Genomic DNA, 57671 nt, shown 5'->3' on the forward strand with positions numbered 1-57671 from the left:
GCTTCTGTTATCAGTTGCTGAGCCTGTTGTTTATCGGAAGGAGAGTTCATCTGGTGATGGATATAGCATAAGACCTCAACGATATCTTTGGCATCCTGAGGTGTTGTACACACTGGCTCTATTATCTTCTCATCAATCGCTGCCAATACCAGGGCAATGTGTACGGGTCTGGCGGAATGCTTTGCAAAAGGGTTTCCATAGCTGATGTGATGGAAAAGCTGGGTCCATGATGCCCCCTTATAATACCCTTGCGTTTCTTCGCCGGGTTTGACATGCACGGCAGAAGAAACGGATGTCGCAGCGGCTGGTGCATGACTGTAAAAGGCAAAAGGTCGGTTGTGATGCGTTTGCTGTGGTGATGGCGGGCGAAGATGTTGTATCAACAATGAATGGGCATTCGCCCTTATTTGCTGATGGTGGAATGTTCGCATTGTCATGAACGATGCCGTGAGGGCGCCTATATTTGACAATAGTTTTTTCTGATCAGGATGCTCGACTAATCGCCTTTGCGACAATACGGGCTGGTGGCTAATTCTGTCCATATCATTGTTTCCTTAATATCTGCTTTATTCACTGATAAAAATCAGATCTCGATAATGATAGTCGTCACCGCACGATTTATCGTGCGGTGACAAACATATGCCGATTGGCGCATTTAACAGTCAGGCAGAATTTATCTGAACGGGGTAACTTTCTGAGGGGACGTGACGGGATGTTTTCCCGAGCACAATGCAATTCCGGCGGTAATGAGCACCGCGCTGACCAGATGGAAAATATGCAACGGGACGTGCAAAAACAGGATGCTCAATATCCCCCCGCTGAGCGGGATAAGATGCGAAAACACTTCGCCGCGCGTAGCGCCGATGGCCAGAATACCTTTGTTCCACAGAAGATAGGAGAGCCAGGAAGGGAAGATAACCAGATAGGCGAGACCGAGTAGAAAATCGCCACGCAGAAACACATTCAGTTCAGCTGTGCCCGGTTCCAGCGTGCGGAAAAGCAACACCGGCACTAACATCACTGCGCCAATCAGCGCGCTGATGGCGACAAAGGCATTACCGCCGATATCGCGCGGTTTGATGCGCAAAAAGGCACAATACAAGGCCCAACTGATGGCAGAGCCCATGGTCCAGAGATCACCACGATTGAGGTTTTTCAGGGTTTCGACATGCAGCAGATCGCCTTCCAGCACCAGGTAAACGACTCCCAGCGAACTTAATATCACGCCAGCGATATTGCGCGTCGTGATTTTCTCTTTGAACACCAGTTTATTTATTAACAACACCAGCGCGGGTGTAGTAGAAAGATAAATGGCGGCATTAAGCGACGAGGTATATTGCAAGCCGATATACAGAGTGACTGGAAACAGTACCTGGCCACAGGTAGCAAGAAACAGCAATGTCCATTTTGCGCGCTTCATGGCAGCCCATTGCTGCCTGACCAACCGGTGATAGAGCGCCATCAGCAGCAGCGCGGTCAGTAGCCAACGAGCCTCGGATAACAGAATAGGGTCGGCATGAGCGACCAGAAGGTGGCCCACCACATAATTGCCGCCCCAGAAACAGGCGGCGAGGCTCAGGAAAAGATAAGGCATGGCAATGTCCCTGTAATGATACTGTTCTACTGGCTAATATCCTGCCACGGATATCACCGGGTTTTTATGAGAAAGGTCATATGTTTTACGGCCAAAGCGCGTATTTCCGACGGATATCTTTGTGAGTAAGGCGAACATTTTCGAACAATATCTGACCTGGCTATACCAGCTAATAGAATTAATTGATATCAATCAATAAAAGTCGTAAAAATCAGTATAACTAATTTATGGAGCTATAATCACTTTACCAAAGCAAAGGAGAAAATCATGGTTGCGGTAGCTTTTCAGTCATTGTCACTGAATTCACTTCCAAAAGATGAAGATACAGAAAAATCAACATCGCCATTATTGGTTAATAATATTTATAATCAGACTACAGAGCCTGTCTCTTCGGAAAATCATACCTCTTATTTTTCATATAAAATGATTTCATATATTGCCGGAGGAGCCGCGACTTTAGGTCTGGTGGTTGCGGGAGTCACGAGTTTTATGTGTCGGGAAGGTGAGTGCAATCTACAAACAACGGCTACGGCATTAGCAAAAAATAACATGCCTGGGTTAAATAAAGGATTGAACGTAAAACCAACTCAAGGCGTGATAATGGATGTCGGAACTACGTTATCAGGTATTGTTGAGCATTCACTGATGTTCGGGGATGTGAAGGGCGCGGCTGAGTTAGTCGCGACCAACGTCGCAGCCGACCCCTATCTTGATATTTTTTTTAATGAACTTTACAGCTTTATTTTAGGATGTTCCAGAAGACCGAAACATACCTTAAAAAATGAGCAGCAGAGAACCAGCGATCATGAAAAACTGGACAGGATCGCGCAGAGACTCAAACATCCCGACAACCAGAAAATGGTAAAGGCGTTATTTGATCATGATTTTATAGACAGAATCGATCTGGGAATCCTACGAGGACACTCTGGTAAAATGGAAGCCAAAGGGCGTATCGGGAAATATCATCTTGCCAGCAGGTTAAATGCAACGCCAAAAGCGAAATTACCCACAACAACGCAATCGCCAGGTAATCCAGCTGCCACGGCACTCTTTCTGTCTTACCTTTCACAACACAAAGCGACTGGTGGTTAAGAGGGATCGCTCAGGCAACGTTGTGAAGTCTTGTCAGCCCGCAACATCCTGTTGCGGCGCTATGTATCGCGTAGCTACGCAGGGGTTAGCGCTTTAAGTCAAACAGCTGTGGTGTGGTAGCCTTGCCCTCTCGTGAAAGAGGAATAACCATCACCTGACTCTGATGTTTCAGATGCTTAGCGTAATTACCGTTAACGCTCAGGGTTTCACCCGGTAGCACATACGTTTTCATCAACGAGATTGAAACCTTTCCGGGCATCAGCAGCGCCTGTTGTTCCAGACGAACCACCTGCAAGCCAGTGTTAGTCACCGTTAGTGCCCCGTTTTTTGCCGACCAAATCAGGTCATTAATTGGCTGCGGCCGCGCTTTCATATCTTTCGGAACAATCAGCATCGGCAGAACCTGGCGACTCACCAGCACCAGATCATGGGTGTTACGACTGGTGGGGATGCCTTCAAACGACACCCGCTTAAGGTGTTCACGATCCAGTTTGTCATGGCTGGTAAGGATAAAACGCACTTGCTGTGTCTGACCAGGTTCAAGACGTGCCACGGGCTGTGCAGCGACCACATGGGTGCCGGGGTCGTCGGTTAAATCTGTTACCGTACTATAAAGAAGCAGCGGAGCTTCATCGGTGTTTTTGATGTTAATGCTCCCACCATGCTTGCCTTCGTTGATAATCACAACCTGGTTGTCCGGTATGACGCCGGAGGCATAGAGAAGTGGAGAAGCGAGCAGGGTAATCAGGCCAGCCAGCCGTAACATTATTTTCATGTTTTGATGATTCTCATTAGTGAGTGTTTTACCCGCCTGTCGCTGGAAAAATCCATGACAGCATTTCCCAAAGCAAAGATTTCTATGGGACAGGGTTTTATTAATATGCAGACAGGGTGGTGTAATAACGATTCTGCTAATGTTTAATATGATAATTCCATGATAATGGAAATCAACACCTGTCCATTGCTTACATTTTATCTTTTACAATTAATTAAAGTGGGTATATTTTCTAAGTCTTTATTTTGTTCTGATTTTTTTCTTTCATTGTGATTTATTTGTTGCTTTTCAATTACGGAAACGAGGCGTGGCCTGGTATATCAAAGAATAATCTTCATTTAAGGTAAGGCGTTTCCTGGGAAAACTTCGCAAATAAAAAAAAGCCTTTCAGAATAATCATTCTGAAAGGCGGGGAAACCCATTCCCAAAGGGCACTCACTAACTCAATTTGAAGTGAGGGATTGCGCAAAATATCCGCTACTGTCCGATTTGCAGCTCGGGCAATCGCAGTTATTCACCACGCATATCCATTTTTAAAAATGATAATTTCCGGAAAACCACCAGGTACGTTCATGCTCCGCAGCCTGTTCCCGGTCGCTCTCGTTCCAACGAGGTGTAACATCCGCAGATGCCCCAATGTTGAAGCTGGCGTTCCTTTGGTGCCACAGGCTGATCTGACGGCCATCATTACTCTCTGTCGCGGTCTGGAGGGTATGGTTGACAGAGGTGACCACATCAGATTTCGCCGTTGAAGACGGAATGTTTTGCTCATTTACGGCATAAGCTGAGGTCACTGCGGTACAGCACCATGCCAGCAAAAGTGCGCGGCAGAGCATTGTCCCGTCGCGGCGACTATCAATGAGAAAATTCATAACCGTACTTCCGATTTTATTTTTTAATGGCTGATGTCATTTTGATGTGGCTATTCTGACCTTATTCGATGGCGGAAAAAAGTCATGCGAGATGAGAAGTTGAGTCGTAGTAAATAAGAAAATTCTTTACGCGATCGCGTAATTAACTTCTGCTGTTGAGGCAAAAAAAAAGGTTGATCAATTATCGATCAACCCTAAGACCCTGGTAGAGGCACAGCGCGTATCTTCTATAGTCTGGTTCAGAGGAAGGTATCGAGATACTGCGCTGCCCAGTCAATTTGCCATTTCAGTGCTAAAATGCAATCACAGCAGGTTAAATATCACAGGTTATTCCTGTTTTCATATTTGTTATTCATAACTTCAGACGTTGAATTGGGAAAATTACCGGGTAAAGTTGATGGTCAGTTCCGCACCCAGCCGTAAGATATAATCCGGTGGAGCCGAGGGACCAAATAACGTTTTGGGCGGTTGGGTGAGTTTGATCGTCATACGTCGCCCTTTGAGCTCGATCGGCACCTCAATATTGATGTTCAAATAATTATTAAACAGCTCGGCTCGCTGGTTGGCAGGGTTGACGTTGATGAAGGTGGTACTGCGTGCTGCGCTGTGCTGGTGGGTTACGCGATCATAGACGTCGATCACCGTTTCACCAATGCGGATAGCAATATTACCCTTCTTATCCGTTTTGCTGCTACAGGCGGAGGCGCTGACCACCCTCAGTGTCGCTTTGTTAATCGGATAACCATGTGGTTCACGATCGACGACAAAATTATGAAAACGAACCTGACAGGGTTGGGCCGCAAAGGTACATGCGGGGGTGGCAAGCATGATTAATAATATCACTTTGGATTTAAACATATGGCAGTCTCAGTGATCTTGACCAGATGATTATAGCTTGATTGCCGGGAATCATCTCAGCGGAACGTGGAAAATCCCAAATAAAAATCGTTATTTCTTATTGTCAGCTGAAAAGAAAAATTATCTGGCGTCACAGGGTTATATCCTTTCTGTTAATTAAGTTGATTAAATAACCTGAATTTATGAGAGCGACCGATAAATTTATGATTTCGGATCGCACTCAAGTATCTATTATTCAGCTTGTTGTCATACTTTAGCAGGCTAATTACCCCATGTATTTTAAAAATGGATTGGAAATAATCAATGAAAAGGTATTTTTCTCTTTCGGCGACCGCACTCGCGGTGATGGTGGCCGCGCCTGCGGTACTGGCGATTTCGGCAACCGTTGTGCCGCTGGCTTCCACCGCCCAACTGAAGACGGCGCAAACGGAAGCGCGCTGGACGGTGGAATTACCTTATCCGGTTGTGAAGGTGCTGGCAGCAGCGGATGGCACAGCAATTGCGTTGGCATATACGCTGACCTATGGTCATGGCTTGCAGGCCAAACCGGGCAAGTATGTACTGTCATTAACCGCACGTACCCAGGCCGGTGATGAAACCAAAAGGGAATATCCGCTGGAGATCGATGATTACCGATATTAAGTAGCGCGAAAAATCACACCGCAGCGGTAGCTACCTGAATTCTCCGTTTGGGTATCGAATAGATTCAGAGCGTGGTGTCGACATGCAGACTGACTCCCAGCCGCTTAGCCTGCATTGTCAGAATATGTGCGGCGACCTGAAGGTTGCCGCCATGTAACTTATCGAACAAATTATCCAGCACACTGGCGGTTAGATAATCAGCATTGGCGGGTGAATACGCGCTGAACACCATGCCCTGCGCGGTAAATGCTGTGTTAGCTTCAGCCTCCGTAGCGCTGATCGCGTTTTGAATGGTTGAGGTAAGTTGCGCAATATAACGTGGCAGTTGTGTCATTAGAAACTGCTGCTGTTCAGGTGAAAATTGTTGTTCCATGTTGACCCTTTTATCTTATGACCGGCGCGGATACGCAGGGAATTTTCTGGCTGGTTTATTTATTGTACTGCTGCCTGAATGTTTTAATAATATAGAATTGTTGTCGCAAAGCATTCGGATATTTTACACCTCTCTAACAAGAATCCAGAGGTGATAATATCTGTGGTTCTTGTGAAGACTATAATGAAATCATTAATCAGGGAAGGGGAGTGGGCGTTCGGATAGTGCTGATTTTTTCGTGATATCAGCGAGGTATCAAGCATAATGAACCAGGATTCAGTTAATATAAAAAAAGAGAATTCTGAAGTAGATGTCCTGTGTTCCTAAAGAAGAATAATGAAAAATAAGTAGAATGGTTAATGTATCTCTCCCAATAATGCAAAAATTTAAAAAGGATACGTGTTGATGTCTTTACAACAGCGTATAGCTAAATTCTGTAGCAATCCCTGGCGGCTGGTGTTCTTCGGTTGTCTGATCTTTTGGGCGGTTATTGCATCGTGGGGATTCTATTTGATTTAACCATCATTATGGCTTGCCTTGCATAGTTACAACATACTAAAGGCCGCTGTAAACCACCCATCATCCAGCTTTCAAACGGGAGTATGCCGCACAGGCAGGGGAGGTATTTTTCTACAGGTAGATAGAGTGAAAAAAATACAGGTTTTTTGGGTCGGGTTGCTGGCCTTATGTCCGGCACTGTTTGTACTTAATCAGAAGTCAGGGACAGTGATAAAAGTTTATTTGACGACCGTACTTCTTTTCCTGATTTCTGCCTGGTTTTTCAAGCGGAAATCAACAGTTTTACTTTCGCTGGCGTTATGTTTTGTTTTATCACTCTCGGTAGTGACATCATTATATTTCCATTTCGAGTTCGACACCGCTTTTTCGACGGTGATGGCCACAACGTTCATTAATACCAGCCAGAAAGAAAGTATTGATATGCTGTACTATAACTATCGCTACGTTTTCTGGTTTGCCATAATTTTCTTGCTTTATGTGTCGCTCTCTTATTATTTGTCCCGGCGTGTTACTGAGAGAAAACTTGTACTGTCTGGCATCATATTATTGCTCTACACAGGCATCTCGATTTTTTTGTATACAGTATCCGGTAAGACCCGATCCGAGGATTTCCTGATCTCAGAACGATTATTGGTCAATTCGCCGTTATATAATTTTTCCCCCATCGTACGTGCCTACAACGATGCGAAGCTGACCGACATCGTCATGCAGGCGAAAAACACTTATGACTACAGTTGGCAAGATAAAGGTATCGATAATTATGTGATTGTGATTGGCGAGTCTGCGCGCAGGAAAGATCATGCGATCTATGGTTCCGACTACCCCACCACGCCATTTATTGATGCGCAGCATGGCAGTATGCTGCTGTTTAATCAGGCCATTGCCCCTGCGCCGCTAACCATTCTTTCCGTACCGGCCTCTCTGGCAAAAGTGCATCATGCCGATGACGTACCTTTGACTGCCTGGGCTGACAATGTGATCTCATTAGCCAACGATTTAAAACTCGATACCTATTGGTTCAGCAATCAGGGTAGTGTAGGGCAGAGTAATAGCTTAATCACAGCGATGGCAAAACGCGCCAGGCATCATAAATGGAACGAAACGATAGGGTTTGATAGTAGCCTGGTGGATGAACTGGCGCAGGTGATTCCTGAGCCGGGGAAAAAACTGATCGTGCTGCATTTTTACGGCAGCCATGAACCTGCCTGTGAGCGCTTTCCGCGTAGTGAAACCATTCCCTTCACAGGCGATGTTAACGACAATTGTTATCTGAACTCGATTGCTTATACGGATAAGCAACTGGGGCGTCTGTTTTCATTACTTGCCGGTACGCGGTCTTCATTAATCTATTTTTCTGATCACGGGCTGGTACGCGATCCGCAAAAATACGCGAATTATTACCATCATGATATCAGCAATCCGACAAAACAAGCTTTTGATATCCCGATGTTTATCTGGTACAGCCACACAGTGGCGGCCTCTAATACCCGTGGGACGGTGTTTCCAGACAAATATTCAACCAGTAATAACTATTGGCTGCTCAGTGACTGGTTGGGCGTCACACATCACGATAACCGACGTTGCAGTTCGCCACTCAGTGATTGTTATCAGACGCCACAGGTTATCCAGGTCATGGACGGCAATAAAAAGCGACTTGATTACGATGGATTACCGGTTGAAGGGCGGTGATCTCTACCATTGTTATCGCGCGAACCGGGAGAGGTTCGCGCCACCAGCTCAGACTTACTTCTCTTCAGACATCTGCAAAAGTGTTGCCTGGAATGACGCCGTGAACATCGCGCCATGTGTCAGTCCTGGGAACAGCGAATAGGTTGCGGCAACGCCATTGCTGCGCAGCGTCTCTACTGCCTGACGCAAGGCCCGCAGCCTGTCTGGCGCGGCACTGGCCTGCGGTCTTTTCTCATCGCCGTCGCCTTCCATTATATCCAGCCTCTTATGACTGAACGCCTCCCCGGATGTAGCGGTGATTTGCGCGAGCATCTCGTTGTTATCACGATCCAGCGAGGGGCTGGCCGTGTAATATGAACGGAAGAAATTCGAAGATAACCAGGAATCCAGCACAAATAACCCGCCATACGAGTGCCCCCACAGCCCGCGCTGCACAGGATTAATCTTCAGATTTTTTTCACTGGCAGGGGCAATCGTCTCTTCGACGAGATGACGAAAAGCGGTGCTGCCCCCGACTGATCGCCCATGCCTGTCCCACCTGCTGATAAAATGCGTTGGTGTATAATCATACGTTCGGGCTTGTAGATCAAAAGGCAGCGTCGTCTGATAGCCAATAACGACCAAAATCGGTGGCGACCCTTCTGATAATTTTTTCAGGAAAGAATCAGATAGCCTGTCCATCACGGCATTGCCATCGAGCATATAGAGAACGGGAAAACCTGCTTTGGGAGGGTGCTTATCCGGCACGCCTGTCCATACTTTGTAATGGCGTTTACCGTCAGCGGAATCAAATGTGCGGGTGGAGAAGTGGTAAAAGGTGGATCCTTTGTCAGCAATGTTAGGGCCTAACGGTGTCATATCCGGTCTGGCATAGCAATTTCCGGCACAGACAAACACAAAAGTTAACGCTGAGATTCCCTGAATTCCTTTCCTGTATAAGCTCTGATTCATTTGATGTTCATCCCCCATCCCTTTGATGACATTCGTTGATGATCGGTGACCCGATCGTTAAAAGCGGCGAATATGTGGGGGAATAACCTAATGATAATAACAATCATTTGCAAGTCGTTAAGACTCAAGGCATCGATTGTTAGTCTTGGTAGCGGCGCGATTTATCGCGCCGATAGAGAATGTCAGATGAAAATATTACCACCAACGGTCCAGCGTCACCTTTTCAGCGTCCTTAACTTCTACCGCGACGGCCAGCCCACCTTGTGACGTTTCACGGTAGTTCGCATGCATATCTTTGCCTGTCTGATACATTGCCGCGATCACCTTATCCAGACTGACACTCGGTGCAGAACTGCGGCGCAATGCCATCCTGGCGGCATTGACTGCTTTAACGGCGGCAATAGCATTGCGTTCAATGCAGGGAACCTGAACCTGGCCCGCCAGAGGATCACAGGTCAATCCGAGGTTATGTTCCATCGCAATCTCTGCTGCAATGCAAACTTGCTGCGCACTGCCACCCCATACCGCTGCCAGTGCGGCGGCGGCCATCGAACACGCTACTCCCACTTCTCCCTGACAACCCACTTCAGCGCCAGAAATTGAGGCATTCATTTTATACAGTGAACCGATAGCGCTGGCGGTGAGATACCAGTTGCTTAAAATATTGTCATCGACCGGGCTGACGAATTTATCATACCAGGCCAGTACCGCCGGGATGATGCCACAGGCGCCATTGGTGGGGGCTGTCACCACCCGACCGCCAGAAGCATTTTCTTCACTGATCGCGAGTGCAAACAAGTTAAGCCAGTCTAGCGTCAGTAAAGGATCGTTCTTTTGACTCTCGCTACCCTGCAACAAACGATGTAGCGCCGGCGCGCGCCGTGGTACGCGGAAGCGTCCCGGCAAAACGCCATCCTGAGCCAGACCGCGCTCGATACCTTGTTGTGCCACGGACCAGACGTTACGTAAATGCGACGTCAGGGTACTGGCATGATGCAGGGCCAGTTCGTTCTGCATCATGACTTCAGCAATGGTGAGATGGTGGCTGTGGCAGATGTCCAGTAAATCGGCTGCGCTGGTATAAGGGAACGGGACATAGGGCGCATCAGTCTGCGTTTGCCGCATCTCCGACTCTTCCAGCACAAATCCACCGCCGATGGAGAAATACGTTTTCTCCGCCACCACGCGGGTATCCTGTCGGGCCTGAAGCCGTAAGCCATTTTCATGCAGCGGCAACGCTTCAGCGTGGAATTGGATATTGTCCTGTGCGGTAAATGAAATCGAGTGCGCTGTTTCAGCCAGCGGTAATTTTCCAGTCTTCGTCAGTTGCGCCAGAAATGCCGGGATAGCATCAATATCAACATTATCCGGGGAGAAACCCGCCAGCCCCAAAATAACAGCATTATCAGTTTGATGGCCTTTTCCCGTCAGGGCCAGTGAACCATAAAGATGTACATCAATATGGGTCACTGCGGTAAGTTGCCCATCCTGTTGCAACTGTGTCACAAAGCGTTTTGCCGCTGCCATCGGCCCAATGGTGTGGGAGCTGGAAGGGCCAATGCCTATTTTAAACATATCAAGAATCGAGATCATGCGATTACCTTACTCACTGCATGGCCGATCAGGCGAACAGGGAAAAACAGATACCTGTCAGTGCCACCAGACCAATAACCGTGACAAAAACATTGCTTAACGCGCCGCGATATTTGTGCATCGCCGGGATTTTGCGGATGGCATACATCGGCAGTAAAAACAGCAGCATGGCGATGACCGGGCCACCCAGGGTTTCAATCATGCCAAGGATGCTCGGATTCAGTGTGGCGACGGCCCAGGTGGTGATCAGCATAAACAGCGATGTCACCCAGCCGAATTTTTGGCTGTTGATGTTAAGCAGCGCGTTGAAGCCCTCAGCGGCACCAAGGTAATGACCAAAGAAGGATTTAGTAATCGCGACGATGGCAATGATCGGCCCCATCCAGACGACAAATGGCAGAGAGAAGTGGTTAGCCAGATAGGAAAGGATTGAGATGTTTTGCGCTTTCGCTTCGGCCAGATTTTCTGGTTGCAGGCTCAACACGCAGCTGAAAACAAAAAACATCACCGTGACAACCATCATGATGTGCGCGTAAGCCAGGATGCGGGAACATTTTTGCTCGGCTTCTTCGCCATATTCTGCGCGCTTCGCCACGGCAAATGAGGAAATGATGGGGGAATGGTTAAATGAGAACACCATTACCGGAATGGCCAGCCAGAGGTAAGTCATAACGCTGCCAGAAGATGCGAATGACAAGGTTTCCAGTGCGGCGCCATTCCAGTGAGGGATCAAATACATTGCCATCAGCAGCAGAGACAACACGAACGGATAGACCAGGATGCTCATCGCCTTAACCATAATATTCTGGCCAAACTGGACGATGGTCATCATGCCGAGGATTAACAACAACGCCAACAATGCGCGGGGAGGCGCAGTCACCCCCAGTTGATTAACCAGCAGGCTTTCAACGGTGTTAGTGATGGCGACGCTATACATCAACAAAATGGGATAAATGGCGAAAAAGTAGAGCAGCGCGATAATTTTGCCTGCGCGAGGACCAAAATGTTCCTGCACCACTTCCGTGATATTTGCGCCGGGTTTGCTACCAGAGAGAACAAAGCGCGTCATGCCACGATGCGCGTAAAAAGTCATTGGGAAGGCGATCAATGCCATCAGGATCAAGGGTATCAGGCCGCCAAGACCTGCATTGATTGGTAAAAATAGCACGCCAGCACCAATCGCAGTGCCGTATAAACTTAACATCCAGACGGTGTCCGTTTTACGCCAGCGATTCAGGCTCACCGCCGTCACTTTTTCAGTGGTGTCGAGACTCATGGTTTTTTTCCTTATTTTCCAGGGCGAAATTTGTGTGAATTCAATGTAAGGCAAAGGGGGTTGTTTTTCTGCTGATAAGTTTGTGGTTATTAATATGAGGGTTTACATTAACGATGTTTATTCGATAATTATATTGACTATTTTTCTATTAAAAATAAGTTTTCTTACCGGTTATATTGGAAATTTCTCAGGTCAACCAGGGGAATTCAAATAAATATTTCAGGGTTTGATCATGGCAATGAAATAACCTGGGGCAGGTTTAAATAGTCCATTTCGGCAAGAAAACTGGCGTTCCTTATCCGTAACTCCGTGGGACAGGGTAACGCCAGACTGCGATTTACGGGTTACTTTGCTTCAACATCAAGGCTTCGGAGCCAGTCGCGGGTACAGCACTCTTTGCAGTAACGTACATTTTTGCTACGTTGCTTTGCAATCGACATCGCCTGTGCGTTGCTGTACGCAGAACCGAGGAATAGGCTGATACCTTTATGAACATAAGGACATTCTTTGCTGTGCAGAATCTGATTATCCAGATAATAGAAAGTTGATTTATGCATACTTATTGTCCCGGTTATGAACTGAAAGCCCAGGCTTCTCGGTGCTGACCAAAAGTGAAAAGCAACCGGGTGGAATCGTGGAAATTCCTCGCCGTATTTGCCAGGGATAGCGTTTTTTGTTCAGGAAGAGACAGCGGTATCCCATGTTTTTGCCCGGTAGGGGACGGGCAGATATTTCTGGTTAACCTGTGATCATCGTCACTGTCTGTGGATATAAGGATGTAATAGGTTCTGGCGTTCATCTTCATCACCTTTCATGACAATTTACAGGGTGCTGGTAAGATGTCACACCAGTTGTCAATGCGAAAGTACCTCAAAAGGGTAATTTCACGTTATTAGGAACATCCCTATATACTTTTTGTCTGTCATGAGATTCCCGTCTCAGAAGTGGAGAAGAGATTCCTCTTTTTCTCCGCATTAATTTTATACATACCACTCTTAATCAGACTAAGGACAGCCGATGTGGATACTGCTGGCAATAGCGCTTCTGTTTTTGGAAACGCATAAAAAGTTCGCTTTAGGTATTTTGCTTATCACGGTGATTCTCGCGACATACACCCACGTTCTGGACTGGCAAGCATGGCTTTTTCTCGCTGGATTGTTGTTGGTGGCTCTGACGTCATTCCGTTTTGGTGAGAACAAATTGGTGCGATATGGCGCAGAGGTACTTATGCTCATCGCCGCGATCGCCCTGATGACCCATCAGATTCCCGGCTTTCATAATATCAAAGTCCTCGATCAGGTCATTGCCGGACCGCAAAGTGTGCCCTTCACGATGTATTACAACTTCGATAAGGCGTTGACTCCCTTCGTACTGTTGGTAGTGATGCGGTCGTTATTTGTCTCGCAGCCTCCTCGCCAGGCGCTGCGCTGGCAGTGGCTGGGACTGGCACTGGCGGTCCCTGCGCTGTTATGGCTGGCGGTTTATTTTGGTGGATTAAAACCGGAGAGACACCTGCCACAGTGGCTTATTCAGTTTGCCTTTGCCAATGTGTTCTTTGTCTCTCTGGCGGAAGAGGCGCTGTTCCGGGGGTATCTGCAACAGCGACTGGCGGGATGGATATCCCCTTTCCTTGCCCTGGCGCTCGCTGCGCTGTTGTTTGGTTTGATGCATATCGCGGGGGGGATCCTGCTGGTCGTGTTTGCCAGCCTGGCTGGGCTAATCTACGGTCTGGCATGGATGTGGAGTGGCAGGTTATGGGTTGCCGTTTTATTCCATGTGGCGCTCAATATGCTTCATCTGCTGTTCTTTACTTATCCCATGTTGCGACATTAACGCTCAATCAGGCCGCTAATAAAAAAACGCCCCTACACCCATATTCACTCCCGCAGGCGACGAGGTCGCCATTATCTTTTGGGAGAATGAATGATGAATCATCGATTTAATGAAGCATTTGAGATGTTAATGGGCCATGAGGGAGGATACGTTAATCACCCGAACGATCCCGGTGGCGCGACCTGTTATGGTATTACCGAACGGGTTGCACGGGAGAGCGGTTACGCCGGTGATATGCGTCATCTGCCGTTGGAAACGGCGCGAAACATCGCCCGTCGTTTGTGGTGGGACCGTTATCTTTGTGATGATTTGCCATCATCCATCGCCTTACAGATTTTCGATATCGCGTTTAACGGTGGGCATCCGGTACGTTGGTTACAATTGGCGATCGGTGTAAACGCCGATGGCATTATGGGACCGCTCACCCTCCAGGCTGCACATCAGGCTGACCCCCGCCAGGTGATCCTGCGGCTGAATGCCTACCGTCTGACCTATTACACCGCACTCAAAAACTGGCCGCATTTTGGTCGGGGTTCGGCCAACCGCGTCGCGGGGAATTTATTGCGAGGAGCACAATAATGGACGCAGTGAGCCTGGTCATGTCGTTAGCCAATGTTGTCCCTGCGGTGTTGCAATGGCTTGGTCATGAAAATGCGGCGGGTAATGCCGCGCAGATACTCAGTACTGTTCGGGACATTACCGGGGAAAAGCATGATGAAGCGGCGATTAAGATGTTGAGCAATAATCCGACAATAGTGCAGGCGCTGACAGCGGCACTTTATCGCCATCAGGAAGCACTGATGGCGATGGAAACGCGTGCAACCATCTCAAGGGAAAACAACGCCGCGGCAGTGAATCAAACCATGCAAGTGGAGAGCATTGCGCTGCACTGGCCGACCTACAGTTGGCGTCCTTTTATTGGTTTCTGCTTTGGGGCGACGGCAATCTGCTCTTCATTAACGGTGGCAATGTGCTATCTCGGCGTCATGTTTTTCCAGGCGGATAGTCAGATCCTCAGTGTGTTGCCTGGCATGATAGGGGCTGAAGCGGGCATTATGGCAACCATGAGCCCCGTGCTGGGCATTGCTTCCTGGTTTCGGGGAAAAATGCAGGTTAACCATGAAATGGCGGGACATCGTTGAACGCCAGGTTGAATTCCGGCTCCAGAAGAGGGTCGGAATTTATCTCGTCGTAAATCGCCATAGATTTACTCACTACCAACTTTATTTTTCGTTATAAACGACTACATTTTTTGTGAATATTATCGCAGGCGCGTTTTCATAATCACAAGGAATGTCATTAATGAATACTGATAATTACTTTGCTTACAATGGTATTGGTTTTTATGCCGATCAAAGCGTCTTGTCTCTGGTTCTCAAGGGAAATAATTTACTTATTGGTTCGATAAGAAAAATCACCCACGCACCCTTGAATAAAATATCCAGCCTGATTTATGACTGTTTGCCAACGATACAAGAAAAGAAAGAGATAACAGCGGCTGATTTCAGAGGAAGTAAGAGGGGTTATGAACATCACCTGGATCTGAAGGTTGCAGTTAATGTTATGCATTCTGAAAAAGGCAGGGAATTACGAGCGAAATTATTTATGCCTGAAAATGAAGTGGAGACATTTCTTCAGTTAGAAGGTATTGCAGGGTGTGTTCCGCTTGAGGAAAACCGGGATAAATATAATCAATTACTCCTTCTACTGGAAGAAAACAACGCATTAAAAAAAAGCACGAATGCGACTTCTTCGACGGGATTCACTCGCGAAGAGGTTTTGCGCGAATTCATTTGCGCTTTTGTCGAAACGAAAGTTTTTACCTCTGAAATGGTGAGTGCAGGATTGAGATATGCGTTGATACCTGCTATCAGCTGGATATGCCCACCTTTGGGTGCCACTATTAAATTTATTGACGGTTTTGATCTGGTAAGGCCGTTGTGTCAGGAGACCACAGTTAACCTGGAGGGGCTGGCTCGGCATAAACGTCAGCAAAAGATAGCTAAATATAAGGAAAAATTGCAGCCTGTCTCTGTAACGCCAACCTCAGCCAGTAGCGGGTTGGATGTCAATGCACCTCTGCTGGCGACCGGAATGACTGCCGCAGCGCTGGTAGTGCAGGCACCCCAGCCCGACAGCAACATCGTACCAATAGCGGGGGCACTGACGTTAGTCGGTGCCAGTCTTATGGTGGGCTATCAGTTTCTGCTTTCGTCACAGGAGGTGGCTAATAATAATGGTCTGATATTAACCGACAATGAGAGGGATGTACCCCAGGACAGTGTATTTTATGGGAGTCGTCCTCCGGCTCTTGATTTACACCTAAACACTACAGTCAATAGCACCTGTTACGACGTCGTCGCAAAGATTAGGAAATTGTTGCATTCCAGTCAGAGTGGCCTTCGACTGGCTGATGAGTTTAGTCAGTTTATCTTTGATGAAAATATCGATTTGCGTATCAAAAATGCAGCAAAGTTTATTGCGGTCATGAATGTGACAGAATTTACACATCAGGATCGTGATCAAATGAACAATCTGATGGTCGATACTTTTTCAGTGCTGCTCACGCCTCCGGGAAGTAAGCAGGTATTGAATATGGCAAATCTCATCAACGTTGTAAATATGAAAGTGAATAAGATCTGGCGGGATAATGCCAATGGTACAGAAAATGACACTATTGGCATGGCTATTCAGGGACTTCATTCATATATTTTACGCGCTCTGTCCAATGCTTTACAAACTACAGCGTCAGAAAAACTCGAAAGAATAATTAAGTTTGTGATTAAATTCCCCGCACCAGACTTTATTCAATTTTACAATCATGGAATGGCAAATGAGTCGGTTATCTCGAAGAGTCTTAATAATTATTGGATAGATATGGGGGTTGAGTATCCTAAAAATAAATATATCACATTCACCGATTTCAAGTCGGCGCTTGATAAAGGTGAGTTACTGACATTCAGACTTGCAAGAATCAAGGTTTATCTTGGTGATGAAGCCAATAGCACCGAAGCTAAAAAATACCAGAAGTACGATCGTGTGATTAATAAGCCTTATCAGGATTTTCATGAGATCGATATCAATCTGGAGAGAACGAAACCTGTCACCGTACGCGATGTTGCCAGGGAAAAATATGAGATCTTAGGCGTTGATGTTGATAAAGAGTATAATTTTAATCAACCAAGTTTTAAAATACACAGAACACCCCTACCGGAACCACGATTTCCCATTATCATCGAATGTAAAGATTTATTTTGTGTGGTGATGAGCTTTCCAGATGGCATCGAGGTGCTTTATCAACTTATGCAGAATTCCGTGCCCGGCCCGTTGAGGAAATATCCGTATGAAGGGAAGGCTGCATTTAAATTAAAACCTCATCCGTTACGTGCCGAAATTAAGAGTGATTATGAGAAATTTTATAAGGCATTTGAGGGTGAACATCTAAATTACTACCACCAGGTCGTATCGTGGTCTTTTAACATTACGTCCAGTGATTTCAAAGACTATTTATCCGATGCGGATGTGGAATATTTTCTTGTTGATGCACACAGTAAACGTTTCCATCTGGTCAGGTATCTTTTTATCCAGACGGCCTCCAGGCTTAACCCAGAGGTTTTGAGTAACGCGGCTTTTAATGAACGACCAAAGACTGAAAGTGGTGTCATTTTTTTTGGCGAAAATACCAAAACCAAAAAAAGACAATATTTTATGTTGAATCCTGAAATCGCGCGCCAGAATCAGTTGTTTCCTGTTATTACCTTACCCATTAACGCTACAAAAGATATTCAGCGACTCGATGATGAAATCCTCAATCGACACTATTTTTTCAAGGATGGGAGGTCTTACTGGGACCGCTGTGAAAAGATTGAAAAACCCAGAGGCGGTTGGACCGATGACATCGTTCATTTTTTTGATTTCTACAGTAGCTGGACAAAATATGGCATTTCTAAAGCTTGTGAATTTGTTACCCCATCATGGGAAATCGTACCGTGGTTTGAGGAGAAGAAGCTGGGACTTGCTGCAACCGCCATCCCACTCATCATCGAAAAAGCCCTCGAGAACAGGAAAGCCTTTTTAAGCTGGCAGAAACAGAAAGTTGACGAGAGCATGTTTACGCGAGGCGAGAAGGAAGAACAACTGGGTACGCTGGGAACCATCCTCGAACAATTTCCGTTGAGGAGCTGTTATGATTCAGTAAAAACATCATTATTAACTTCTGTAGATGAGATTCCTATTGATGACTATGAAAAGTTGTTAAAGGCTCTATCGTGCGGAGTGGAATTGTTACTCCCTCGATCTGTAATAAAAATATTTAATGGGCTGCGGCGTGCGATATCCAAAGTTAATTTGCAAAAGTTGAATATTATTGCGCGGAAAGACAACCTTGAAGCAACATATAAATTAGCACAATCCTTGCCTCATACCAGTAAACAGCCGATGTCGACATTGATTGAATCTCAAATCCAATCCGAGATAACTAATCTCGAGGCGGCAAAAGCCATGTTGGGTAAATTAGAAGTTGAACGCTTTAACAAGATTATCGAGGTGGTGGGGATAATCCCGGCGTATAAATATCCGCTGACCAATCTGAAACCATTTGGAACGAACCTGTTCACCATTGCAGAGACTTTGAAGGGGTATCCGGGATTTTTTGCATTGGCAAAAAAAGAGTTGAATCAGCTCTATGAACAGCATAAGTATCATCCATTTGCGCGTTGGATTGCACCACAGGGTAATCGAAGTCTTGAAATTGAAAATTATATGTTTCCATTACCTCCGGTTGGAAGTTTTCATTGTTATAGTGATAAGTTCAGGGTAAAAAATATAACGATAAATATTTTTGACATTCATCAAAAAGATCCGGCCTTGTATAAGGAGATCTTATTTACAGAGCTAAAATCGGGTGACGTTGCAAGTATTATTGAAACTGCCAGAGCTGGCGGGTGGACTATCGCTGCTGATTATGATCCATTAGCAATGTTTGCTTTCAGGAGTTTTACGCCTGAGATAAGAAAGTATGTTATGCAAATTTTAGATTTAGGGGGCTATTATAAACTGAATCCCAATCGAACAGATATTAATGCCGTTTTTTTTTACGATTACCTGAAAGAGAACTTTGATAAAGAAAATCCGAGTGCGATTTCCAATCTTATCCTGTCTCCGGAGCAAAACATCTTACTTGATCATGCAAGGCAAAGCATTAAAGATATTATGGCAAGTAATTCCCGTGCTTTTGAAAACAATTATCTGTTTGTATTGCAGTATATTTTAGTTAGCCAACCGCAGGATATACTAACTCAATTGAGTGAAGTCGAGGCAAAAGAACGCGTAATCAGAATGCTTCTCCCGGAGCTGTTTTATTATCTGCAAAGGTTTACTATTAATACAAAAAGAAGCGCGGCGCAGGAAAAGTACCATATCGAAGTGATCAATTTTTTAGCCTCCCGCATTAAATTTAAGTTGGCTGAAAATCCCGCAGCCATCACTTTATTTTGCGAGAATTTATCTTCTTTTAATGATAATATCGATAGTTATGTGCGGAAAAACCCTGCTGCACATATACCTACGGTTACGGAATACATAACGGAATCACTGTTAATAAAAAACAGACTGAAAAAACTTTATGAAAAATATGCACGAATTGAATATTCCGCCAGTGTACTAAAAGATTATCTTATTGATGACTGGACAGGTATTGATGCACAAACCGCCTGGTTAGCCAATATGCAGGAATTTCTTACCCCGGAGATGCGCTATCAGAATATGACGGCATTCCTTGCCGATGCCACAAAGATTGTGGTGGCTGAATGGAAAAAAGTATTAAGCAAGGCAGATGCGGAAAGTCATATTGAAATTATGCGTGATGACGAGATGCACCCTGAGTTCATCATGATCGTGCAGCAAGCGTTTACGCAGAGCTGCCGCATCCATAAAAACAAGCTATTTTGCCTGTATTACACTATGGACAATGGCAGCTCCACTTTCCTCAGAAATGATTTTAATGGTGAACGTAAACCACTTTTTCTTACGCGCCGACAGGTTGAACGTGATCATCCCGATATATTAATGCCTTTTCCTGAACATAAGGAGATAATGGACGAATTTACCGCGCCGCAAAAGTTAGTTGAATCCTGGCAGGCGGTAACGGATACCATGCTGTATCAGCAAGAATTAAATGATGTGCTGCTAAATTTTATCGGGTTTTCCTCACTTACTTTCCATGAGCGTCTGTATGGCTATGCTCTGAATGGGCCTGATAAAAATTCTGTCCAGACAGATGACGTTGTTACCATGATCAATAGCATCATCAATGAAAATGGTCGTCTGGTGGATTATCAGTTACGCGTGCTGCAACGATATTTACCTGTTGGTATGGTCATGGATACTGACCGGGTGCTGGAGTTGCTCAGTGATCTTTTCCGGTTAAAACATCCAAACATTCCACGGCTTTATTCACACGTCATATTTTATCTGCAAACACCTCTGGAAGGATCCGATGTGACGCTGCACAAACTCAGCAACGGTAGTTTTGCGCGAGAGCAGATTGATATTGTCACACGTCGGTTTGAAATGCTGCTGGGGAGTGAGCAGGGAACAACGATAGACGCAGTGCGGCGTTACATACGCGCGGCAGTCCAACACCAGTTGGACTTTACCCGGCATTTAGGTGCGGTGGATCCGGCACTGGCAGACTCAGTGGCAGGCAAGGGGATCGGGAAGCTGCTTTGTCTGGGGGCGATACTCGCGCAGCAACTTGGCTGGGAAAATATTGTGCACGGCGATTTGGTGCGGCTATACAGCCTTGCGTTCCGCGATGCAGGTCTCGTACCGATCAACGCATTAAGCCGCCTGGCCTTGTTCAATATGCCCGGCAGTAATCTTGCCGAAGACGCGCTTGCTGCTTTCGGTTCCGCCATTGATCGCGGGGCGAAAATGTTGATGCCACTGGTTGCCTGTATTAATGACAACCAACGGTTAATGGCATCGCTGGCGGAATTGACTTTCGACAATGCGACGCCACTGGAGCATCGACTGTTACGCGAGTTAGTTTTGAAAGCGATACAGAACCAGCAGGAAGTACTGACTCGGGCTATGCCAGCGCAGAAAGAGCAGCAATTCCTGGCAGCACAGGCGCGCGGAGAACTACTGCTTACCTGGTATCTGGCACGGGAAGCCAATAGCACCGGCGAATTCACCGCAGCAGGTGTTGGATTCGATATCGTTAATCAGCAAGGGGGACTGATCTTCCCGTTGGGCCTGCCGGTGCCGGAGTCGGGGATGTTTTTGCAAACACCTGCGCATATCTCTAACCGGACATTGACGGCAGCATGTTTTGACGACGGTCAGATTGGCAAGATGCAATTCAAACGCAAAACTGTCACTCCCGCGCTATCACAGGATAAAAAAAAGAGCGGGGTGGTTACTCTGCTGACGCGCTATCTGGAAACCCGATCGCAAAACTTTCAACAACAATTGGCTCGTGCGAACAATGCGACAGAATTCAATACCATAAAAGCGCGTTTTCACCAGTGGTTAACGCAATTTTTTGCCTTTTACCGCGACAGCCGTAGCCTGTATGAACAGCTGGATGCGGAACGGATTATCCAGTTAACGGCTGAAGCGGATGTGAATACATGGATAAACGGGCAACGTCCGAAACCCGACATGGTGTCCTCGGGTGATTATTTTGAGCAGGCGATTCGCGGGTTGATGAGCGGCTATACCGACTATCCGGACTATGCAGCGAGGTTAAGAACTCGCTCTCCGCTCGACAATACATTGTCGCCTGCCAGCCTGCCGGAAAATGGATTTGCCGGAGTCTGGTGGGACCCGATGAGTTATTGTTGTTATCTCGGTTTTATTAACGACAATGAAGATCAACTTTTTGCCAGCCTTGTGGATCAACGTGCGATGTTATTTCCACTGGCGGATAAACATGCACATGCAACTATCTGGCAATCGCTTAGTCTTGCGACTGAGTTGCAGCTGAATCTCACCGCCATGCGCAACGGGGAGATTACGGCTACCGAGTTTTTTGATCAATGCGTGTCTGATGCCTGGCGCAAACAACATGACCAGGCTGATGAACGCTGGCAATTAATGCCAACTGTGCAAGCGAGTGCATTGATTGAACAGGGGGTGATGACGCCATTATCGTATGTGCAGAAAACGGCAGCAGGCAATTCTACCGCCACAAAACTAACACCCTATATATTGCAATATCACAATGGGAATTTTGTTTTTATTCTTAGCAAGGATGATTATCAAAATATCCATTATCGCGTACTGGATCCCTCGGGTCAGTTACAGGTTATGCCAGTGGGGATAAGCGAATGGCCGCAGACAGTAGCATCAGCGCCAGGGAGGAGCGCAAGGCAGCAATTCCGTGTAACGATGGACCGGTTTCTGGCCGAAGAAGAGAAAAAAACGACACCCATGTTTTTGCCGTTACTGAATATACAACAACAAAGAAATATCAGTGCTGCCATGTTACTCAGGCAGAAGGCCAGTGCGGAACAATTTCGACAACTGGCAAATGCTACCGCGGGTATCCCTTACAGCTTTACCGTCGAAGATGATCATTTGATGGAAATCGAGCAGCATCTGCATGCTTACGGAACCAATCTGATTTTGCAATTACAAAAGCGCATGAAGCATCCCGTGGACATCAGTCCGGCCATCTGGGATGTCTTTATGTGGCGCAAGGCCAATCTTTACGATCCACACATCTTCACCAACACATTGCAGGATCTGAAAAGCAGGGAGGTCGTTTTGTCAACGCTTGATCGCTTCATTAAAAGAGGAGTGAAGATGGCGCAATTTCCAGGCAAGGACTCAATCAGTTGGGTGGCCGATAAGCTGAATATTCTGACCCATACTATCGCCGCCTTCGAGTGGTTTCGCTCAGAAAGAAAGCCGCCGTCCCCTTCACGAGCTGATATGACGAGGTTGTATCAAAATTGCCTGGCAGAAAATAATTTTTTCAGTCGCTACGGTACCTATCCCCACTGTACGCCGGATACCTTTCAGCAGCCTTGGGCATTTGAAATCGATCAGCATCCTTCACCGCTGAACGTACCTGCGTGGCAAGCTGGTTTTGACTTGCTTCGTCAGCTCACCGCCGGGTTAACAGCAGGCAAGCTACTCAATACATTTCTGGAATTCAATGCAGAAGAGTGGCAGGAGGCGCACATGCGCAACCACAGCAGAATCTTTGAGCAGCAATTAAATCGCACCGTGAATTATTGGCAACAACCACATGATGCCAACGAAATCATAATTATCAGACCAACGCTCTCACCGTTTGGATTTGATCTGACTACGGCTAAACGCAAAAAGCCGACGCAACTGATCCTGACTGCGCGCATCGGTTCGGTTTCTCACAAGGAAAAAGCCTCCCCGTTTCTGACAGGTCCGGAAGTTGCGGAAGATTTATTGCTGGAGAATGTCCGGCAGGCAGAAAACACCGTCACCGACGCACGCCTGGCGGGAATCAGTAGCCATCCCCATACGGCAAAAGAGTTTGTCGCATGGACAAAACATCGACTTGCCGGCCCCATATTTATGAGTGAGTTGTCCAGCCCGGCCTTTTTATGGCGCCTGCAACACCGTATTCGTCAGGTGATAGCAACCGAAGCGGAGTTATGGCGCGAAGACGAACGTCGTTTCTACCGGTCATCCCCGACACACCATTTTCTCAATATTGCTGATTTTACCGCTGACAATAAAAGTCAACGCCTGGCATTTTTTCAGGCGCTGTACGCCAGTGAACTATTGATTTTGCGCCTGATTATGCCGGATGCGGAAATGGTGTTTGGTATGTTGTGCGCGTTAGCGCCAAAGCAAGATGACGATGTCACCTATGCATGGGTTTGCCTGAAAGATACCCATGAAAATATCCCGTCAGAAAAGCATCTGCCCACTATTCATGTCGTTGGTGTGTAGCTACCGGTACAATATGTCTGGTTTGTCGGTGTTAATGGCGGGAGAGAAACATCTCAAAAAAATAAGCCGGTGGTGATTTAGACAACATCCGTTTAGCCGGCGCGAATGTTCGCGCCGCTAATGTTGCGAGTATCGGGGATCAGTCTGCCAGATCGGTCAGGGTGTAAGGGTCAATGCGAGTATCCGGCAATTTCAACGCGTTCAGCTCCGCCATGAGCGTATTGTAGGCATTCGGATCTTTAGGCATTAGCCCCCAGGTCGTAAAGAAAGAGGCGAGGTTATAACCCGAATAAATACTGGCATTGATAATAAAGCTGTTTATCTTCTCGGCATCAGTGGGTAAGTCTGGTGCGCTTGCCCGGTAATGACGGTGGAGCGTTTGATAAAAATTATCGCCGTACACCAGCCAGAGTTGATGGAACATCATCAGTCTTCCTTCATAACCTAACTCAGCATCCTGATTAAAATCTTTTTGCGCGACGGTTTTATTCAGGAATTTTATCGCGCGAGGCCAGGATTGTGCCAAACTCATCCACTGAGATGGATAAATCCCCATCTCCCTTTCCGCGGCAAGAGAAAAAATATTAACCTGCACTTCAGTAATGCTGCTCCAGCTCCATGCCCGCTGTTGATGCATATGACCAAGTTCATGCCATGGTCCCCAGCCCTCCACCGAGAATCCTTTCTCAGTAAGGATATTTCCCATTACATCTTTATTAAATACTGTGCGGTAATCCGTTGTATACATAAGTGGATCCGGGTCATCGGTTTCGGTTATTAATATCTTATGTTGGCTTCGGCTGTGGGTGTAAATATATCCCTCATCTTTAGTTAACATTAATATGTTGTCCTGAGCATTGATTGCCTTGTCAATCGCCTGCAACACCTTATCCTGGTTTTCATTCACATAACGAAGGGCATTTTCCCGTGATGCAACAATAATGGCGCGCTCCGATTCAAGGACCACATCAGGCGTCGGGTAATTATTTAACATCTCACGCCATGCGGCATTGGTGGTCGTACCCAGCCGATACCAGGGCATTGGCCGGGCATCGACTAAGTTGAGACGGCAGTTTGCGCCATAAACAAACTGATTCATTGGTGTGTAAGCATAAATAATACCGCCTTTTTCACCCGCTTTGACATAGGAATTAACTTCCTGCTTTAGCTCGAACATATCAGGGTTGATTTTGTCTTTGTAACGGCTGTAAGTGCCGATGAGCAGATGAGGCATAATGTTGCCTTTGTAATTGGGGCAATTAACAGCATAGTGAACCAGTTGATTAGGTTCGGCATAATAGCCGGTTGGATAACCCGGATGCCAGGGTAATGAACCCAATCTTGCCGCATCCTGATGAATCTCCGATGTGCCGTGGACCTGCATATAAACAGAATCATAGTTTTCCACCCCGGTATTTATCGGGGTAGGGGACAATTGCGAGAGTGAATCTCTGGCAAATAAGTTCCCCGTTGCCAGAAGCGAGGCTAAGGTAATGGTACTTATCAACATATTTTTAAACATTGCTACTCCTTGAGTTATTTTTTCGTTTTACTGCCTGTTAACCTTATATGAAGATTTTCTTCTGCCAGAGAAGGCAGTTATAAATTCATGTATTTCTCATCTTATTGATGCGTCGCGTCAGGATAAATTTCAGCGATTAATGGATTTTCGTATCAAGTGAACGGTATCCATTCTACCCGGATGTTTTTAATAGATTGGTTGTGACTAAAGTGAGTGACCTATTCTCAGGAGAAAACCTATGTCACAGCAGCAGGAATATTACCGGTATGTTGCGCCCGGCCAACGCGCGTTTAAACATTGCCAATTCGATACTCGTCAGCAGCAGGTGTGTTATCTGCCGGGGCTGGAAATACGCAGCGGCACCACAGGCAAGACCTACGACCAGCCTTTGTGGATGATCGTGGCCGGCAGATGTCGTCTTTACCGCGAGGCGCAGCAAACGCTGATTCATGTCAACCTGAGCGACAGATTGGGCAGCGTATACGGCGTGGTGGATGAAACGGGAACTCTGGTGAATCAGGAGTGCTGGTATCCCTTTGGTGGCACGGCAAGCTGGTTAACCGGGAGGCAGAAAGGGGCGATGCTGAAGTTTCAACGTTACGCGGGGAAGGAACGGGATTGCACCGGGTTAATCTACTTCGGCTGGCGTTACTACCTGCCGTGGCTGATGCGCTGGCTAAGTAGCGACCCGGCGGGAACGATAGAGGGGTTAAATCTGTTTCGTATGCTGAGAAATAACCCTGTCACGCGCTACGACGCTGACGGACGCATGACCAATGGGGAGTCATCTTTCGATCTTGATGCCGTTATAAGAAATGAGGGTTCTGATACATCTGAGTATCGTGAGCTTCTGCAAGAGTTATGGGAGGAGCATTTACCCGGTGCTGCCGCTGAAAATCCCCCGAGCTGGCAGCCAGTACCTTCAACCTCTTCTTCTGTAACCTGCGACCCCCAGTCTCATCAAGACCATGCGGCGGCGCTGACCACAGAGCATGTGCCCGGGGGTAATCAAATCTGGCAGTGCAACCGATGCTACGATTCCTTTCATTCTGAACCTGAATGGCGAGAGCATATTGCCCAAATACCATGCAAAAAAAAATACTCCTGTATGTGGCCTGACTGTAGAAAGACATTCACCCGAACACAAAATCTACATATTCATATGCGTAACCATAGAGGCGAAAAGCCGTTTGTTTGCCACGGGGAAAGTTGTAGCAAAAAATTCACCTCAAAGGATGGCCTTACCAGGCATTTCAGACACAGTCACCTTGGACAAAAGCCATTTCAATGCAACGTAGACGGATGTGGCTTTTCGTGTACGAGAAGAAAATTTCTTGAGAAACATATCACAATCTTCCATACCCCTGGTTCTGTCGGACTTTACTGCACGCCATGCAGACTGACATTTGACAAACAAAGTGTGTTTACGCTGCACAGTAAGTACTACTGTCCCTACAGGGCTAACCATTCCTGAGAAAGCCCGACACATTTATGGGCTGTGTCGCCAGCCTCTGCGCCAGAACAATCTGTAGCAGCAGAGGCTACTCAATCTTCATTTTTTTCTCATGTTGTTCAGGCCAGTGTTAAAAACCACCAGGCTACGCTTGAAGTCGATTATTTTCATGGAAGAAAAATGATGACTCATATTCCCGTCTGTTCCACGCCGTCTGTTCCATCCACTACCCCGGTTCTGAATGCCTTATGTCGTTTGAATGGCATAGGTGACAAATTTTTGTCAGTGAAATCCTCACTTACCAAACCCTTATCGCAAACATTAAGTCGGGTCGCCAGCCTGACTGCCAACAAGTTGGCTGCCAGGTTACCCGCAGTGGCCACCGTCCTCAACGCCTGGGCGGGGAAAGAACTCCTCTCCCTTCGGCAGGTGGCGCTGTGGCAGGAATATTTAAGAAACCCGAACCTGCCAATCGATGCTGCACTCAAAAACTATCTCGAACCCTGTTTTGCGCTGCTTGCTCGTTATTTGCTGGAACAGCCGGTGATGAAATTGCTGGGAGGCAGGACCCATCATGTCGCGGAATTTCTCCATCTGGAAAAAGCCAATAGCCTCCTCGACACCATGCTCAACCGTCAACGACTGGCACATTTATATATCGACGCTGAACCCGGGCCGCCGACACTGGAAAGCGAGATTCAGCACACTTTATTGCTAATGATTGGCATCTTCGGGAGTGCGGGGAGTGAGGTCAAACCCCGACAAATCAATATCGAGATTTTCAATGTGCTGTATCAGGAACTGTTCGCTTGCGAGGCATTGAGGTGGGAAAAAAACACGGCCAATCCGGAAGAAGTGCAAAGATGGAGCGATGCCGAGATGACGGCGAAAGTACAAGCCTTTCTCAGCGCCAGGTATGCCGGGCAATTTTCTGCACAGTATGTGAGCAGCGAAATGCTGGTGCAGTTGAGCGGGGTGCCTGCACGAATACAAAGCGAGCTGCTGTCGATGGTCTGGCCCGCTGACGCTGAACCGACTAACACGGTGCTCGCGCAGATGGATAACTTGCCACCCCCACCGGGTATTCATATTCCTTTTGCCGGGACGCTGCGAACCCTGTCACCGGCATATCAAAACATCGTACTGGGAAAAAATTCCACGCTGGTGCTGGAGATACCGGTGTGTCCGGCGAATAGGTTTTTGAATACGACCACAGAAGGCAGCGGCATTTCTCTGGGCGGAGTGGGGAGCGACAATGAAGACAACATGAAGTTGTTTCTCAGTAATATCAATGCCGCATCTACTCAGGTTTATTTCAGGAGCCGCCATCCTGCCACCGGGTTTAACGCAAAATTGCGTCCGAGTCCCTTGCCCCTGCTGACGTATCAATCTGAAAAGACTGCCGCGCCTTCCTCTTCGCTGGCAGATGCAGCCTGCCCGGTGACTACGATGGAGATAATCGATCCGCCAACCCATATTTCGCCGGAATTACCTTTTCTGTTACTACCGTCCGGTGTCATGGGGGCCTTGCAACACTTTGATCACTGGTTTTCGCAGATGCTTAACCCGACAGGTGTTGCCGGTCAGCGTCTTGATGAGGCAGACGCAGCGCACACGCGTCTGGCACGCCACGCCATTGTAGACAGTCGCCCAAAGGCGGCGCCGGGTAATGATGTGCAATATGATCGTCTGTCGGAAATCCCGCTGATAGCAACGGCCGCTGCTCCGGTGCAGGTCGATGTTAAAACGGCGTCGCACGCCTGTAATCTTTGGCAAATGATACTTAGCCATAAGCCTGCGGATGAAAGGGAAAACGGATTTGCGCGTTATGCGGCGTTAATAACCGAAGATCCCTCACAACGTGAGATTGGACAGGATGCCCGCTTCCAGGACACCACACCACGAACACCGCTTAACCGTCTGAAGATCTTATTGCTGTCATTACAGACGCTCATCACCCGCCCGGACGAAGAGAGCCCATTCGTGTTGGATGAGAAGGAATTCGCCTATTTACAGAATGACCAGCGCAGCGGTTGGTCTGCCGGGTTAGCGATCATGAGCGATGGCGAACCGCGCGCCCGATTGCGGTTGTTGGGCAAAATGATCCTGCCGGTAATTGAGGTTGTTCTGAAAGCCATCGACCCGGCGACCCACTTTGCGGGCTTCGCTTCCCTCAATAGTAAAATCATTGCGGGCCTGACAGACGACGTGATCCCGACTATCACGATAAAAGCATTCGCCCGCCTGACCGCCGAGAAAACAGCGTCATTTTGTGAAGAGCTGGGGCAACAGTTCGAACAGTTCACTTCTCTGGATCTCGCCCGTATCCGTCTGTTGCTGGATGAGCAGTGCAAAGAAGCTTTTCCTGCCACCGAGTTCGCATCACACCCGAAATTACAGGATGAAACCTGTTTTAGCGAGTTGGGGTTATCGGCGGCACTGGCCGCTCCGGTGGTGGCAGATCATAAACGCAGTGCCATTCCATTACAGGCCATCAGGCAGATTGCGCTGTTTATGTTGCTCAATCAAAAAACCGGGACGCTGATTAACCAACTTGGGCAGACCACGTATGTCAGCTCTGGAGTGAAAAAAAAGCTGACCGAATGGTGGGAGGAGGAAACCCAAACGTATGCAGATGTACTGGATTTTGTCCGGGCCCGACGTGCACTGGATAAAATACTTCTCCATCCGCACGGCATCACGCCTTTGCAACTGGCCGAGGCTAAAACCGATGTTCAAACCACGCTCAGAACATTTTACCGACATACCTTTCTGGATCTGCCACGGGAGATGCGGCACGCGCTGAAACAAAATTACCCCCAGCCGTTGCCGGTGACCTTCATTCAAGTCTCACGGCCGGAGGACCCTTCACCGCTAAAGCCCTGTCTCGGGATCATTATTCAGCATAACGCTAAAGCGTTTCTGGTGACGCCACTGCCGAAAATCGGCGATGCCACCCGGCATACCTGGTTTGACGTGACAGAACATCAGAGTGGATCCGGATTTCGCACTGAAATACAGAAGCAGGCGTTGATGAACATTTTATTCAGAACGGCCGATGCGTCAGCGCGTCATCAACTGACGTTGACCACCTCGCTATTGCGTTTTGCACCCGCAGATAGCGAATTGTGGGCAGCGAATCTGGCGGAAATTGTGGTGAAGAAGATGGAACAACTGTCCAATCCATCTTCTGCCGCCAGCTTGCCCCCGACCACTTCAACCACGGCATCGGCTGAGTCCCTGGTTCAGAGCGCCTGGAGTACGACGTTGTCATTACTTTTTCACTCCCCATTAGGTGAGTGCCTGAGTTTTGTCGATAACCTGTTCGGTCTTGGCTTGCAACAGGAGCCAGTCGAACAAAGCGGATTAGTGAAGCTGGGATCGCTGGTGGTCTGCGTGGAACAGGCGATGCCAGAAGGAGAGGCGTGGGCTGTTGCCGATACGCTGGTTGAGAACGGGGTACAACAAGCCTTTCGCCAGGCGAAGCGCTACCAGGCGAAGTATCGGATTACGACTGAGGCACCACAGGAGGATACGGCGTTCATAAAATGGCTGGAATATGAAATGAAGGAATTCATGGATTCCTTCCCTGAGCTGGAGGATTTATACGCTCATCGGGATCTCAAGCCCTGGCTGGCGCAGCAGATGCAACCTTCGTGGTCTTCCTTATCAAAAGCGGCCTACCTGGCCGAGCCGACCAGTATGGAAAAACTGAATGAGCTGGCGGGTTACGCGCACTATTTATCCGACGAAGAAGGAAAAGAGTATCTCTTTCATCCCTACGGCGACTCGTGGCTGAAATTTGAAGTGGCGAGCACCTCCCTGTCACCAACCGGCGAACTGCGATACGAGATTCCGTCAGGAGCGCCCGCCGACCGTATGGTCACCGTGGTTAAAGATGCACAAGGGAAATTGCAGGTCGTCGCTGACAATCTGATCAGACTGTTGCCGTCTGACGCCAGCACGAAGCATAACGACTGCGAATTAAGCGTACCGCAAGGAATCTCGGTAGAAGAGATGTTCATATCAACCTTCAATGATAATCGCCTGGTAATCAAAATAAAGACCAGAGAGGGGGAAACATTATACCGAATGCTCTGTGCCAGTGGCGCGTTTATCCCCTTTGAACCACAAATATTCGCTAATATCCCTTATCGCATGGGGCGAGGCATCGAAAATGATCCCAGTACTAACGAAAGTCCGATATTTCGTGGTCGTTATGCGTTAAGCCGAATTTACGACACGGTACGTAGGCATGCCATACTGGAATTATATAATCTACGTAAGAAATTAGTGTCACTGAGAACAGTGAAGGAGTTGGAGGTAGATATTATCTGCCTGGCCAATCAGGTGAATAAACTACCGGCACATCTGGCGATGCTGAAACATGCCGATTCACTGCCGGAAAGTGATATCACATTGCATGGTTTTCTCGAGCTGAGCCAAATGGTAGAAGAGATTGCCCGTGGTGTGCTGACCTCAATCAGCCCTGAATTGTCCCCAGACCAGGTATCCTATAAAGAGTTTTTACGCAAAATTAAGGATGCAGGCAGAGGGATTAACAATATTATCAACGTCTTCGGGCTTCCGGATAGCGATCATTCCCTCACGCAGCATGACATTGATAGTTATGCCACTATGGCAAAAAAGTTGGTGAATTTCGCCAGTGTGTTCAAATCAGAAATGACTTCGTCCGAAGTGGCAAACGCCGCATTCAGAGCGAGGCAACTGGCCTATATTGATGATTATGGCGATCAGATTTTTAAAGCGGATGATATCACCGAAGTCTTTCTGGCAGCGGTTTCTATCCCCGAGGAGTTAAGAGGGATCAGATATGTGGGTACTGGCTCAACGGTATGGAATAAATTCCCGTGGATGAGAAAGGAACTGGAGCAGATAGATAATGAAGACCGGTTGAATATGGATAAAATTAGCGCGGCCATAAGCCAGAATGCTAATTTTATTGCACAGAGCTTGAAAAAAATCTTCCATGTGGCGGAAAGTGAGACGCTGGACGTCGCGTTGTTTGAGAAATTATTGCATCAATATCGGATAACGCTGGAGTCAGATACTGAATATCGAATCAAGGTATTTAAAGATGCAATAGGCTACAACCCCAAAACAAAGCAGTATGCGTTGATTAAAATGAAAACCATGCCGGAAAGAGAGTTGTTTTCCTGGAACGGACTCAATGGTTTTGCGGCGGGGCATAAAAAAAGAGATGAAATTGCCGTATCCTGCGCCAACCAGGGACATAAAAAATCTCTTGCCACCACGGTCAGGCATGAGGACGGGCATAACATCATCAGGAAATTCGTCCCCCATGCGAAAAAAATTATTGGCGAGCCCTATCTGGACTGGCCTGACCGGCAAAGATCGTTGGTACGTAGCGAACAGCGAGAATTACTCCATAAGCTGATGTCTGCGCCTGCGGTGTTTCGGGCTTATATCCAGGACCTGGAGGAGTTTACCCGGACTTATTTTCACGCCTGCGTCTATTCATCCAATGCAGAAATCGCTCTTCTCGCGAGTGAAATACGCGATAGTTGGGCCTATCCAGTGACGGAGAGTAACCAGCAGAAGATCGATCGGATTATCGATATCCTGGCGACCGATCCGAAACTGAAAATCGAACCGGCTCTGCCATTTCCGGACTTTTTCAATGCGATGGTTCAACAGCTGGTGGAAAGCGTACCGAAAGAGGTTGCCGATAGGGTTGAAGCCGAATGGGATCCGACTGACTGGCGCAAACGTTAATGAGGGCATTTTCGCTGCTGAACTGTAACGTCTGATGTCATACCGGCAAGACCCTGTTGATCAGGGTCTTTTGTGGCAGGTACTTAACAATTTGTGCCGTATTTTAATCATATTTTTCAATTTATTAGACAAAGTCCGTTGGGCTGCCTGTCTTTAATTGCTTGCTATTGAATAGCGCACTATGTAAATTGAACCCGAAGCCAACAACGAGTGCACAAATTTATTCATTTAAGTAGCGCACTATTTAATAGCGAGATATAAAAGGGGATCACCATGAAAATTAAACAATCATTATTAGCCATTGCATTAGGCGCTGTATCTGTATCAAGCATGGCGGGAGAGCCACAACCAGAACGTCATGTGCAGGCTTTCCTGAATGCCCTCAACAGCAGCGGCGGCAAACCTATTGAACAGCTCTCACCTCATGATGCGCGTCAGGTGCTGATCGGCGCCCAGAAGGGAGCTGTACTGCCGGCCGCAGACGTGACTGAAAAAACCATCGAAGTTAACGGACAACCGCTGAAGTTAAATATCGTCAAACCGAAAGGGGCAAAAGGTACGCTGCCGGTATTTATGTTCTTCCACGGCGGTGGCTGGGTGTTAGGTGACTTCCCAACCCATGAGCGCCTGGTACGTGACCTGGTGGTGGAATCAGGAGCAGCGGCAGTTTTTGTTAATTACACCCCATCACCGGAAGCGCATTTCCCGGTGGCGATCAATCAGGCCTATGCTGCCACGCGTTGGGTTGCGGAACATGGCCAGGAAATAGGCGTTGACGGTAAACGCCTGGCGCTGGTGGGGAACAGTGTCGGGGGGAATATGGTGGCCGCTGTCGCGTTGCAGGCAAAACAGCAACATACCCCGGCGATTCGTTATGACGTGATGTTATGGCCGGTTACAGATGCGCATTTCGATACCGCTTCTTATAACCAGTTCGAGAATGGCTACTTTCTCACACGGAATATGATGAAGTGGTTCTGGGATGCCTACACCACCAAAGAGAGCGATCGTAACAACATTCTGGCATCTCCGCTGCGTGCCACCCGCGAGCAGTTACAGGGACTGCCGCCGACATTGATTCAGACTGCCGAGTTGGATGTGCTGCGTGATGAGGGTGAAGCGTTTGGTCGTAAACTGGATGAGGCCGGGGTGGATGTGACCGTTACGCGCTATAACGGTTTGATCCACGACTATGGTCTGCTGAATCCACTGAGTAACGTGCCGGCCGTGAAAACAGCGCTGCGTCAGGCGGCGGAAGAGTTGAAAACCCACCTGAAATAATCTCAAAGGCCAGGTTAATCACCTGGCCTTCACCTTTTTACCACCACGTAACGCCCTCCCGACAGCCAGATACCCGACAAAAAGTACGCCTTTTCCGGTAATGAGAGACGGACAACTGTTCTATAGGAAAAGATGATATTGAATGGACAATCCAACGAAGAAGCACAGTTATCCACCTGTTTTTTGCCAATTGATGTGATGACGTTCGGTGAAGAATAACCGTTGATACTTACCTGCCCAGCAGACCGGGTAACATTTTGCAAAAATGCGTAAGTTAAGTTGTGCTTAATGATTAATTTTAAAGGTGTTGTTGTTGCTAATTTAGCCAGTGTTGGTTTTCGCCTTCCAGCCCAGGCTGGGCCTGGATTAGTGCCATTCATCAGCATTGATAATGCAGGAAACACAAACTTAATAGTTCAGTAACGTAACTAATACGTCAGTTTTCAAATGCTAATCAATCAGTTAAGGTCAGTTAAAGCAGTACAAACAGTGAATTCTGCTACAATTCATTAACATGGTTAGCGGAGTGAGTCTTAAGAATTAATCGATTGTAGGCTAACCGCTAATATCCAACTGTATTTTATCAAAAATTTGTTCCCGCCTGGCTTATGTGACTGATGTTTAGAGCATATTGCCACCAAACGCCTACCTCTTCCTGATTATTCGGGACAATATTCTATTCATTCGATTTAGGAAAGGATCGATCGATCAAAGGTTATTTTTTGATAGGTAAAAACATAGATAAAACCGATCGTAAAGTGTTTATTGATTGGTATTAGTGATCATAGAATGAGAATCATCTGATGTGTGTTATGGAAAACATTCTCATGAATCTCAGCGAAGTCTTAACAGGTAAAGTTATCAGTGGTATTGAAGCGGAACCGATAGTAGACAGAGCAGGGAATGTTCTGGCGGTAAAGATACGTACAGACAGCGCCGCACCAGGGTGGTTTTTCAGGCAGGTTGGGAAACCCGCTAAGGCACAGAAAAAAAAACTGTTGAAGGATCAACTCACGCTTATCGACCTAAAAACAGCATATTTTCAAAATAATAACATTTTATGCTCCATCACTATTGATTTTGATATGGCCGCACTCCTGATACAGGATGAGGAGATTGCTGAGTTAGCCAAATCAAAACCCTTTTTACGTTTAGAGATTTCAGAAGGTTTTCCAAATCTTTCCGATGGGAGAAGCAACCGGGTCTTGCAGGCATTAGCCGAAGAGTACCGCTTGTGGTTGGGAGATTTAGGTTCAGGCGAATCGAGCCTGAGAGCATTGCAGGAAAATCTCTATGACGCCGTAAAGATTGATAATGATTTTTTTAAGATCTACAGCAAGTCAGGCATCTGGCCGGTCATTATCAAGAACATAATGCGATATTGTAAGTTTATTATCATCGAAGGTGTGGAAAGCACAGAGCAATGCCACGCCATCGAAACGGATATTAAAGCGGTACAGGGTGGATGTTTTAAAAGCGTACGGCTTGAACAAATCGAAAGTTTAAATAAGAAATTCATATTATAACTTTGAATTTTTAATATACGTCTTTTACACAGCAAAATGGCGGCATTGTCCTGCCCATTATTTTTTTTGCCAGCGTCGCAAAGGCGTCGCTGCGCCTGTTGTATTGATTATTTATTTTTTTCAGGCTATTGGCGCCAGTAAGCTAAGGGCGGTAGCGTGCCTGAAACGTCAGGAATGAGTGAGTAATAAAAGTGGTAAAAAAAATCATTCATTATCGCTAACAACCAAAAAGGTAACATTATGAAAATCACAGCAATGAGTACTTTGTTATTAACCGGTTTGCTGAGTTTGAGTGTAAACGCAGCAGAAGAAACGACAACACAACAAACAGCCGCCGCACAAAATGTGGGTGCGCCAGCAGGTGAAAGCGCAACCAGTTATGCTGCCGGAACCAGCGTGGTTGTGGGTGTCTCTGCGGTTTCCGCGTTGGCCGCGCTTGCATTAGCGACGCAGACTAACGATGGCAGTAGCACCGGAACGACCACCACCACCACGACCACCACCACGGGCAGATAGTTCTAACCAGACAGCGGAGGGCATCGCAAAGGTGTCAGAGAGATATGAGGATAATATCTGATGATTACTATTTGAGTCTGGGTTTGCGTGAAGCATTAAAAGTCCACGAAATCGGACTACAGGACATGACTATTTCGTTAAGTTCTGACCTGAAAACCATCAGACTTTATAAAGACATAAGTGTTTATTCTAATGAGAAGTTTTTTGTCGGTAATTGCCTGACAACCTTTGTGATGAGTTACCAGTTAGATGATGGGCTAACGCCTTTACATCACAAGCTGTATCGACTCATCGCTGAAAGAAAAACCATGTACCTGACTCCACGAGAAATCGATGTTTTGAAGGATTTATTAGACGGACAAAATATACTCGAAATCTCAAGGAACAGCGGGCTTAGCCCAAAAACAATCAGTGCTCAAAAAAATTCAGGTTTAAAGAAACTGAAGGTCAGTAACTTACATATGTTGCACCGAGACATTTCATCATTCAGAAATCTGTTTTATGGAAAACAACGCAGCCACGCAGGGATGGGTTTCTAAGGGTGAGTGAATGACGTTTCCCTTTACTATGCCTCTTTAGCAAATTGATAAAGAGGCCTTATTTTCTTGCATTTAATAGGATGATAGTTCAACTCATGATGATGAAATTGCCTTTTAGACTATCCGCGATTGCGGTGTCTGCTTTTTTTCTTTCCGCGTGCACCATCGTTCCAGGACAACATTTATCAACCAGTGATAAAGATGTCGTGGAGCAGATGGATTCGAATACGGACATTAGCAAGTACGTTACTGTTTATCCGTTAACACCAAAATTGATTGATTCGCTGCAACCTCAAAAGGTGATGTCCAGCGCCAACCCACAGCTGGAAGATGAAATCAAAAACTACCAGTACCGCATCGGCATTGGTGACGTATTGATGGTGACGGTATGGGATCACCCGGAACTGACGACACCTGCCGGCCAATACCGCAGCGCCAGCGATACCGGTAACTGGGTGAATACCGATGGCACCATTTTTTATCCTTATATTGGCAAGGTGAAAGTCGCCGGACGCACTATCGAAGAAGTTCGCAACGAGATCACTGAGCGACTTAAAACCTATATTGAAAGCCCGCAGGTTGATGTCAGCATCGCTGCGTTCCGGTCACAAAAAGCGTATGTGACAGGGGAGGTGGTGCGTTCGGGTCAGCAGGCGATCAGCAATATCCCGCTGACGATTATGGATGCCATCAACGCCGCGGGTGGCCTGGCGCCAGATGCAGACTGGCGCAATGTGGTGTTAACCCACAACGGCAAAGATAGTGTTATTTCCTTACAGGCGTTAATGCAGCAGGGCGACCTACGCGAAAACCGTTTGCTGACGCCGGGCGACATCTTGTTTGTACCGCGTAATGACGACCTGAAAGTATTCGTGATGGGCGAGGTTAATAAACAGTCCACGCTCAAGATGGACCGCAGCGGTATGACGTTAGCTGAAGCGCTGGGTAATGCTGAGGGTGTTTCCCAGGAAATGGCAGATGCATCGGGGATCTTTGTGATTCGTCAGCTGCATAACCCGACAGGGAAGGGCAAGCTGGCCGATATTTACCAGCTGAATGCGAAAGATGCAGCAGCGATGGTGCTGAGTACGTCATTCCAGTTAAAGCCGTATGACATCGTTTATGTCACTGCCGCACCAATTGTGCGTTGGAACCGTGTTATCTCGCAATTGGTTCCGACCATCGGTGGGGTGCATGACCTGGTTCAATCTGGACAGTACATCCGCGAGTGGTGATGAGTATGTTTGATTCAATACTGGTGATTTGTACCGGGAATATTTGTCGGTCGCCGATAGCGGAACGAGTTTTGCGACAAGCATTTCCAGCAAAAAAAATCGATTCGGCGGGTATTAGGGCATTGGTTGGGGAACCCGCTGACCCAGGAGCAGTTCTCGTTGCTGAAAAATATGGGATTTCACTTTCTGAACACTATGGAAGACAGTTCGACGTTTTGCAGGCTAGTCAATATGAATTACTACTGGTAATGGAAAAAGAACAGATGGAAGAAATTAGCCGTCGTGCGCCAGAATTGCGCGGAAAAACGATGTTGCTTGGGCATTGGATTGGTAATAAGGATATACCTGACCCATATAGAAAGAGCAATGAAGCCTTTGAATCAGTTTTCAAATTGATCGAAAAAGCATGCCAGTGCTGGGTAGCAAGACTAATTGACTAAAATCAGGATGAAAATGATGTTAACTTCAATTGAAAATAAAGTCAGGAATGAAAGTTCAGAGGGCTACGATATTAGCCGAATTGTTGGTGAAATTCTTGATGGAAGGAAATTAATACTGTCCGTATGTTCGATTTTTTTTGTGTTGTCAATTTGCTATGTTCTGTTTTCTACTCCTGTGTATAAAGCAAATGCCATATTGCAGATAGAGCAAAATCAAGGGAATGCTATATTAAATAGCTTGAACCAGATATTGCCAGATTCGCAACCGCTAACCGGACCTGAAATATCAATTATTCAATCAAATATGATTGCAAGTAGAGTCGTTTCAGACCTGAATTTGCAAACATCAATTGAGCCTGATTATTTTCCAATTTTTGGTAGAGGGTGGGACAGACTCTTCGGCATAAAAAGAGGTAGCATCGAGATCAGTGATTTGTTTATAGAGGGAACGACAACGAAGAATCCGCAGCAGCTGATTTTAACTGTTATAGATAAAGATCATTATAAGGTGGATTTTAATGATAAGGAAATCAATGGAGTAGTAGGTAATGCTCTTATTTCTGATGGATTGACTATTAAGGTCGATAAGATTAGTGCAAATTCAGGTGCGACATTTGCAGTTAAGTATTCGACTAAGTTGAGAGCAGCAAACGACCTTTTAAATAATTTAGATGTTGCGGACCAAGGCAAGGATAGTGGGATTTTAAGGGTCACATTTACGGGCACTGATCAAAATAAAATTGAAAAAATCTTAAACAAGATAAACGAAAGTTATGTAAATCAGAACGTAGAGCGCCAGGCTGCACAGGATACAAAAAGCCTTGAGTTTTTAAAAAACCAACTCCCGGAAGTAAGGAATGAATTGGATGTTGCAGAAGACAAACTAAATGAATACAGAAAGAAAAAAGACTCAGTAGATTTATCTCTCGAAGCTAAGTCTGCATTAGATCAATTGGTCAACATTGATAACCAATTGAATGAATTGACATTTAAAGAGGCTGAGATTTCACAGTTATACACAAAAGAGCACCCAACATACAAATCTCTTTTAGAGAAAAGAAAAACATTGCAACAAGAAGAAGATGCTCTGAATAAGAAAATATCATCAATGCCAGCAACGCAGCAGGGTGTGTTAAAACTGAGCCGAGATGTAGAGTCGGGAAGAGCTGTTTATATGCAGTTGCTCAGTAGGCAACAGGAGTTAAATATCGCGAAGAATAGTGCAATTGGTAATGTTAGAATAATCGATTCTGCGATTGTTGGTGTCGACCCAGTAAAACCAAATAAAATATTGGTTGTTTTAATAGGGTTAGTAATTGGACTAGTTTTATCTATTGGTTTGATTATATTACGGAATGCATTGAGAATAGGTTTGGTATCGCCACAACAACTTGAAGATGAAGGTATCAATGTATACGCAAGCATTCCAGAATCAACATGGTTGAAACGCAATATAAAGAACAAAAGTAAAGGAGGACATAATTCTGGGGGTGAAAATCATGCGCTGCTTGCAATTGATAATCCAGCTGATATGTCTGTAGAGGCAATACGGAGTTTAAGAACAAGTTTGCATTTTGTCATGGCCGAGGCTAAAAACAACATTCTGATGATATCTGGTTCCACAGAGAATGCTGGAAAAACTTTTGTTAGTGCTAACCTTGCTGTTTTGGCGGCACAGGCAGGTAAAAAAGTACTAATTGTAGATGCTGATATGAGAAAAGGTACTGCTCATAATCTATTGGGTGTAGAGATAAAAAATGGGTTGTCGGATATATTAAGTGGAGAAAAGAAACTAGAGAGTGTAATTAACAGACTGGAAAATTATAACTTAGATTTCATCTCTCGCGGTAAGATCCCAGCTAATCCCTCTGAACTGCTCATGAGTGATAAAATGCAAGAATTCATAGAGGAAATAAAAAGAAAATATACCATGATCATTATAGATACACCTCCAGTTTTATCTGTTACGGATGCGGAAATTGTAGGTGCCTATTGTGGTGCAAATATGCATGTCGTTAGATACGAAGTTAACACTTTAAAAGAAATTCTTCTGAGTAGGTCAAAATTCCAAAAAAGTGGCAGTTTCTTAACTGGATGTATCTTGAATGGTATTACACGAAAGAGTAGTCGTTATGGGTATAGTTATGGATATTATGGTCACAATTACAGCGAAGTTCCTGATTAAAGTAATATAAAAATTAGGATGTGTAGCAAAATACTACTTGAGAGTTAATGGATGATTTACACATCATTGTTTATTCTGGTTACTATGGCGATACTAACGTTTGTATATTCGATGTTAACAGGAAAGGTAGGGATTTTTTTTACTCAATGGGTAGTTTACCTTGTATGGTTCTTTTGTGTTCCGGCATTCTTACAGTACTCAGCCCACCAGTTTCCGTGGCCGAACTATCCTAAAGATAACGAAATAAATGAGGTAAACACAATGTCCATTGTGTTCACTTTGTTTTTATTTATTGGTTACTCTTTATGTTTCAAAAAAACAAGCGAAAAAAGCACAAGTGGATATGGATATTCAGTTACAACGGTGACTAATGTTTTAGCGATAATAATGTTGCTTCCAGCTGTTGTATTCATTCAAATTACAGGAGTTGGTTCCTTTTTTTCAGGGCGTTCGTCACTGGGTGAAATGGTATATGCAGATAGTTTTATGCCGATGCTCTATGCATTGTCAAAGTTTGTTGCCTTTGGAGTCTTGGTCGTATACTTGTCATTATGGAAAACAAAAACAAAAGATTTCAAACATGCTAGTGGTGCGACTGTTGTCTTGATGATGTCAGTAATGGTCAATTTTATAATTAACAATCCGTTATCGAGTCCGAGGTTTCACTTCCTGAGTATGACAATTGCTTTGGTCATAATGGCAGGATTTATGAATAGTAAAAAATCTTTTGTTATTCTATTTTTTGCTTCACCTATCTTATTGTTTATTCTTTTTCCTGCAATTAAACATATTGGAGACTCATCGCAAGATTTCAAAACGTATGATACGGCTAGTTATATCGTGCAGGGCGTAGACTTTGATTCATTCCAACAATTAGTGAATATATTGAGGTATGTCCAGGATAAAGGATATTCTTATGGAATGAATTTTATTGCTGGTGTCTGCTTCTTTATACCACGATTTATATGGGAATCAAAGCCTAGCAACTTAGGGATATTGGCCGCTGACCATCAAGGTTATTTTTATACTAATTTAAGTGCGCCACTAGTTGGGGAGTTATATTATGCGGGGAATTTCATATTTATAATAATAGGTGCTATCATATTAGGTGGATTGACAGGGAAAGCAGATTCGTTATTGCGGAATAGAGCTATCTCACCAATGTATTTAACAGGGTTATGGATTTCATCATTCGCATTTATTGTATTCCGAGGATCATTCGGTTCGGTAGCTCCACCTATAACATTAGGGCTATGTTCATCATTAATTTTATTCGCAAGCACGAGAAAAACACTAAAGTCATCAATTAAATAAATGAATAAATTACAGGTGAAGGGATAGAATTACTCTATGAGAAAAATCATAATGTTCACAAGATCTTTACCCATGCACGGTGTTGGTGGTATGGAGGTTGTGGCTTGGGATTTAGCCCAATCGTTGTCAAGGTTAGGGTGTGATCTAGAAATAATAACGACTGAAGCAATAAAATTCAAAGGAAAACATGTAATAAATGGAGTGCCAATACATTTCATTGAAGGAGTAAGATCTGGGAAATATTCAAGAAAATGGTGGGAGAGGTCAAAGGAAGTTTTCGATCTAAATTATAAAGGAAAATGCGATTGTGTGTTCAGTGTTAGCACAGGTGCGTATGGTTTACTTAAAGATAAAACGAGTTACAACGATATAGACTTCGTAATCCAGATTCATGGAACAGCATGGGGTGAATTAATATCTAAATTAAAGTCGAGAACTCTAAAAGGATTCTTAACGTGGCCAAAAAATCTATCATGGATGTTTAGAGATTTGGTCAATTATAACAATTTCGATAAAATAATCAGTATTGGTAAGCAAGTTTCTGATGATCTATCCAAATGGCCATACGCAAAAATCATAGATCCAGATAAAATTATAATGATAAAAAACGGGATAGATCATGTTTTATTCGCACCCAATGAAGTAATAAAAAATGAAGTTTTAGAAAAATACCAAATCCCCAAGCATAAAAAACTAATAGTAACTGCATGCCGTCTTCATGAACAAAAAGGAGTTTTGAACTGTCTAAGGACACTGGAAAAAATAAAAGATGATATACAGTTTTTTTATGTTGTGGTTGGTTCAGGTCCACAAGAAAACCATCTTAAAAAAGTTGCTAATGAGTTAAGTCTTACAGACAGAGTTCTATTTACAGGCTCATTGTCAAGACCACAAATAGCAGAGCTAGAAAGTGCTTGTGATTTATTTTTATTTCTTACTGACCGTGTTGAGGGATTGCCATTAAATGTTCTCGAAGCATCTGCGGTCGGTCTTGATATTGTTATTTCTGAGCAAGTGAAACTTTTCTATTCGGATCGAATAACTTCAGTAAATCCAAAGGAGTATGAAAAAAACGCTAAAATAATTGTTGATAAATTATCAGCAAAAGAATCGTTGACCAACGCCTACTTACCTTCAGAGTATACGCTTGATTACACTGCAGAAAAATATCTGGAAACTATATGCCAGATTAATAAGGAGCAGAAGTGAAAAAAGCTATCACATCGTTGGTGAGTGGTAATTTAGCATCGAAGCTCTTAGGCCTGATAAGAGAAATGGTGGTCGCAGCTTTATTCGGAACAGGATACGTTAATGGAGCGTATCGTGTAGCACAAACTGGAACTTTAGTACCTGTTAACTTTCTTGTTAGCGATAGTCTGACAGCTTTTATACCATTGTTTAAAAAATTCAGAGAGGAGGATGAAGATAAGGCATTGCTTTTTTTTTGGTTGATGCAGTTTTTCTTTCTTATTTTCTCGGTTGTGCTAACTCTGGGGGCGTTTTTTTTTGTAGATGAGTGGTTAAACTTACTTGCTCCTGGGTTAGATCCAAAGACAAGAGCGTTGTCTGAATCAATGTTACTAATAATGAGTTTGGGCATAATTTTATACTTGAGTTCAGCTCTGATAAATTACATTGAAATGGCAAATGAAGATTTCATACCGATGTCACTTCGGCCATCAATACAAAATTTAGGAATGCTTATAGGTGCTTTTTTTGCCTATTATCTCCATGATCCACTTTATTTAGCATGGGGGTTTACTGTGGGTTATGTTTTCTTCTTTCTGTGGGTGTTGAAAAGAGGCCTGAAGAAAAAAATCATTGCATTCCCAAGTAAAGTACAACGAATTGATATTAAAGATGTAATGCAATCTTTCTGGGCGACTATTAAGCCATTGGTTTTTTTGCCTTTCTTGTATCAAGGAAACATTGCGATAGAGCGTGCAGTTGCAACTCTAATAAGTTTAACCGCAATATCAGCTCTGGATTATGCAAAGTTTATCAACGAAACGTTGCTTCTTATAGTGTCAACTCCAGTTGCATTAGTTGGTCTTGTGAATTGGTCAGGGGAAACTAAGCAAGGCCTAACGTTAAAGTTAGCAAAGGCAATCAAAATAATATTAATCATCTCATTTCCTATTTCATTATTCATTTATCTGAATTCAGAAATGATAGTTTCAATTTTATTCGAAAGAGGTCGTTTTAATAAAGAATCAATTGATGTCACAGCTATGATCTTAAAAGGTATGTCTGTTGGTTTATGGGCTAATGTTGTTGGATATGTACTCGTAAAAGCATTAACTGCTCAATTTAGAAATGGAACAGTCTTAGTAATCATGCTCTTTAGTGTAGTAGCTAATGTTCTTTTCAATGTCCTATTTTATGAGCATTATAGAGAGATAACTTTAGGGCTGGGGAATTCGCTATATGGGATTGTAATGTTTATATCTGCAATGACATATTTAAAATTGTGGGGTGAATTTAAAAAAATAACACCACCAATATTAATATCTTCAGTTGGTTATCTTGTTGTTTCATATTCAGTCAACATGATCGATGTATCAATGTTCACTTTCACTATTAATAGTGTTGTGTTCTTGTTGTTTTGGAGTGGGTGCGTATTTCTAATTCCATCCTGGAGGATGGAGATTGTTAAGGAGATAGTAAGTCGTGGCAAAAAATAGAATAAAACTAATACATCTTCTTTCGTTGTTGAACGTTATGATTCTAAAAATCAGGTTTGGCAGTAAAATAAAATTAGACATAAGAAAAGTTTTCATTCATCCAGGTTCTTCTGTAAATATCAAAGATGAAGGAAGGATAAAAATAAACACAGCTGGAGGAAGGGTTTACATCTCTAAAGGTTCATCCATTTTAGCCTCTGGTGGTGAGTTGGAAATTGGAAGCGGTGTTTTTTTTAATAATAATGCGAACATTGTTTGTCATAAAAAAATAACAATAGGGGATGACTGTATGTTTGGTCATAATATCTGTATTTTTGACTCAGATCATCGCTTTGATATTCCTGGTGATAAGTTTAGCTCCCAAGGGTATGTTGTGCGTGAAATATGCATTGCGAATAATGTGTGGGTCGGGGCAGGTTCTGTAATAACTAAGGGAACAAGTATTGGGTCGAATGTTGTCGTTGGTGCTAATTCTGTCGTCAGAGGTTCGTTGGACGAGAAGAGCTTATACGCAGGCAATCCGGTAAAACGGTTAAGAGGGATACATGAGTAAATATATAATACTATTATCAACTGCAGATTGGGATAACCCATTTTGGACTAATAAACAACATGTTGCAGTAGAGCTTGCCAGATTAGGTTATAGAGTATTATATGTCGATTCCTTAGGTCTTAGAAAACCAGGCTTGAATAAAAAGGACATGAGACGTGTTTTTTTAAGGGTTTTTAAAGCACTTAAACCACCTAAAAAAGTAAAGGATAATATTTGGGTCTGGTCTCCGATTAATTTGCCATGGAATGATATTTCATTTGCGCGATTCGTAAATAAAACATACTTGAGTTTATTTCTTTCGTTTTGGAGTAAGGCCCTTAAATTTAAAAATCCCATTTTATGGACTTACAATCCTTTAACGACGGAGTTCCTTGATCCAAGTAAATATGAGAAGACAATATATCATTGCGTGGATGAGATCAAAGAACAACCCGGAATGCCAAGGGAAATATTGGAAAGGGAAGAGATAAAATTATTGCAAGTTTCGGATGCTATTTTTGTTACCGCACCTCAACTCTTTGAGAGTAAGAAGAAATGGAATCGTAATATTTTTTATTTTTCTAATGTTGCTGATTACAGTCATTTTAACAAGGCAGTAACTGTAGACTATGAACTACCTGATGAATTAAAGAATTTAAAAGGTCCATTTATTGGATTTATCGGGGCGGTAAGCAACTACAAAGTGGATTTTGAACTTTTAGAGTACATCGCCAGTTCACGCCCAGCTTATAACCTGTTAATTATAGGGCTCGTAGGTGAAGGAGAGCCAGGAACTAATGTAAACATATTAAAAAAATATTCCAATATACATTTTCTTGGGCCAAGAAGTTACGATACTTTACCAAGTTATTTAAAATTCTTTGATGTGGCACTTTTACCGAATAGGTTAAATGAGTACACAGACAACATGTTCCCTATGAAATTCTTTGAGTATCTTGCAGCAGGTAGGCCTGTAGTGAGTGTCAATCTTTCATCAATTCGTGAATTTGATGGTGTGGTTAAAATTGGTCACTCTCACAGTGAGTTCCTAAGGCATATAGATGATTGCCTTGAGGAAAACAACTCAAGACAACTGGATTTTCTAAACCTGGCAAAAGAATATACATATGAAACAAGAATGAAAAAAATGTTAAATGCAATTAACGAAATTTAGGTAAATAAGAATTAAAAAGCTCCTATGAATTGGAGGTGTATTTTGCACAGGCGATCATTTCTTGCGATCATTCTTTCTTCAATTGCGTTGCATAAGAATTGCTTTGCAAAACCATCAATTTCATCCATTCGTATGGAGCTGAAATTTGACAGGGACGTTTTACTACATAAATCAGCTAATAAGGTCGATAGAGGGTATTTAAATGAAAATGATTCGTTCGACTCTGATTTTTTGTTTGTAAAAAGCAAAAATGACGGTGTTGCAGATTTATACGTCTATCAAGTTGAGCCCAAAAGTTTAAGGATTGATAGTAAAGAACATGTCTATTCAAGAAAAGGAGGTGTTTGGGTTAGGTTAGATTATTACTTTACTCTTGAGGATTTCGGGGCAATTTCCGATGGTTTAATTGACTGTTCCAGAGAGATTAGCCTAGCGCTTAACTCTGGTCTAGTGATACGCGCTATTAATAAAGGCGTTTATTTGCTCCGTGATACAGTAAGAATATCATCTGTAAGTCTGGACTTCATGGGATTTGGAAAAGGTAAGACGGTATTCTTGCTGGATCATATTAATCATGGGATAGTGTATGATGAGCCGATAAATAAAAATTCTAAGCGCAGCGTTTACCTTTCTGATTTCACAATAAAGCGACTAAATTCTAATAATTATAAATCAGCAACCGGACCTAAAGGCTTGTATGTGGCTAATGCCTGTCCTTTGCGAATTTATGATGTAGAAGAATGCTATGGTATCGGTTATGGGGTTCATGTCGATTATAGCTACGACATAATTATAAGGCGTTGCCATATACATAATCATCAGGGTGATATGGGAGGCGCAAGTGGTACTGATGGTATTCATATATATAGATCTGAAAGTATTTTAGTGGAATATAATGTCATACATGATGTTGGAGATGATGCTATTTCGACAGGATCGTTTGATCCAGAGTATAGAATTAAAAATGCTGTAATCAAGAGTAATTATATATACAACACTAAGAGTGGGATAAAAATTTACTCATTTGCGAGTGATGTAAAAGTTAATAATAATCGTATTGTTAACTCGCGTGAAGGTGGGGTATATATAACTGATGATAAGAACTCAATAGATGATGCGACGGTAGATAACGTAGTTATAATGGGAAACTTTTTTTCCTCAATAGGGCTTTCTTCTAAAAGTGATGAGGCAGGTGCATTGAGGATTAGGTTATGGCCCAACAAAAATACCAAGTCACTTATATCTAACATTACTTTCAAAAATAATAGAGTCCAGGATTGTTTAACTGGTGTGTCGATTCTTACATATGATCATGATAAAAACGCTAAGAATATCTATATTGTTAGTAATGTTTTCAAAACGATAACCAATCAAGAAAGTGTTAGTGTTCGGCATGAGCAACTTCAATATATTATAAGGGTCGTACAATGTTATGGTGATTTTTTGGTTTCCAAAAATAATTTTTACACTGACAAAATGGCATTAATTAAATTCGATTTTGATAAAATTAAACACTCTGAACGAAAATTCATGGCCCAATTTATGTTTATGGATAATAATATCAAATCATTATCTAAAACTAAGGGGTTGATCGGGTGTTTCATAAACTTTGAATTCGTAAGTAATTATATAATTAAAAGGAATCAACTAATTCGAATGCAATCTCGATGAAGTAACCGTGTCTCTTCACAGGTTGGCCTATTAGTCTCATGTGAAATGATTAATTGCCTAACTTGTCGCTGTTAACTAGGTCTGCTTTTAATGATTACTAATTCTATATGTTTAACTATGAGGCGTGAATTATGATTCTTCCAGTAATCATGGCTGGCGGTACGGGTAGTCGCCTATGGCCAATGTCGCGCGAACTTTACCCTAAACAATTCCTCCGTCTTTACGGCGATTACTCTATGCTTCAAGAAACAATTAACCGATTGAAGGGGTTAAACGTTTCTGAGCCATTAGTGATTTGTAATGAACAGCATAGGTTTCTGGTCGCTGAGCAACTCCGTAATATTGGGCAATTATCTAAGAATATTATTCTCGAACCCGTTGGGCGAAATACTGCTCCTGCTATAACATTGGCAGCGTTAAAGGCAATCACTCAGGGCGAAGATCCACTATTATTAGTGTTAGCAGCAGATCATGTGATTGGGAATCAAAAAGCATTTCACCGTGCGGTACAGGATGCAATTCCCTATGCGGAACAGGGAATGCTTGTGACATTTGGTATTGTTGCTGCTGAGCCAGAAACAGGTTATGGGTACATTCAACGTGGTACGTCATTAGGAAGTGGCAAACCTCCTGTCTTCAGGGTTCATCGTTTTGTTGAGAAACCGGACCTTCCAACCGCATTACAGTATCTGGAATCTGGCGAGTATTACTGGAACAGCGGTATGTTTCTGTTTCATGCAAGTAGGTTCTTGGAAGAAATGTCTCAGTTCAGACCGGATATTCTGGCAGCATGCAAAACAGCTATTGCGTCTGCTCAAACAGATACACATCAAGACTTTATCCGTGTTGATAAGCAAGCCTTTATTTCTTGTCCCGATGAATCTGTTGATTACGCTGTCATGGAGAAGACAACTGATGCTGTTGTCGTTCCTCTTGATGCTGGTTGGAATGATGTAGGTTCATGGTCAGCACTTTGGGATGTCAATAATAAGGATGCTCAAGGCAACGCTCTGGCCGGTGATGTTTTCACACACCATGCCAGTAACTGCTACATCAACACTGACGAAAAATTGGTTGCTGCGGTCGGTGTCGATAACCTGGTGATTATCAATACCAAAGATGCAGTACTGGTTATTGATAAATCACAGGTTCAGGACGTTAAAAAAGTTGTTGAATTTCTCAAGCAAAATGAACGTGGTGAACATCGTGTCCACCGTGAATCATACCAACCTTGGGGAAAAAATGACAAAGTTGTAAGTAGGCCTCGTTATAACGTTAACCGCGTGATGGTAAAACCCGGAGGCATGTTTTCCCTGCAAATGCATCATCATCGTGCTGAACACTGGGTCGTTCTTTCAGGAACTGCAAAGGTCACTATTGAAGATAACACCTTTTTACTTACAGAGAATCAATCCACATTTATTCCCATAGGATCTCAACATATGCTGGAAAACCCAGGGAAGATTCCTCTTGAATTATTGGAAATACAGTCTGGTTCCTATCTTGGTGATGACGACATTATCCGTACCAAAGATCACTATGGCCTTAGCTAAACAAGGAATGCAAAATGTCTGGTAAATTAACCTGCTTTAAAGCGTATGACATTAGAGGGAAATTAGGTGAAGAACTGAATGAAGATATCGCCTATCGGATTGGTCGTGCTTATGGTGAATATCTTAAGCCTAAAAAAATGGTTGTCGGTGGGGATGTCAGATTAACCAGTGAGGGCTTGAAAGATGCTCTGGCCAATGGTCTTCGTGATGCCGGTACGGATGTCGTTGATATTGGTTTATCCGGCACTGAAGAGATTTACTTTGCTACGTCATATTTAAATATTGATGGTGGAATTGAAGTTACAGCCAGTCATAACCCGCTAGACTACAATGGAATGAAGTTAGTTCGTGAGGGTTCTAAACCGATAAGTGGAGATACTGGCTTACGTGATATTCAGCGCATTGCTGAGGCAAATAGTTTCTCAGTTACTGACCCAGAAACTCGTGGTAGCTATTCCAAACTCTCAGTTCTTGATGCTTACGTCGATAAGTTGTTTAGCTATGTGAACCTGAAGAATTTCACGCAGCCAATGAAACTCGTGGTTAACTCAGGTAACGGGGCGGCAGGGCACGTAATTGATGCTATCCAAAAGCGCTTTGAACAAGCTGGCGTTGATATTCAGTTCGTGAAGGTAAATCATCAACCAGATGGCAATTTTCCTAACGGTATTCCTAATCCGTTGTTACCAGAGTGTCGGCAGGACACCACAGATGCAGTGCTCATAAATGCAGCAGATATGGGAATCGCATTTGATGGGGATTTTGATCGTTGTTTCCTCTTCGATAGTGAAGGAAAATTCATTGAAGGCTATTATATTGTCGGATTACTTGCTGCTGCATTCCTTGAAAAAGATCCAGGTGCCCGCATAATTCATGATCCTCGCTTGAGCTGGAATACCATAGATATCGTTACAGCTGCTGGCGGTGTGCCTGTCATGTCGAAAACTGGTCACGCATTTATCAAGGAACGCATGCGCCATGAAGATGCGGTTTACGGTGGTGAAATGAGTGCTCATCATTACTTCCGTGATTTCGCTTATTGCGATAGTGGGATGATTCCTTGGTTGCTTGTCACCGAATTACTCCAGGTCAAGGGTCAATCTCTAAGGCAGTTAGTTAACAGTCGTATGCTTGCTTACCCGGCTTCCGGTGAGATAAACAGTATACTTGATCAGCCACAGCAGGCGATTGAACGCGTATTACAGCATTATGAAGATGAAGCATTAAGCCTTGATAGAACTGATGGTATTAGTCTTGAGTTTTTAGACTGGAGATTCAACTTAAGAAGTTCCAACACTGAACCAGTAGTTAGACTCAATGTGGAATCTCGTGCAAACGTCGCTCTAATGCAACAGCATACAGATAACATTCTCGCTATTCTGCGTAGTTAATCATTATTTATGCCTAAGTGATGATATAAATTTTATCTGATATCAAAATTAGCATAATTCCCTAGGCTATTAAGAAAGTAGTTAAGCAAACCATGCTTTGTTATAGCTAATTCAGTTCGTCGCAATCAGTATTAAAGAGGGTAAAAAATATGGCACAGAATATAAGTATAGGAATCGTGGCTGACTGGTTAGTAGGTTTTGCCGGTGCTGAGCGTGTGATTGCTGAATTCATCCATCTATTCCCCGCATCTGAGATTTATTCAGTTGTTGATTTTTTATCAGATGATTCTCGTCATTATTTTCAAGATAAAAAAGCGACGACATCGTTTATCCAGCGTCTTCCTGGAGCTAAAAAAAAGTATCAAACCTATCTACCGCTAATGCCATTAGCCATTGAACAACTTGATGTCACCCAACATGACGTTGTGTTATCAAGCAGCCATGCAGTGGCGAAAGGGGTGCTGACGGGTCCTGATCAACTTCATATCAGCTATGTTCATTCACCCATTCGTTATGCCTGGGACTTCCAGCATCAATACTTGCGTGAATCTGGGTTAGATAAGGGATTGAAGGGTAAGCTTGCTCGTTGGATGCTTCACAATATCCGTATGTGGGATTACCGTACGGCGAACGGTGTTGACCACTTTATCGCTAACTCCCACTTCATTGCACGTCGTATCAAGAAGGTTTATGGCAGGGATGCAGACGTTATCTATCCACCTGTTGATGTCGAACGTTTCACCTTAAATGAAAAGAAAGATGACTTCTATTTTACAGCCTCGCGTATGGTGCCTTACAAGCGTATCGATCTGATTGTTGAAGCTTTCAGCCGTATGCCAGAAAAGAAATTAGTCGTAATTGGTGATGGTTCTGAAATGGCTAAAATTAAATCTAAGGCGACACCAAACGTTGAAATACTTGGCTACCAGCCGAATGAGGTGATGGAAGACTACATGAGACGTGCCAAAGCATTCGTGTTCGCTGCTGAGGAAGACTTTGGTATTACACCGGTAGAAGCTCAGGCATGTGGCACTCCGGTAATTGCCTTTGGTAAAGGAGGGGCGTTGGAAACTATTCGTCCTTATGGTGAAGAATATCCGACAGGTTTGTTCTTCTATGAACAGTCAGCCGCTGCTATTGTCGAAGCGGTTGAGAGTTTTGATATCATTGGACATGACATACTACCAATCGATTGCCGTACCAATGCAATGCGTTTCTCAGCAGAACGCTTTCGTAATGAACTGGACACATACATTAATAGTAAATGGGAGATGTTCAAACTAAACAAGGAAGTGGTCTATTCATGATAGTTACAACAAAATTTGTCGTGTATCAGTCTCGACATATCAGGCCACACAGAAATTAAACTTAAGTTTGATTTCAAAGAGTAAAGGCATCCCTATGTACCAGACGCTATTAATTGTCATTTTACGTGGCAAGACTTACAAAGACTCAGTAACACTCAATTGCCTAATGAATAAGTCATATGAAAATGCTGGGCTCGTTATTATTAATACAGGCCCTGATGCTTTACGGTTTGATAAGGATTTCATTCATACATTGGGCTTTTACGTCAAAAGTATCGATATTAAAGAGTATCTTGATGCTCGACCGCTGAGTAGTATCTATAATGAAATTATCAATGAGCATGGTGAGATTGAACGGTTCGTATTATTTGATGATGATAGTTGTCTGAGTAAAGATTATTTAAATAATCTTGATAAATTTCATACCGATGATGTTGATCTGCAAATTCCTTATGTCAGGTCAAAAATAGACGGTAAAATATATTATCCTATCATCGATGAATCTGTAGCGAAGGTGGCTAATGGTTTGTTGATAAGACCCACACAAAGTATTCGTTCGCTGGGATTCGGTTTGGTTGTTTACCGCTCAGCAATTAATAAATTTTGGGGAATACTAAGACAAATTTTCGATGAGCATTTTTCTTTTTATGATGGTAGCTACTTTTTTTTTGAAAAAATTAAATTGCTAAGAGAAGAAAATCTAAACATAAATATTCAAGTGGTTAATACACTGGAACATACGCTCAATTGCAGTAACGGAAGCGAGAGTAAATGGCGAGTGATGGCACGTCTAAAAGAAGGGATCTTGCCAATTAAATCACATTTTACAAATTAATAAATTATCAGTTTTTAGCTCACCATGATTATCACCGTGCAACAAGAAATATAGTTTTTATTGTTGCATTTTTTGGCAAGATTCATCTAATCATTAATGGATTTATTGGCCGGGTTTAATAATATGACAACACTCCAGCATCGTATACAGATTACCTCAGAGTTTACATACAAAACTCTGCTCACAAAACTCTCCCTGGCATTCTCAGATTTACTTTTTTTCAATGCAGCGTTGTTTATCGCACTAAAACTGATCGACTCAGGAGCTCATTCAATACTGGCAGATATATCGGTAAAAGATCTTAATCTGAAGATCTTTACTCATATCTGTTTGTCGGTTATCTGCGTTGTTTGGTTTTGGGTACGTTTACGTCATTTTACTTATCGAAAGCCATTCTGGTTTGAACTGAAAGAGATATTTCGCACCATTCTTATCTTCTCAGTGATTGATCTTGCAATCACTGCTTTATCCCAGTGGCAGATGTCTCGATTTGTCTGGGCTTTGACTTGGTTGTTAGCCCTAATTGTGATTCCAGTCGGCCGCAGCATCGCACGGCGTTTACTAGACCATTTTGATATGTGGAAAAAACAGACAATCATTATTGGTAGTAATAAGAATGCACAGGAAGCTTGGAAGGCATTACAAAGTGAAGAAGTTATGGGCTTTGATACCATTGCGTTCTACGACGTGGATGGTAGCTGCAAACAGTCTAGTGTGAACGGTATTCCGGTATTAAGAAATGAGCATGATCTTTGGTTGCTGACAAATAATGAAACACAGTTCATCGTCGCAGTAGAGACTGAACAAAGTCAGTATCGTGATCATTGGTTGAAAACTTTGGCTAAGCGCAATTGCCGTTCGGTTTCAGTCGTTCCTACATTGAGAGGTGTGCCACTTTATGGAACGGATATGGCCTATATTTTTAGCCATGAAGTGATGATCCTACGAGTCAATAATAATCTGGCAAAACGCACTTCACGTTTCCTGAAGCGTGTATTCGATCTTCTGGGTGCACTTTCGATTATCATTGCATTGTCTCCTGCATTATTGATTCTTGGCTATCTTGTAAGCCGTGACGGAGGTAGTCCAATTTATGGTCATGAACGTGTTGGTATGAACGGTCGCAAGTTCAAATGCCTCAAATTCCGCTCGATGGTCATCAACTCCAAGGAAGTGTTGGAGGAGGTATTGCGTACTGATCCTGTTGCGAGAGCCGAGTGGGACAAAGATTTTAAACTTAAGAATGATCCTCGAATCACTAAAGTAGGTCACTTCATCCGTAAAACCAGTCTTGATGAACTACCGCAATTGTGGAACGTAGTTAGGGGGGATATGAGCCTTGTGGGACCACGCCCGGTTATCGAAGATGAACTCAGTCGCTATGCTGGGGACGTCGATTATTATCTGATGGCTAAGCCAGGCATGACTGGATTGTGGCAGATCAGTGGCCGTAACGATGTAGATTATGAAACGCGTGTTTATTTTGATTCCTGGTATGTTAAGAACTGGTCACTTTGGAATGACATCGCGATTCTATTTAAGACTGTTGGCGTAGTGCTCAAGCGTGACGGCGCCTATTAATTTCCTCTTATTTATTAAATGGAGTTAATATGATAAAGATCAACTCTGTTATCACACAATTGCAGAATAAGTTTATCGAATGTGCAATAGATAAATTATCTAGAAATATGCATTGTAATAAGTTGAGTTTATTTGTCTGTGATATTCATCATTTTCTTCTGGCTTTAACTCGTGGTGATATAAATTCCAGATCTAAAAACGTTGTGTTAGTATACAATAATGACCTTGAAGTATTCATTCTACAGTCAATTTGCGATGTATCCTTTGTAGCACTCGATGTTCGGACACAAGATGTCTTCGATTACTTTCAAGGCTGTAAAGTATTCAAGAAAGTAAAACCGTTTAAGCAGAAGGAAGATAGTGCAAGAATGCGAGTTTTCCTGCTTATTTTGAGAGGTTGGGATGATGATCAAATTTGTGAAACGTTACTGATAACCATGAAGAAACTTCGTGAGTATAAGTCCCAACTTACTTACACTTTCTTTGAAAAGAGAAGAAATCTTTTTTACTTGACTCTTAACGGTTTTTTGCAAAGAGATGTTTTGGCAGCATAACATTTAATATGGTGTGTATAGTCCTGATAAAATTGTTGAGTTATCTGGATAATGATTTTTTATTTTTCGATTCAAGGCCTAAAATATTAACCAGGTGAATATGAACATGTTCGATCAGGCTACACACCGTATCATTAATATAGTGATTTAATATAATTGTCTATTCCTTACGTATGCAGTTTAGTTTTTCAGGATAAAATGCAGGAATAAAAAAAGATATTTTAAAAGGTGGGGTGTTTTCCATGACAAATAAAAAAATTAATTATATACATTACATACGAGGGATTGCTATATTTTTCATCGTCACAACACATTGTAATTTATTCACTAATGATGATAGTATTTTAGCCCGCCTATGGAGTGAAGCTTTAAGGGAATGGACTGCAATTTTCCTCCTGATTTCTGGATTCTTATTTCAATATTTATTACCTCGGTATGAAGTGAAGAAATTTTACGCCAGTAAGTTCAAAAATGTAATCCTTCCATATTTAATAATTTCCATTCCTGCAATTTGTATTTATATTTTTGGTTTGAAGAAAGAACACAACTGGGTTGATATTAGTGAGTTGATGCAACATTCTATTCTTTATATCTTGATGTTCTTCTATGCTACAGGTGCACACCTGGGGCCATTGTGGTTTATCCCAATGCTTTCCCTGATTTTTCTTAGCTCAATTCCGTTAAAAATACTGGGGGGGAATAGAAGAAATCTTTTATACGCAGCGGTGTTTTCTGTCGTTGTGATTCTTTTCACTTCGCGACCAGTTGGTGACTCTAATGCTTTCTTGGCATATATTCACTTCCTTCCTGTATATATTTTGGGTATGTTTATATGCGAGTATAGAGATACTTTGATTGAAAATAAGAATAAGTGGTATTTCCTTTTCGCTTTTTTAGTACTGTTTGGTATTCGTGTGGTTTTTGACGTTACACCAAGTCTTTCAGTGTTATCGAAGATTTTTTTATTTCTTTTTTTATGTATTACTCTTTCCACAGCTAATATGCCTTATGTGACCACACCATTGTCATGGTTGGCTACCTCAAGTTTCGCTATTTATTTTCTTCATGGGTATTTTGTTGGTTTTCTTAGGAAGAAGATTGAATTCATTAACTCTTACTCTTTAGGTTCGAGTGTCATAATTGAAGTTCTAATTAGTGCCATTTTTTCTATATTAATCATATCTATAATATCCTTTTGCGTGTATGCATTGAAAAAAACACGCGTTAACACACGTTTGATACTTGGTTCTTGAAAGTACCTGTTAATGTTGGAATATGATGCCATGCTGCTTTATCAGATTTATAACAGCATGGCATCAAAGCCGAAAACGCTCAGGCTATGGTTCTGCATTCACATAATAGACTCGCCATCACTCCTCAATAGCCGTCAGCAGCGCATTCTGAATAATCCTCTGCGCCAGCAGCGGATTCTGCTCCACCTGCGCAGCCTGCAACGCGACAATATCTAACTTATCCAACGCACGATACACATGCTTCAGAAACCGAATCGACAGGTTAGCTGCTTCCACATTATCCTCGCGGAACGGGAACTGATCCAACTGCCAGACACCCTGCCAGTTATTAATCTTCAGTACGTAGAAGAACTCGAAGATCTCGGTCATATGTACCGTTCCCACCACCAGGTCATCATCCCAGCCGCGTAGGTTATCGTTCACATCCATGCCGAACAGGCGGCCATGATCGATAATCAGTTGCGCGGAACCGGCAGGGGACTCTCCGGCAAATAAGGCATGACCGAAATCCAGCAGGATACCCACATTATCCAGCCCCATTTCCTCAATACCCAGTAATGTACGTGCAGCTGAGTCCCAGGTCATTTTTACCCGAGGCTCACGCGGTTTGTATTCAATGGCAAATTTAACATCAGGGTTCGCACTCGCCAGCTCGCGCATGCCATCAACCGCCAGTCGCCAGAGATTTTTATGGTCGACCTGGAATGGATAATCCCAACCATCCTGACCTGGCCAAACCTTGACATAGTTAGCCCCTAATTCGCGTACTATACTGGCGGCTTCATGCATCAGTTCAAATGCCTGTTTGCGCAAAGTCGGGTCCGGGTTAGTAAATGCACCCCGTGAAAAACGACGTAAGTAAATCTCGGGGGTAACACCGATAGCTTTTAAGCCCGCGTCCGCCAGGGCCTGTTTGACATCGCTGACACTGACACCTTCGGTAAAGGGATAGGGGACATCAACATACGAAAGATCTTCTACTGTACCAGCGATGCGAATCTGTTCCAGCGTACTCAGCGCGGGTCCATAACCATCCACCGCATAGCGGTCAACATAGTTAGCGAAGTGCCACAAGCCCGCGCCAAATTTTGGGTAGTTCCAGGTACTCATAAGATGTTCTCCTTAAACCTTAAAATGATCATATTGAGAGAGTCGCTACGAATACTGATGCCGTCATTTAGATTTGCTGAATATATATTCACAAGTGGTTATATATTCTATTGTGCGGGTATTGTATGGTTTTCATCCAGCCAGAAAGGTTGAAATTGCAGAGAGAATCACAAAAATTCTGAGTTCAGCCGGGAATATGAATGAGGGAATTCGTGGGGCATACAAATCGGAAAAAAATCTGCTTCT

42 protein-coding genes (1 of these 42 only partly in view) are annotated in these 57671 nt (G+C 44.0%); 29 read left to right on the forward strand and 13 right to left on the reverse strand.

Features of this window, described 5'->3' with window-relative positions:
* On the reverse strand, nt 1-542 hold the 5' portion of the coding sequence (locus AC6I8T_RS23980; protein ID WP_497834567.1) for a hypothetical protein. It extends 793 nt beyond the left edge of the window; only the first 542 of its 1335 coding nucleotides appear in the window; it begins with the start codon at nt 540-542; the stop codon falls past the left edge of the window.
* A 131-nt stretch (nt 543-673) separates the two neighbouring features.
* Nucleotides 674-1594 (reverse strand): DMT family transporter, encoded by a 921-nt coding sequence (locus AC6I8T_RS23985; RefSeq protein WP_497834568.1) that lies wholly within the window; start codon nt 1592-1594, stop codon nt 674-676.
* 267 nt (nt 1595-1861) lie between these two features.
* On the opposite strand from AC6I8T_RS23985, the gene AC6I8T_RS23990 reads away from it, so the two are divergent.
* Nucleotides 1862-2686, forward strand: coding sequence for a hypothetical protein (locus tag AC6I8T_RS23990; protein WP_497834569.1), 825 nt, complete (start codon nt 1862-1864; stop codon nt 2684-2686).
* An 85-nt stretch (nt 2687-2771) separates the two neighbouring features.
* On the opposite strand, the gene AC6I8T_RS23995 is transcribed toward AC6I8T_RS23990, so the two are convergent.
* The 3 genes from AC6I8T_RS23995 to AC6I8T_RS24005 all read right to left on the reverse strand — a co-directional run bounded on the left by AC6I8T_RS23995 (nt 2772) and on the right by AC6I8T_RS24005 (nt 5191).
* Nucleotides 2772-3461: a fimbria/pilus chaperone family protein gene (locus tag AC6I8T_RS23995; RefSeq protein ID WP_497834570.1), complete on the reverse strand. Its 690-nt coding sequence runs from the start codon at nt 3459-3461 to the stop codon at nt 2772-2774.
* Nucleotides 3462-3994: 533 nt separating this feature from the next.
* On the reverse strand, nt 3995-4333 hold the full coding sequence (locus tag AC6I8T_RS24000; protein ID WP_497834571.1) for a hypothetical protein: 339 nt from the start codon (nt 4331-4333) through the stop codon (nt 3995-3997).
* A 381-nt stretch (nt 4334-4714) separates the two neighbouring features.
* Entirely contained in the window at nt 4715-5191 is a 477-nt protein-coding gene (locus AC6I8T_RS24005; protein ID WP_497834572.1) for a hypothetical protein, read from the reverse strand.
* Nucleotides 5192-5494: 303 nt separating this feature from the next.
* On the opposite strand from AC6I8T_RS24005, the gene AC6I8T_RS24010 reads away from it, so the two are divergent.
* Nucleotides 5495-5833, forward strand: coding sequence for a hypothetical protein (locus AC6I8T_RS24010; protein ID WP_497834573.1), 339 nt, complete (start codon nt 5495-5497; stop codon nt 5831-5833).
* A gap of 64 nt (nt 5834-5897) precedes the next feature.
* Here the strand turns inward: AC6I8T_RS24010 and AC6I8T_RS24015 are convergent, their stop codons facing one another.
* Nucleotides 5898-6206 (reverse strand): hypothetical protein, encoded by a 309-nt coding sequence (locus AC6I8T_RS24015; RefSeq protein WP_497834574.1) that lies wholly within the window; start codon nt 6204-6206, stop codon nt 5898-5900.
* Between the two features lie 645 nt (nt 6207-6851).
* Here AC6I8T_RS24015 and AC6I8T_RS24020 point away from each other — a divergent pair.
* The gene (locus AC6I8T_RS24020) at nt 6852-8414 is read left to right on the forward strand and encodes a phosphoethanolamine transferase (RefSeq protein WP_497834575.1); all 1563 of its coding nucleotides are present in this window, start codon (nt 6852-6854) and stop codon (nt 8412-8414) included.
* Nucleotides 8415-8468: 54 nt separating this feature from the next.
* Here AC6I8T_RS24020 and AC6I8T_RS24025 read toward each other — a convergent pair whose 3' ends face one another.
* The 4 genes from AC6I8T_RS24025 to AC6I8T_RS24040 all read right to left on the reverse strand — a co-directional run bounded on the left by AC6I8T_RS24025 (nt 8469) and on the right by AC6I8T_RS24040 (nt 12791).
* Entirely contained in the window at nt 8469-9365 is an 897-nt protein-coding gene (locus tag AC6I8T_RS24025) for an alpha/beta hydrolase (protein WP_497834576.1), read from the reverse strand.
* A gap of 195 nt (nt 9366-9560) precedes the next feature.
* On the reverse strand, nt 9561-10958 hold the full coding sequence (locus tag AC6I8T_RS24030) for an L-serine ammonia-lyase (RefSeq protein WP_497834577.1): 1398 nt from the start codon (nt 10956-10958) through the stop codon (nt 9561-9563).
* Nucleotides 10959-10986: 28 nt separating this feature from the next.
* Nucleotides 10987-12234 (reverse strand): serine/threonine transporter, encoded by a 1248-nt coding sequence (locus AC6I8T_RS24035; protein WP_497834578.1) that lies wholly within the window; start codon nt 12232-12234, stop codon nt 10987-10989.
* A 344-nt stretch (nt 12235-12578) separates the two neighbouring features.
* The gene (locus AC6I8T_RS24040) at nt 12579-12791 is read right to left on the reverse strand and encodes a hypothetical protein (RefSeq protein WP_497833402.1); all 213 of its coding nucleotides are present in this window, start codon (nt 12789-12791) and stop codon (nt 12579-12581) included.
* Nucleotides 12792-13251: 460 nt separating this feature from the next.
* On the opposite strand from AC6I8T_RS24040, the gene AC6I8T_RS24045 reads away from it, so the two are divergent.
* The 4 genes from AC6I8T_RS24045 to AC6I8T_RS24060 all read left to right on the forward strand — a co-directional run bounded on the left by AC6I8T_RS24045 (nt 13252) and on the right by AC6I8T_RS24060 (nt 24012).
* Nucleotides 13252-14067, forward strand: a complete 816-nt coding sequence (locus AC6I8T_RS24045; protein WP_497831706.1) for a CPBP family intramembrane glutamic endopeptidase — start codon at nt 13252-13254, stop codon at nt 14065-14067.
* Between the two features lie 90 nt (nt 14068-14157).
* Nucleotides 14158-14646 (forward strand): glycoside hydrolase family 108 protein, encoded by a 489-nt coding sequence (locus tag AC6I8T_RS24050; protein ID WP_497834579.1) that lies wholly within the window; start codon nt 14158-14160, stop codon nt 14644-14646.
* Complete coding sequence (locus AC6I8T_RS24055; protein WP_497834580.1) at nt 14646-15209, forward strand: hypothetical protein; 564 nt, start codon at nt 14646-14648, stop codon at nt 15207-15209. Before AC6I8T_RS24050 ends, AC6I8T_RS24055 begins: the two co-directional genes overlap by 1 nt.
* Nucleotides 15210-15369: 160 nt before the next feature.
* A complete protein-coding gene (locus AC6I8T_RS24060; protein ID WP_497834581.1) occupies nt 15370-24012 on the forward strand; it encodes a hypothetical protein in 8643 nt (2880 codons plus the stop codon).
* Nucleotides 24013-24151: 139 nt separating this feature from the next.
* Here the strand turns inward: AC6I8T_RS24060 and AC6I8T_RS24065 are convergent, their stop codons facing one another.
* Nucleotides 24152-25534, reverse strand: coding sequence for a M60 family metallopeptidase (locus tag AC6I8T_RS24065; RefSeq protein ID WP_497834582.1), 1383 nt, complete (start codon nt 25532-25534; stop codon nt 24152-24154).
* Nucleotides 25535-25772: 238 nt separating this feature from the next.
* On the opposite strand from AC6I8T_RS24065, the gene AC6I8T_RS24070 reads away from it, so the two are divergent.
* The 3 genes from AC6I8T_RS24070 (at nt 25773) to AC6I8T_RS24080 (ending at nt 34025) form a co-directional block, all read left to right on the forward strand.
* Nucleotides 25773-27008: an RHS repeat-associated core domain-containing protein gene (locus tag AC6I8T_RS24070; RefSeq protein WP_497834583.1), complete on the forward strand. Its 1236-nt coding sequence runs from the start codon at nt 25773-25775 to the stop codon at nt 27006-27008.
* Nucleotides 27009-27167: 159 nt separating this feature from the next.
* On the forward strand, nt 27168-32744 hold the full coding sequence (locus AC6I8T_RS24075) for a hypothetical protein (RefSeq protein ID WP_497834584.1): 5577 nt from the start codon (nt 27168-27170) through the stop codon (nt 32742-32744).
* Nucleotides 32745-33017: 273 nt separating this feature from the next.
* Nucleotides 33018-34025: an alpha/beta hydrolase gene (locus AC6I8T_RS24080; RefSeq protein ID WP_021185363.1), complete on the forward strand. Its 1008-nt coding sequence runs from the start codon at nt 33018-33020 to the stop codon at nt 34023-34025.
* Nucleotides 34026-34054: 29 nt separating this feature from the next.
* On the opposite strand, the gene AC6I8T_RS24085 is transcribed toward AC6I8T_RS24080, so the two are convergent.
* Nucleotides 34055-34411 carry a hypothetical protein gene (locus tag AC6I8T_RS24085; protein WP_497834585.1) on the reverse strand — a complete coding sequence of 119 codons (357 nt, stop codon included), beginning with the start codon at nt 34409-34411 and terminating at the stop codon, nt 34055-34057.
* A 441-nt stretch (nt 34412-34852) separates the two neighbouring features.
* Between AC6I8T_RS24085 and AC6I8T_RS24090 the strand changes: the two genes are divergently transcribed.
* From AC6I8T_RS24090 to AC6I8T_RS24180, 19 genes are all read left to right on the forward strand, one after another.
* On the forward strand, nt 34853-35551 hold the full coding sequence (locus AC6I8T_RS24090; protein WP_071783600.1) for an EAL domain-containing protein: 699 nt from the start codon (nt 34853-34855) through the stop codon (nt 35549-35551).
* A 240-nt stretch (nt 35552-35791) separates the two neighbouring features.
* Nucleotides 35792-36067: an exopolysaccharide production protein YjbE gene (yjbE, locus tag AC6I8T_RS24095; RefSeq protein ID WP_497834586.1), complete on the forward strand. Its 276-nt coding sequence runs from the start codon at nt 35792-35794 to the stop codon at nt 36065-36067.
* 44 nt (nt 36068-36111) lie between these two features.
* Nucleotides 36112-36606, forward strand: coding sequence for a helix-turn-helix domain-containing protein (locus AC6I8T_RS24100; RefSeq protein ID WP_036627043.1), 495 nt, complete (start codon nt 36112-36114; stop codon nt 36604-36606).
* 98 nt (nt 36607-36704) lie between these two features.
* On the forward strand, nt 36705-37841 hold the full coding sequence (locus AC6I8T_RS24105; protein ID WP_497834739.1) for a polysaccharide export protein: 1137 nt from the start codon (nt 36705-36707) through the stop codon (nt 37839-37841).
* Nucleotides 37842-37846: 5 nt separating this feature from the next.
* Entirely contained in the window at nt 37847-38281 is a 435-nt protein-coding gene (locus AC6I8T_RS24110) for a low molecular weight protein-tyrosine-phosphatase (protein ID WP_497834740.1), read from the forward strand.
* 13 nt (nt 38282-38294) lie between these two features.
* Nucleotides 38295-40466, forward strand: a complete 2172-nt coding sequence (locus AC6I8T_RS24115; RefSeq protein ID WP_497834587.1) for a polysaccharide biosynthesis tyrosine autokinase — start codon at nt 38295-38297, stop codon at nt 40464-40466.
* 261 nt (nt 40467-40727) lie between these two features.
* Nucleotides 40728-41780 (forward strand): hypothetical protein, encoded by a 1053-nt coding sequence (locus AC6I8T_RS24120; protein WP_497834588.1) that lies wholly within the window; start codon nt 40728-40730, stop codon nt 41778-41780.
* A 36-nt stretch (nt 41781-41816) separates the two neighbouring features.
* The gene (locus tag AC6I8T_RS24125; protein WP_497834589.1) at nt 41817-42989 is read left to right on the forward strand and encodes a glycosyltransferase family 4 protein; all 1173 of its coding nucleotides are present in this window, start codon (nt 41817-41819) and stop codon (nt 42987-42989) included.
* Nucleotides 42986-44464 (forward strand): murein biosynthesis integral membrane protein MurJ, encoded by a 1479-nt coding sequence (murJ, locus tag AC6I8T_RS24130; RefSeq protein WP_497834590.1) that lies wholly within the window; start codon nt 42986-42988, stop codon nt 44462-44464. Before AC6I8T_RS24125 ends, murJ begins: the two co-directional genes overlap by 4 nt.
* Nucleotides 44451-45017, forward strand: a complete 567-nt coding sequence (locus AC6I8T_RS24135; protein ID WP_497834591.1) for an acyltransferase — start codon at nt 44451-44453, stop codon at nt 45015-45017. Before murJ ends, AC6I8T_RS24135 begins: the two co-directional genes overlap by 14 nt.
* Nucleotides 45010-46170, forward strand: a complete 1161-nt coding sequence (locus AC6I8T_RS24140; protein ID WP_497834592.1) for a glycosyltransferase — start codon at nt 45010-45012, stop codon at nt 46168-46170. Before AC6I8T_RS24135 ends, AC6I8T_RS24140 begins: the two co-directional genes overlap by 8 nt.
* Nucleotides 46171-46302: 132 nt before the next feature.
* Nucleotides 46303-47841 carry a right-handed parallel beta-helix repeat-containing protein gene (locus tag AC6I8T_RS24145; RefSeq protein WP_497834593.1) on the forward strand — a complete coding sequence of 513 codons (1539 nt, stop codon included), beginning with the start codon at nt 46303-46305 and terminating at the stop codon, nt 47839-47841.
* 131 nt (nt 47842-47972) lie between these two features.
* Nucleotides 47973-49394, forward strand: a complete 1422-nt coding sequence (locus tag AC6I8T_RS24150) for a mannose-1-phosphate guanylyltransferase/mannose-6-phosphate isomerase (RefSeq protein ID WP_497834594.1) — start codon at nt 47973-47975, stop codon at nt 49392-49394.
* A gap of 14 nt (nt 49395-49408) precedes the next feature.
* Complete coding sequence (gene cpsG / locus AC6I8T_RS24155) at nt 49409-50785, forward strand: phosphomannomutase CpsG (RefSeq protein WP_497834595.1); 1377 nt, start codon at nt 49409-49411, stop codon at nt 50783-50785.
* A gap of 149 nt (nt 50786-50934) precedes the next feature.
* The gene (locus AC6I8T_RS24160; protein ID WP_497834596.1) at nt 50935-52092 is read left to right on the forward strand and encodes a glycosyltransferase family 4 protein; all 1158 of its coding nucleotides are present in this window, start codon (nt 50935-50937) and stop codon (nt 52090-52092) included.
* Between the two features lie 94 nt (nt 52093-52186).
* Nucleotides 52187-52927: a hypothetical protein gene (locus AC6I8T_RS24165; protein WP_497834597.1), complete on the forward strand. Its 741-nt coding sequence runs from the start codon at nt 52187-52189 to the stop codon at nt 52925-52927.
* 123 nt (nt 52928-53050) lie between these two features.
* Entirely contained in the window at nt 53051-54508 is a 1458-nt protein-coding gene (gene wbaP, locus AC6I8T_RS24170) for an undecaprenyl-phosphate galactose phosphotransferase WbaP (protein WP_497834598.1), read from the forward strand.
* 29 nt (nt 54509-54537) lie between these two features.
* Nucleotides 54538-55062 carry a hypothetical protein gene (locus AC6I8T_RS24175; RefSeq protein ID WP_497834599.1) on the forward strand — a complete coding sequence of 175 codons (525 nt, stop codon included), beginning with the start codon at nt 54538-54540 and terminating at the stop codon, nt 55060-55062.
* Between the two features lie 242 nt (nt 55063-55304).
* On the forward strand, nt 55305-56315 hold the full coding sequence (locus AC6I8T_RS24180) for an acyltransferase family protein (RefSeq protein WP_497834600.1): 1011 nt from the start codon (nt 55305-55307) through the stop codon (nt 56313-56315).
* 117 nt (nt 56316-56432) lie between these two features.
* Here the strand turns inward: AC6I8T_RS24180 and AC6I8T_RS24185 are convergent, their stop codons facing one another.
* Nucleotides 56433-57425, reverse strand: a complete 993-nt coding sequence (locus tag AC6I8T_RS24185; protein WP_497834601.1) for a sugar phosphate isomerase/epimerase family protein — start codon at nt 57423-57425, stop codon at nt 56433-56435.
* Nucleotides 57426-57671: the final 246 nt, after the last annotated feature.

The organism is Pantoea sp. X-Soil-OKNW-556 (genome assembly GCF_059730695.1).

Excerpts from the sequence above, each read along its gene's own strand:
- AC6I8T_RS24160 (WP_497834596.1), top strand. The coding sequence starts at position 50,935 with ATGGCACAGAATATAAGTATAGGAATCGTGGCTGACTGGTTAGTAGGT.
- AC6I8T_RS24055 (WP_497834580.1), top strand. The coding sequence starts at position 14,646 with ATGGACGCAGTGAGCCTGGTCATGTCGTTAGCCAATGTTGTCCCTGCG.
- wbaP (WP_497834598.1), top strand. The coding sequence starts at position 53,051 with ATGACAACACTCCAGCATCGTATACAGATTACCTCAGAGTTTACATAC.
- AC6I8T_RS24165 (WP_497834597.1), top strand. The coding sequence starts at position 52,187 with ATGTACCAGACGCTATTAATTGTCATTTTACGTGGCAAGACTTACAAA.
- AC6I8T_RS24040 (WP_497833402.1), bottom strand. The coding sequence starts at position 12,791 with ATGCATAAATCAACTTTCTATTATCTGGATAATCAGATTCTGCACAGC.
- AC6I8T_RS23990 (WP_497834569.1), top strand. The coding sequence starts at position 1,862 with ATGGTTGCGGTAGCTTTTCAGTCATTGTCACTGAATTCACTTCCAAAA.
- AC6I8T_RS24090 (WP_071783600.1), top strand. The coding sequence starts at position 34,853 with ATGAATCTCAGCGAAGTCTTAACAGGTAAAGTTATCAGTGGTATTGAA.
- AC6I8T_RS24140 (WP_497834592.1), top strand. The coding sequence starts at position 45,010 with ATGAGTAAATATATAATACTATTATCAACTGCAGATTGGGATAACCCA.
- AC6I8T_RS24120 (WP_497834588.1), top strand. The coding sequence starts at position 40,728 with ATGTCCATTGTGTTCACTTTGTTTTTATTTATTGGTTACTCTTTATGT.
- AC6I8T_RS24035 (WP_497834578.1), bottom strand. The coding sequence starts at position 12,234 with ATGAGTCTCGACACCACTGAAAAAGTGACGGCGGTGAGCCTGAATCGC.
- cpsG (WP_497834595.1), top strand. The coding sequence starts at position 49,409 with ATGTCTGGTAAATTAACCTGCTTTAAAGCGTATGACATTAGAGGGAAA.
- yjbE (WP_497834586.1), top strand. The coding sequence starts at position 35,792 with ATGAAAATCACAGCAATGAGTACTTTGTTATTAACCGGTTTGCTGAGT.
- AC6I8T_RS24070 (WP_497834583.1), top strand. The coding sequence starts at position 25,773 with ATGTCACAGCAGCAGGAATATTACCGGTATGTTGCGCCCGGCCAACGC.
- AC6I8T_RS24085 (WP_497834585.1), bottom strand. The coding sequence starts at position 34,411 with ATGCTGATGAATGGCACTAATCCAGGCCCAGCCTGGGCTGGAAGGCGA.
- AC6I8T_RS24175 (WP_497834599.1), top strand. The coding sequence starts at position 54,538 with ATGATAAAGATCAACTCTGTTATCACACAATTGCAGAATAAGTTTATC.
- AC6I8T_RS24125 (WP_497834589.1), top strand. The coding sequence starts at position 41,817 with ATGAGAAAAATCATAATGTTCACAAGATCTTTACCCATGCACGGTGTT.
- AC6I8T_RS24000 (WP_497834571.1), bottom strand. The coding sequence starts at position 4,333 with ATGAATTTTCTCATTGATAGTCGCCGCGACGGGACAATGCTCTGCCGC.
- AC6I8T_RS24005 (WP_497834572.1), bottom strand. The coding sequence starts at position 5,191 with ATGTTTAAATCCAAAGTGATATTATTAATCATGCTTGCCACCCCCGCA.
- AC6I8T_RS24065 (WP_497834582.1), bottom strand. The coding sequence starts at position 25,534 with ATGTTTAAAAATATGTTGATAAGTACCATTACCTTAGCCTCGCTTCTG.
- AC6I8T_RS24080 (WP_021185363.1), top strand. The coding sequence starts at position 33,018 with ATGAAAATTAAACAATCATTATTAGCCATTGCATTAGGCGCTGTATCT.
- AC6I8T_RS24030 (WP_497834577.1), bottom strand. The coding sequence starts at position 10,958 with ATGATCTCGATTCTTGATATGTTTAAAATAGGCATTGGCCCTTCCAGC.
- AC6I8T_RS24075 (WP_497834584.1), top strand. The coding sequence starts at position 27,168 with ATGATGACTCATATTCCCGTCTGTTCCACGCCGTCTGTTCCATCCACT.
- AC6I8T_RS24025 (WP_497834576.1), bottom strand. The coding sequence starts at position 9,365 with ATGAATCAGAGCTTATACAGGAAAGGAATTCAGGGAATCTCAGCGTTA.
- AC6I8T_RS24105 (WP_497834739.1), top strand. The coding sequence starts at position 36,705 with ATGATGAAATTGCCTTTTAGACTATCCGCGATTGCGGTGTCTGCTTTT.
- AC6I8T_RS24015 (WP_497834574.1), bottom strand. The coding sequence starts at position 6,206 with ATGGAACAACAATTTTCACCTGAACAGCAGCAGTTTCTAATGACACAA.
- AC6I8T_RS24115 (WP_497834587.1), top strand. The coding sequence starts at position 38,295 with ATGATGTTAACTTCAATTGAAAATAAAGTCAGGAATGAAAGTTCAGAG.
- AC6I8T_RS23995 (WP_497834570.1), bottom strand. The coding sequence starts at position 3,461 with ATGAAAATAATGTTACGGCTGGCTGGCCTGATTACCCTGCTCGCTTCT.
- AC6I8T_RS23985 (WP_497834568.1), bottom strand. The coding sequence starts at position 1,594 with ATGCCTTATCTTTTCCTGAGCCTCGCCGCCTGTTTCTGGGGCGGCAAT.
- AC6I8T_RS24010 (WP_497834573.1), top strand. The coding sequence starts at position 5,495 with ATGAAAAGGTATTTTTCTCTTTCGGCGACCGCACTCGCGGTGATGGTG.
- AC6I8T_RS24045 (WP_497831706.1), top strand. The coding sequence starts at position 13,252 with ATGTGGATACTGCTGGCAATAGCGCTTCTGTTTTTGGAAACGCATAAA.
- AC6I8T_RS24100 (WP_036627043.1), top strand. The coding sequence starts at position 36,112 with ATGAGGATAATATCTGATGATTACTATTTGAGTCTGGGTTTGCGTGAA.
- AC6I8T_RS24180 (WP_497834600.1), top strand. The coding sequence starts at position 55,305 with ATGACAAATAAAAAAATTAATTATATACATTACATACGAGGGATTGCT.
- AC6I8T_RS24050 (WP_497834579.1), top strand. The coding sequence starts at position 14,158 with ATGATGAATCATCGATTTAATGAAGCATTTGAGATGTTAATGGGCCAT.
- AC6I8T_RS24185 (WP_497834601.1), bottom strand. The coding sequence starts at position 57,425 with ATGAGTACCTGGAACTACCCAAAATTTGGCGCGGGCTTGTGGCACTTC.
- AC6I8T_RS24145 (WP_497834593.1), top strand. The coding sequence starts at position 46,303 with ATGGAGCTGAAATTTGACAGGGACGTTTTACTACATAAATCAGCTAAT.
- AC6I8T_RS24110 (WP_497834740.1), top strand. The coding sequence starts at position 37,847 with ATGTTTGATTCAATACTGGTGATTTGTACCGGGAATATTTGTCGGTCG.
- AC6I8T_RS24060 (WP_497834581.1), top strand. The coding sequence starts at position 15,370 with ATGAATACTGATAATTACTTTGCTTACAATGGTATTGGTTTTTATGCC.
- AC6I8T_RS24150 (WP_497834594.1), top strand. The coding sequence starts at position 47,973 with ATGATTCTTCCAGTAATCATGGCTGGCGGTACGGGTAGTCGCCTATGG.